Annotated in this window: 53 protein-coding genes and 9 pseudogenes (1 of these 62 only partly in view); 23 read left to right on the forward strand and 39 right to left on the reverse strand. The window is 69.3% G+C overall.

All coding sequences use genetic code 11. From position 1 onward, the window contains the following. Window positions 1–618, forward strand: the 3' portion of a protein-coding gene (locus ACWENQ_RS40970; RefSeq protein ID WP_449931415.1) for a DUF5677 domain-containing protein. 174 nt of this gene lie to the left of the window's left edge; 618 of the gene's 792 nt are visible here — the last part of the coding sequence; its start codon lies beyond the left edge, outside the window; the stop codon is at window positions 616–618. Window positions 619–633: 15 nt separating this feature from the next. Here ACWENQ_RS40970 and ACWENQ_RS40975 read toward each other — a convergent pair whose 3' ends face one another. The 5 genes from ACWENQ_RS40975 to ACWENQ_RS40995 form a co-directional block, all read right to left on the reverse strand. Further along, on the reverse strand, window positions 634–891 hold the full coding sequence (locus tag ACWENQ_RS40975; RefSeq protein ID WP_452419130.1) for a hypothetical protein: 258 nt from the start codon (window positions 889–891) through the stop codon (window positions 634–636). 574 nt (window positions 892–1,465) lie between these two features. Continuing rightward, on the reverse strand, window positions 1,466–1,894 hold the full coding sequence (locus tag ACWENQ_RS40980) for a DUF6010 family protein (RefSeq protein WP_449931419.1): 429 nt from the start codon (window positions 1,892–1,894) through the stop codon (window positions 1,466–1,468). A 33-nt stretch (window positions 1,895–1,927) separates the two neighbouring features. After that, window positions 1,928–2,212: a hypothetical protein gene (locus ACWENQ_RS40985; RefSeq protein WP_449931421.1), complete on the reverse strand. Its 285-nt coding sequence runs from the start codon at window positions 2,210–2,212 to the stop codon at window positions 1,928–1,930. A gap of 2 nt (window positions 2,213–2,214) precedes the next feature. Beyond that, window positions 2,215–2,676, reverse strand: a complete 462-nt coding sequence (locus ACWENQ_RS40990) for a hypothetical protein (protein ID WP_449931423.1) — start codon at window positions 2,674–2,676, stop codon at window positions 2,215–2,217. A gap of 135 nt (window positions 2,677–2,811) precedes the next feature. Beyond that, a complete protein-coding gene (locus tag ACWENQ_RS40995; RefSeq protein WP_452419132.1) occupies window positions 2,812–3,477 on the reverse strand; it encodes a DJ-1/PfpI family protein in 666 nt (221 codons plus the stop codon). 191 nt (window positions 3,478–3,668) lie between these two features. Between ACWENQ_RS40995 and ACWENQ_RS41000 the strand changes: the two genes are divergently transcribed. The 4 genes and pseudogenes from ACWENQ_RS41000 to ACWENQ_RS41015 form a co-directional block, all read left to right on the forward strand. Continuing rightward, entirely contained in the window at window positions 3,669–4,619 is a 951-nt protein-coding gene (locus ACWENQ_RS41000) for a GlxA family transcriptional regulator (RefSeq protein ID WP_449931427.1), read from the forward strand. A gap of 418 nt (window positions 4,620–5,037) precedes the next feature. Then, window positions 5,038–5,190: a hypothetical protein gene (locus ACWENQ_RS41005; RefSeq protein ID WP_449931429.1), complete on the forward strand. Its 153-nt coding sequence runs from the start codon at window positions 5,038–5,040 to the stop codon at window positions 5,188–5,190. Between the two features lie 63 nt (window positions 5,191–5,253). Then, complete coding sequence (locus ACWENQ_RS41010; protein ID WP_452419188.1) at window positions 5,254–5,814, forward strand: hypothetical protein; 561 nt, start codon at window positions 5,254–5,256, stop codon at window positions 5,812–5,814. Continuing rightward, a pseudogene (locus tag ACWENQ_RS41015) lies at window positions 5,811–6,008 on the forward strand (M28 family peptidase); the annotation flags it as partial. The gene ACWENQ_RS41010 and the pseudogene ACWENQ_RS41015, both read left to right, overlap by 4 nt. A 164-nt stretch (window positions 6,009–6,172) precedes the next feature. On the opposite strand, the gene ACWENQ_RS41020 reads toward ACWENQ_RS41015, so the two are convergent. The 4 genes and pseudogenes from ACWENQ_RS41020 to ACWENQ_RS41035 all read right to left on the reverse strand — a co-directional run bounded on the left by ACWENQ_RS41020 (window position 6,173) and on the right by ACWENQ_RS41035 (window position 9,349). Further along, window positions 6,173–7,936 carry a hypothetical protein gene (locus tag ACWENQ_RS41020; protein ID WP_449931431.1) on the reverse strand — a complete coding sequence of 588 codons (1,764 nt, stop codon included), beginning with the start codon at window positions 7,934–7,936 and terminating at the stop codon, window positions 6,173–6,175. 96 nt (window positions 7,937–8,032) lie between these two features. Further along, window positions 8,033–8,379: pseudogene (locus ACWENQ_RS41025) on the reverse strand (arsenate reductase/protein-tyrosine-phosphatase family protein). A 135-nt stretch (window positions 8,380–8,514) separates the two neighbouring features. Further along, window positions 8,515–8,676 (reverse strand): annotated as a pseudogene (locus ACWENQ_RS41030) (three-helix bundle dimerization domain-containing protein); the annotation flags it as partial. After that, window positions 8,651–9,349, reverse strand: a complete 699-nt coding sequence (locus tag ACWENQ_RS41035) for an arsenate reductase/protein-tyrosine-phosphatase family protein (RefSeq protein WP_449931433.1) — start codon at window positions 9,347–9,349, stop codon at window positions 8,651–8,653. The pseudogene ACWENQ_RS41030 and the gene ACWENQ_RS41035, both read right to left, overlap by 26 nt. Before the next feature lie 559 nt (window positions 9,350–9,908). Here ACWENQ_RS41035 and ACWENQ_RS41040 point away from each other — a divergent pair. The 3 genes from ACWENQ_RS41040 to ACWENQ_RS41050 all read left to right on the forward strand — a co-directional run bounded on the left by ACWENQ_RS41040 (window position 9,909) and on the right by ACWENQ_RS41050 (window position 12,094). Then, window positions 9,909–10,406 (forward strand): DUF6283 family protein, encoded by a 498-nt coding sequence (locus tag ACWENQ_RS41040; RefSeq protein WP_452419133.1) that lies wholly within the window; start codon window positions 9,909–9,911, stop codon window positions 10,404–10,406. A 155-nt stretch (window positions 10,407–10,561) separates the two neighbouring features. After that, window positions 10,562–11,323: a hypothetical protein gene (locus ACWENQ_RS41045; protein ID WP_452419135.1), complete on the forward strand. Its 762-nt coding sequence runs from the start codon at window positions 10,562–10,564 to the stop codon at window positions 11,321–11,323. A gap of 405 nt (window positions 11,324–11,728) precedes the next feature. After that, window positions 11,729–12,094 carry a recombinase family protein gene (locus tag ACWENQ_RS41050; protein WP_449931439.1) on the forward strand — a complete coding sequence of 122 codons (366 nt, stop codon included), beginning with the start codon at window positions 11,729–11,731 and terminating at the stop codon, window positions 12,092–12,094. On the opposite strand, the gene ACWENQ_RS41055 is transcribed toward ACWENQ_RS41050, so the two are convergent. Continuing rightward, a complete protein-coding gene (locus ACWENQ_RS41055; protein ID WP_452419137.1) occupies window positions 12,078–13,427 on the reverse strand; it encodes a serine/threonine-protein kinase in 1,350 nt (449 codons plus the stop codon). The genes ACWENQ_RS41050 and ACWENQ_RS41055 overlap by 17 nt on opposite strands. A gap of 458 nt (window positions 13,428–13,885) precedes the next feature. Between ACWENQ_RS41055 and ACWENQ_RS41060 the strand changes: the two genes are divergently transcribed. Continuing rightward, window positions 13,886–14,011, forward strand: coding sequence for a hypothetical protein (locus ACWENQ_RS41060; RefSeq protein WP_452419138.1), 126 nt, complete (start codon window positions 13,886–13,888; stop codon window positions 14,009–14,011). Between the two features lie 110 nt (window positions 14,012–14,121). Here ACWENQ_RS41060 and ACWENQ_RS41065 read toward each other — a convergent pair whose 3' ends face one another. Together ACWENQ_RS41065 and ACWENQ_RS41070 are read right to left on the reverse strand one after the other, a co-directional pair. Beyond that, window positions 14,122–15,519 carry a hypothetical protein gene (locus tag ACWENQ_RS41065; protein ID WP_452419140.1) on the reverse strand — a complete coding sequence of 466 codons (1,398 nt, stop codon included), beginning with the start codon at window positions 15,517–15,519 and terminating at the stop codon, window positions 14,122–14,124. A 185-nt stretch (window positions 15,520–15,704) separates the two neighbouring features. After that, on the reverse strand, window positions 15,705–15,848 hold the full coding sequence (locus ACWENQ_RS41070) for a hypothetical protein (RefSeq protein ID WP_452419142.1): 144 nt from the start codon (window positions 15,846–15,848) through the stop codon (window positions 15,705–15,707). Window positions 15,849–16,119: 271 nt separating this feature from the next. On the opposite strand from ACWENQ_RS41070, the gene ACWENQ_RS41075 reads away from it, so the two are divergent. Continuing rightward, entirely contained in the window at window positions 16,120–16,479 is a 360-nt protein-coding gene (locus ACWENQ_RS41075; RefSeq protein WP_449931447.1) for an ArsR/SmtB family transcription factor, read from the forward strand. A gap of 59 nt (window positions 16,480–16,538) precedes the next feature. On the opposite strand, the gene ACWENQ_RS41080 is transcribed toward ACWENQ_RS41075, so the two are convergent. From ACWENQ_RS41080 to ACWENQ_RS41105, 6 genes are all read right to left on the reverse strand, one after another. Then, window positions 16,539–17,216 (reverse strand): tyrosine-type recombinase/integrase, encoded by a 678-nt coding sequence (locus tag ACWENQ_RS41080; RefSeq protein ID WP_452419143.1) that lies wholly within the window; start codon window positions 17,214–17,216, stop codon window positions 16,539–16,541. After that, on the reverse strand, window positions 17,191–17,403 hold the full coding sequence (locus ACWENQ_RS41085) for a hypothetical protein (protein WP_452419145.1): 213 nt from the start codon (window positions 17,401–17,403) through the stop codon (window positions 17,191–17,193). The genes ACWENQ_RS41080 and ACWENQ_RS41085 overlap by 26 nt, the downstream gene beginning before the upstream one ends. Further along, window positions 17,372–17,782: an ATP dependent DNA ligase gene (locus tag ACWENQ_RS41090; protein WP_452419147.1), complete on the reverse strand. Its 411-nt coding sequence runs from the start codon at window positions 17,780–17,782 to the stop codon at window positions 17,372–17,374. The genes ACWENQ_RS41085 and ACWENQ_RS41090 overlap by 32 nt, the downstream gene beginning before the upstream one ends. Next, the gene (locus tag ACWENQ_RS41095) at window positions 17,779–18,045 is read right to left on the reverse strand and encodes an ATP-dependent DNA ligase (RefSeq protein WP_449931451.1); all 267 of its coding nucleotides are present in this window, start codon (window positions 18,043–18,045) and stop codon (window positions 17,779–17,781) included. The genes ACWENQ_RS41090 and ACWENQ_RS41095 overlap by 4 nt, the downstream gene beginning before the upstream one ends. After that, complete coding sequence (locus tag ACWENQ_RS41100; RefSeq protein ID WP_452419148.1) at window positions 18,042–19,514, reverse strand: MFS transporter; 1,473 nt, start codon at window positions 19,512–19,514, stop codon at window positions 18,042–18,044. The genes ACWENQ_RS41095 and ACWENQ_RS41100 overlap by 4 nt, the downstream gene beginning before the upstream one ends. A gap of 63 nt (window positions 19,515–19,577) precedes the next feature. Continuing rightward, window positions 19,578–20,438, reverse strand: coding sequence for an SDR family oxidoreductase (locus ACWENQ_RS41105; protein WP_452419149.1), 861 nt, complete (start codon window positions 20,436–20,438; stop codon window positions 19,578–19,580). An 89-nt stretch (window positions 20,439–20,527) separates the two neighbouring features. Between ACWENQ_RS41105 and ACWENQ_RS41110 the strand changes: the two genes are divergently transcribed. Together ACWENQ_RS41110 and ACWENQ_RS41115 are read left to right on the forward strand one after the other, a co-directional pair. Next, on the forward strand, window positions 20,528–21,484 hold the full coding sequence (locus ACWENQ_RS41110) for a helix-turn-helix transcriptional regulator (RefSeq protein ID WP_452419151.1): 957 nt from the start codon (window positions 20,528–20,530) through the stop codon (window positions 21,482–21,484). Window positions 21,485–21,547: 63 nt separating this feature from the next. After that, window positions 21,548–21,952: pseudogene (locus ACWENQ_RS41115) on the forward strand (IS982 family transposase); the annotation flags it as partial. 315 nt (window positions 21,953–22,267) lie between these two features. Here ACWENQ_RS41115 and ACWENQ_RS41120 read toward each other — a convergent pair. Continuing rightward, on the reverse strand, window positions 22,268–23,194 hold the full coding sequence (locus tag ACWENQ_RS41120) for a zinc-binding dehydrogenase (RefSeq protein WP_452419153.1): 927 nt from the start codon (window positions 23,192–23,194) through the stop codon (window positions 22,268–22,270). A 208-nt stretch (window positions 23,195–23,402) separates the two neighbouring features. Here ACWENQ_RS41120 and ACWENQ_RS41125 point away from each other — a divergent pair, with 208 nt between their 5' ends. Beyond that, window positions 23,403–23,855, forward strand: a complete 453-nt coding sequence (locus tag ACWENQ_RS41125; RefSeq protein WP_452419155.1) for a MarR family winged helix-turn-helix transcriptional regulator — start codon at window positions 23,403–23,405, stop codon at window positions 23,853–23,855. Between the two features lie 73 nt (window positions 23,856–23,928). On the opposite strand, the gene ACWENQ_RS41130 is transcribed toward ACWENQ_RS41125, so the two are convergent. From ACWENQ_RS41130 to ACWENQ_RS41140, 3 genes are read right to left on the reverse strand one after another with little or no spacing between them, the layout of a single operon-like run. Next, entirely contained in the window at window positions 23,929–24,588 is a 660-nt protein-coding gene (locus ACWENQ_RS41130) for a response regulator (protein WP_431902527.1), read from the reverse strand. Further along, the gene (locus ACWENQ_RS41135) at window positions 24,585–25,739 is read right to left on the reverse strand and encodes a sensor histidine kinase (protein WP_452419157.1); all 1,155 of its coding nucleotides are present in this window, start codon (window positions 25,737–25,739) and stop codon (window positions 24,585–24,587) included. The genes ACWENQ_RS41130 and ACWENQ_RS41135 overlap by 4 nt, the downstream gene beginning before the upstream one ends. Beyond that, window positions 25,736–26,557 (reverse strand): CPBP family intramembrane glutamic endopeptidase, encoded by an 822-nt coding sequence (locus tag ACWENQ_RS41140; RefSeq protein ID WP_452419159.1) that lies wholly within the window; start codon window positions 26,555–26,557, stop codon window positions 25,736–25,738. The genes ACWENQ_RS41135 and ACWENQ_RS41140 overlap by 4 nt, the downstream gene beginning before the upstream one ends. Before the next feature lie 427 nt (window positions 26,558–26,984). Between ACWENQ_RS41140 and ACWENQ_RS41145 the strand changes: the two genes are divergently transcribed. Next, a complete protein-coding gene (locus ACWENQ_RS41145; protein WP_449931779.1) occupies window positions 26,985–27,899 on the forward strand; it encodes an alpha/beta fold hydrolase in 915 nt (304 codons plus the stop codon). 18 nt (window positions 27,900–27,917) lie between these two features. Here ACWENQ_RS41145 and ACWENQ_RS41150 read toward each other — a convergent pair whose 3' ends face one another. Continuing rightward, on the reverse strand, window positions 27,918–28,124 hold the full coding sequence (locus tag ACWENQ_RS41150; RefSeq protein WP_452419161.1) for a hypothetical protein: 207 nt from the start codon (window positions 28,122–28,124) through the stop codon (window positions 27,918–27,920). A gap of 55 nt (window positions 28,125–28,179) precedes the next feature. Between ACWENQ_RS41150 and ACWENQ_RS41155 the strand changes: the two genes are divergently transcribed. Continuing rightward, window positions 28,180–29,340: a DUF4158 domain-containing protein gene (locus ACWENQ_RS41155; protein ID WP_452419162.1), complete on the forward strand. Its 1,161-nt coding sequence runs from the start codon at window positions 28,180–28,182 to the stop codon at window positions 29,338–29,340. A 17-nt stretch (window positions 29,341–29,357) separates the two neighbouring features. On the opposite strand, the pseudogene ACWENQ_RS41160 reads toward ACWENQ_RS41155, so the two are convergent. The 3 genes and pseudogenes from ACWENQ_RS41160 to ACWENQ_RS41170 form a co-directional block, all read right to left on the reverse strand. Continuing rightward, window positions 29,358–29,834, reverse strand: a pseudogene (locus ACWENQ_RS41160) (ATP-binding protein); the annotation flags it as partial. Next, window positions 29,815–30,210 (reverse strand): annotated as a pseudogene (locus ACWENQ_RS41165) (Mu transposase domain-containing protein); the annotation flags it as partial. The pseudogenes ACWENQ_RS41165 and ACWENQ_RS41160, both read right to left, overlap by 20 nt. A 163-nt stretch (window positions 30,211–30,373) precedes the next feature. Next, window positions 30,374–31,732, reverse strand: a complete 1,359-nt coding sequence (locus ACWENQ_RS41170) for a pentapeptide repeat-containing protein (RefSeq protein WP_452419164.1) — start codon at window positions 31,730–31,732, stop codon at window positions 30,374–30,376. Window positions 31,733–32,172: 440 nt separating this feature from the next. Between ACWENQ_RS41170 and ACWENQ_RS41175 the strand changes: the two genes are divergently transcribed. Continuing rightward, window positions 32,173–32,987, forward strand: a protein-coding gene (locus ACWENQ_RS41175; protein ID WP_452419165.1) for an IS5 family transposase whose coding sequence is annotated in 2 segments (ribosomal slippage) — window positions 32,173–32,509 and window positions 32,509–32,987 — 816 coding nt in all. Because the reading frame shifts where the segments join, the coding sequence is not laid out codon by codon here. 34 nt (window positions 32,988–33,021) lie between these two features. Here the strand turns inward: ACWENQ_RS41175 and ACWENQ_RS41180 are convergent. Next, the gene (locus ACWENQ_RS41180; protein WP_449931667.1) at window positions 33,022–33,636 is read right to left on the reverse strand and encodes a hypothetical protein; all 615 of its coding nucleotides are present in this window, start codon (window positions 33,634–33,636) and stop codon (window positions 33,022–33,024) included. A gap of 626 nt (window positions 33,637–34,262) precedes the next feature. On the opposite strand from ACWENQ_RS41180, the pseudogene ACWENQ_RS41185 reads away from it, so the two are divergent. Then, window positions 34,263–34,880 (forward strand): annotated as a pseudogene (locus ACWENQ_RS41185) (nitroreductase); the annotation flags it as partial. Here ACWENQ_RS41185 and ACWENQ_RS41190 read toward each other — a convergent pair. Together ACWENQ_RS41190 and ACWENQ_RS41195 are read right to left on the reverse strand one after the other, a co-directional pair. Beyond that, window positions 34,877–35,143, reverse strand: coding sequence for a hypothetical protein (locus ACWENQ_RS41190; RefSeq protein WP_452419166.1), 267 nt, complete (start codon window positions 35,141–35,143; stop codon window positions 34,877–34,879). The pseudogene ACWENQ_RS41185 and the gene ACWENQ_RS41190 sit on opposite strands and share 4 nt — an antisense overlap. A 542-nt stretch (window positions 35,144–35,685) precedes the next feature. Continuing rightward, window positions 35,686–35,808: a hypothetical protein gene (locus tag ACWENQ_RS41195; protein WP_452419167.1), complete on the reverse strand. Its 123-nt coding sequence runs from the start codon at window positions 35,806–35,808 to the stop codon at window positions 35,686–35,688. Window positions 35,809–35,927: 119 nt separating this feature from the next. Between ACWENQ_RS41195 and ACWENQ_RS41200 the strand changes: the two genes are divergently transcribed. After that, a complete protein-coding gene (locus ACWENQ_RS41200; protein ID WP_449931673.1) occupies window positions 35,928–36,722 on the forward strand; it encodes an oxidoreductase in 795 nt (264 codons plus the stop codon). 240 nt (window positions 36,723–36,962) lie between these two features. On the opposite strand, the gene ACWENQ_RS41205 is transcribed toward ACWENQ_RS41200, so the two are convergent. The 4 genes and pseudogenes from ACWENQ_RS41205 to ACWENQ_RS41220 form a co-directional block, all read right to left on the reverse strand. Then, a complete protein-coding gene (locus tag ACWENQ_RS41205; protein ID WP_452419169.1) occupies window positions 36,963–37,712 on the reverse strand; it encodes an SDR family oxidoreductase in 750 nt (249 codons plus the stop codon). Then, on the reverse strand, window positions 37,699–38,328 hold the full coding sequence (locus ACWENQ_RS41210) for a VOC family protein (RefSeq protein ID WP_452419186.1): 630 nt from the start codon (window positions 38,326–38,328) through the stop codon (window positions 37,699–37,701). Before ACWENQ_RS41210 ends, ACWENQ_RS41205 begins: the two co-directional genes overlap by 14 nt. A 544-nt stretch (window positions 38,329–38,872) precedes the next feature. Continuing rightward, window positions 38,873–39,070 (reverse strand): annotated as a pseudogene (locus tag ACWENQ_RS41215) (integrase core domain-containing protein); the annotation flags it as partial. 215 nt (window positions 39,071–39,285) lie between these two features. Continuing rightward, window positions 39,286–39,891 (reverse strand): helix-turn-helix domain-containing protein, encoded by a 606-nt coding sequence (locus ACWENQ_RS41220; protein WP_452419171.1) that lies wholly within the window; start codon window positions 39,889–39,891, stop codon window positions 39,286–39,288. A gap of 143 nt (window positions 39,892–40,034) precedes the next feature. Between ACWENQ_RS41220 and ACWENQ_RS41225 the strand changes: the two genes are divergently transcribed. The 4 genes and pseudogenes from ACWENQ_RS41225 to ACWENQ_RS41240 all read left to right on the forward strand — a co-directional run bounded on the left by ACWENQ_RS41225 (window position 40,035) and on the right by ACWENQ_RS41240 (window position 42,282). Then, window positions 40,035–41,021 (forward strand): alpha/beta fold hydrolase, encoded by a 987-nt coding sequence (locus ACWENQ_RS41225; RefSeq protein ID WP_449931682.1) that lies wholly within the window; start codon window positions 40,035–40,037, stop codon window positions 41,019–41,021. Between the two features lie 216 nt (window positions 41,022–41,237). After that, a complete protein-coding gene (locus tag ACWENQ_RS41230; RefSeq protein ID WP_452419172.1) occupies window positions 41,238–41,345 on the forward strand; it encodes a zinc finger domain-containing protein in 108 nt (35 codons plus the stop codon). 56 nt (window positions 41,346–41,401) lie between these two features. Next, window positions 41,402–41,587, forward strand: a pseudogene (locus tag ACWENQ_RS41235) (recombinase family protein); the annotation flags it as partial. A gap of 236 nt (window positions 41,588–41,823) precedes the next feature. Then, on the forward strand, window positions 41,824–42,282 hold the full coding sequence (locus ACWENQ_RS41240) for a hypothetical protein (protein WP_452419189.1): 459 nt from the start codon (window positions 41,824–41,826) through the stop codon (window positions 42,280–42,282). Between the two features lie 236 nt (window positions 42,283–42,518). Here the strand turns inward: ACWENQ_RS41240 and ACWENQ_RS41245 are convergent, their stop codons facing one another. Further along, window positions 42,519–43,208 carry a hypothetical protein gene (locus ACWENQ_RS41245; RefSeq protein ID WP_452419173.1) on the reverse strand — a complete coding sequence of 230 codons (690 nt, stop codon included), beginning with the start codon at window positions 43,206–43,208 and terminating at the stop codon, window positions 42,519–42,521. Continuing rightward, a complete protein-coding gene (locus ACWENQ_RS41250; RefSeq protein WP_452419175.1) occupies window positions 43,208–43,636 on the reverse strand; it encodes a hypothetical protein in 429 nt (142 codons plus the stop codon). The genes ACWENQ_RS41245 and ACWENQ_RS41250 overlap by 1 nt, the downstream gene beginning before the upstream one ends. A 386-nt stretch (window positions 43,637–44,022) precedes the next feature. Between ACWENQ_RS41250 and ACWENQ_RS41255 the strand changes: the two genes are divergently transcribed. Continuing rightward, on the forward strand, window positions 44,023–45,219 hold the full coding sequence (locus ACWENQ_RS41255) for an IS701 family transposase (protein WP_452419176.1): 1,197 nt from the start codon (window positions 44,023–44,025) through the stop codon (window positions 45,217–45,219). Between the two features lie 162 nt (window positions 45,220–45,381). On the opposite strand, the gene ACWENQ_RS41260 is transcribed toward ACWENQ_RS41255, so the two are convergent. The 4 genes from ACWENQ_RS41260 to ACWENQ_RS41275 form a co-directional block, all read right to left on the reverse strand. Further along, window positions 45,382–46,557, reverse strand: a complete 1,176-nt coding sequence (locus ACWENQ_RS41260) for an alpha/beta hydrolase (RefSeq protein WP_449931690.1) — start codon at window positions 46,555–46,557, stop codon at window positions 45,382–45,384. 132 nt (window positions 46,558–46,689) lie between these two features. Continuing rightward, a complete protein-coding gene (locus tag ACWENQ_RS41265) occupies window positions 46,690–47,661 on the reverse strand; it encodes a hypothetical protein (RefSeq protein WP_452419178.1) in 972 nt (323 codons plus the stop codon). A 48-nt stretch (window positions 47,662–47,709) separates the two neighbouring features. Continuing rightward, the gene (locus ACWENQ_RS41270; RefSeq protein ID WP_452419180.1) at window positions 47,710–48,303 is read right to left on the reverse strand and encodes a response regulator transcription factor; all 594 of its coding nucleotides are present in this window, start codon (window positions 48,301–48,303) and stop codon (window positions 47,710–47,712) included. Next, the gene (locus tag ACWENQ_RS41275) at window positions 48,300–50,195 is read right to left on the reverse strand and encodes a Tn3 family transposase (protein ID WP_452419181.1); all 1,896 of its coding nucleotides are present in this window, start codon (window positions 50,193–50,195) and stop codon (window positions 48,300–48,302) included. The genes ACWENQ_RS41270 and ACWENQ_RS41275 overlap by 4 nt, the downstream gene beginning before the upstream one ends. Window positions 50,196–50,307: the final 112 nt, after the last annotated feature.

Here is a 50,307-nt window from a genome sequence, read left to right on the forward strand (position 1 = left end):
GTCGCCAACTTCTGGGACGGGATCAGCCGCGGCTACACCGTCGAACTCGCCCCGACCGTTCGAAACATTTTCGATCACACTCTGGCCATGGTGTGGCTGGCCGACGCTGGCGAGGAGGGACTGAGGGCCCTGGAGTTGGCCGCGCACCGGTCCCACCTCAATCTGGTCAAGCACGCCCAGACCGCCAACTGGGCGGTCCCTCCTGGTACCGATCAGAAGCCCTCTCCAGTGCCGGAAACCGACCCTGACGCGCAGAAGATCGGGCGTATGGCCCACGAGTTCGACAACTTCCTCGAGCGGACCAAGGCGTTTGATCAGCCCGACATGTACGTCGTGTTCAAGTACCTGTCGGGGTACTCGCACGCCAACCTCAACTCGGCTGATTCCTACACCAGGTTCAACGAGGAGAGCGGGAAGTTCCTCCTCACGCGGAATGCCAACGGAAAGGGATCGGCAGACGAGATCTGGACGGCCGTGATGCTGATCCAGGCAGGCCACGCGATCAGCCGCATGATCGAGGGCGATCCGTTGCGGAAGCTGCTGAACAAAGCGGCCAACGACCTGGGCATCGGCAAGCCCGAGGCGGTATACCCTGTCCGTCCGCCGGCCGCACGGTAGCGGCAGGCAAGGCGATCAGTTCTCGAACCGCGAGAATCCAGATCCGGCGCGCTGGGTCGAGCTGGATAACGAGCGAGGACACCACTTCCTTGGTTCGAGCCCGCCGGCCACCAGCTCGGCCAGTTTCGCGCCGTACCGCATCAACCGTGCCGCCTCGGGTTCCAGCGGCGGCTCCGTCTGGCCGCTGGGCTTGGCGCTCTTGGTGCGCCGCCGGTTCTTCGCCTTTCCCGCCGGCGGCCTGGCCGCATGGGTGGGCTTCGGCCAGGCTCGCATCGACTTCCTGCACTCCGATCGCCGGCGGCGGCTCAGGCGCCCACGGCCACACCGTCCCCTCGACGGGGCTCAGCTCTCGCACAGCCTGGCCCGTGTCGGTGCCGGCCACCACGGCGTCGACCGCCGCCGCGGCGGCGGCCACGTAGCGGACCGACACACGCCCGCCGGTACAGCTCGGTCAGCTCGGCCGCCTGATCCTCGAGCACCGACCGTTAACGTGACGCGGCCCGCGCTACCGCGGCGTCGTAGGCGGCCGCGGCCTTGTTCCTGTGGGCGACCAGTGGGCTACCCCAGACGTCCGGCCTCGGCGAAGGTTTCGCGCAATGGGCCAGCAGCGGCCGGGTCGCCTCGCGTAGCTCCTTCAGCGCCTGGTCGACCTCATCCGGCCACACCTCGCTGCCGTCCGGGCGGGGCGTGTCCACCCCGGGGTAGAGCCACGCGTACGCCGACGACGAAATCCGGCATCAGCCTCTCGCCGCCCCTTTCATCATCACGTGTGGCAACTGTAATCGGCCTTGGCGTGTGACGGACGGGGCGGATAGTCGCCTGCCATGACCGTGCGGAACTACGTGGGTCACTCACTGGCAGGGCTGATCGGCGTCGCGGACCTGCGGACCAGGCGGGCACGTACCCAGTCGAAGATCGGCGGCCCGCCCGCGAAGCACCACAGCGCGATCACCGGGTCGCAGACGGCGCACCCGAAGGAGGAGTGCTCGGCGAAGGGCAGGATCGGGCTCCCCTTGAGGTGGTGCACGACGTCCCAAGCGGTGTGGAGCAGCCAGCCGATGCCGATCCAGGTCCAGCTGCCGAGCCCCCGGTAGGCGACATAGGTCATCACCACCGGCAGGAGGAACTCCCCGTAGCCGAGGCCGCCGCCGCTGAGGTAGGCGGCGCCCGCACCGGCGACCAGCACGGCGTTGACCTGGCGTCGATGCGGCTCGGGGATCAGAGAGATGAGGGTGACGCAGATCAGCCCGATGATGATCGGCATGACGATGGACATGGGTGTGGTGGTCCGTTCTGAGCAAGGGGTGCTTCAGTCGAGGCGGGCCTGCTCGGCCCGCTCCGCCGTCCTGTCGAGGAGCCGCAGGGCCAGCAGCCCGCCGATCCCGGGCAGCCAGGCCAGAGCGACGGCCGTGAGGGTGCGCTGCCGGTCGCGAGCGGCAGCGACGACGCTGAACAGGTACGCGCAGCCGTGGACGGGGCCTGCCAGCGACGAGATGGCGGGCAGGTGCACGGTGGCGAGGTTGCCCAGCAGGACGATGAGCGAGACGAGTTCGACCGCGGCGGCGATGCGCAAGGGCTTCCTGGTACGGCTCACGCTCACACTCCCGTGGTGGAGCCGGGCCGGACGATCATGAGAATCGTCACGACGGCCCACAGCAGGTTGAAGACGCCGGTCAGCATGCCCAGGCGCGCCGTGGACCCCCCTCCGGTCGAGGCTCCCTCGAGCGCGGCGAGCAGGCGCTCCTGCCCCGGCAGGACGAGCAGCGCCAGGACGCCGGCCGCGGCAGCGGTGAGTGCGATCGAGACAATCAGCCACGCGTCGCCGAGGACGCGGAGACTGCTGGCAGTGGCGAAGCCGAAGACCGGTACGACCAAGCCGACGAGGGAGTAGACGCGGCAGATGCGATGCAGAAGCCGGACGGTGGCGAGTGAGGGAGCGTCAGGTCCGACTGCGTGGGCGCGGCGCACCGCGGCGGGGAACATGCTGGCTGCCACGGTCACCGGGCCTACGGCGATGATGGCGGCCAGGACGTGGACGGAGAGGAGGAACTTGGTCACCGGCTTGCCTTCCGCTCCATCGGGGCGCCGACCGTGCCCCTGGAGTTGTCGGTGATCGAGCGGTTCCGGCCGCGTTCGGTGGCGGACATGGTGAGCGGTGTACTTCCTTCGGTTGGCTGTGGTGGATGGCGGCGGTCAGAGTGCGGGGGCGTGGCCCCGGCTGGACCACACGACGCCGCGGCGCTCGTGGGCGAAGAGAGTCTCGACCGCATGCGCGATCTGCGGGCCGACCTCGCGTTCCAGGAGGTAGAGGGCAAGGTCGAGGCCGGACGTGACACCGCCGCCGGTGACGAGGTCGCCGTCGTCGACGATCCGGGCCGCCACCGGCAGGACGCCGCCGGCGCCGAGGACATCCAGTCCCTGATGGTGGGAGGTGGCATGGCGGCCCTCGATCAGCCCGGCCATGGCAAGGATCAAGGAGCCGCCGCAGACGGTGGCGACCAGCGTGTCCTCCCGTTCGAGGGCCTCCTTGGCCAGAGCGGGCAGCCCCGTCCCCAGCGCGCGGCCGAGGATCGCGGGGATGGAGCGCTGCCGTTCCTCCTCGCTGACCTCCCTCTCGGTGGGCAGCCCACCGGCCGCGCCGGGCAGGATGACCACGTCGGCGGCGGCCGGATCGAGCACACCGCTGGCAAGCAGCGCCACGGGCGGCGTACCGCTGACAACCTCGCGAGCGCCCTCGGCCGTCACCAGTTCGACGGTCACTGCTCCGCCGGCGTACATCCCCGCAGCTTGCAACACCTCGTAGGGGGCGATGACGTCCAAGGGGTCGAAACCGTCGAACAGGACGACCTGCGCGTGCATCAGCGTTGCTCCTTCTTCACTCGTTCGGGATCTCGCAGCGCAAGGCTAGACAGGCCGTCCGGGGGCGCCCCATGGGCTGAATCGACAATTTCCAACGGATTCTCGCCATCGCAGTCCATCTGCGCAGACGACCGGGTCAGCGGCCTCACCTGTGGATTTGTGGCTGGCGGGTTCTCGTCTACCGTGTCCTGGTGCACACGGTGGCGATCCTGGCTCTGGACCATGTGGTGGCGGCGGACATGGCGACGCCGATCGAGGTGTTCGGGCGTGCCCGGCTGGCCGACGGGCGCCGGCCGTACCGGGTGCTGGTCTGCGCCGCGACGCCGCAGGTGACCAGCGACGCCTTCACGCTCATCGCCCCGCACGGTCTGGAGGCGCTGCGGGAGGCGGACACGATCGTCGTGCCGGGATGCTCCGAGCAGGCCACCGCGCCCACCCCGGAGGTGCTCGACGCCCTGGGCGCGGCCGCGACCGCCGGCACCCGGATCGCCTCCATCTGCGTGGGAGCGTTCACCCTTGCCGTGGCCGGGCTGCTGAACGGGCTGAGCGCGACCACGCATTGGATGGCGGCTCCCCGGCTGGCCCAGCTGTTCCCACGAGTGGACGTACGGCCTGACGTCCTGTACGTGGACAACGGCCAGATCCTGACCTCGGCCGGGGCCGCCGCCGGCCTGGATCTGTGCCTGCACATCGTCCGGCGCGACTTCGGCTCGGCGGTCGCCGCGGACTCGGCCCGGCTGTCGGTGATGCCCCTCGAACGGGAGGGCGGGCAGGCACAGTTCATCCTCCACCCCCAGCCGCCGGTCCCCCAGGGCTCGCTGCTGGAGCCGGTGCTGTCGTGGATCGAGGACAACCTCGCCCAGGAGGTGACGTTGGCGGAGATGGCCGTGCGCAGCGGAATGAGCGCGAGGACCTTCAGCCGGCGCTTCCGCGAGCAGACCGGCACCACCCCGCTGCAGTGGCTGCTGCGGGCACGCGTACGGCGGGCGCAGTTCCTGCTGGAGACCACCGACCACGGCGTCGAACGCATCGCCACGCAGGCCGGTTTCGGCTCGGCCACCGCCTTCCGGGAGCGGTTCAAACGCGTCGTCGGCGTCACGCCGCAGTCCTACCGTTCCTCCTTCCGGGCGAACGCCTCCTGAGAGTCGCGGCAACCAGCCCGGCCCGTGTGCGTCGTTTTACCTGGAACGCCGGCGCGGGGACCGGGGACCATCGGCTGTGCTTCTCAGCAACCGACCGATCTTCGCCAGCACCGACCTCGACGAGGTCCGCGACGAGGTGGCCAAGGCACTTTGGCTTCGCCGAGTGGGTGGCGGCTGAGTGGCGGAGTTGGTGAGGTCCAGGCCGGTGTAGTGCTCCAGGAGGACGCGGACGCGGTCGTAGCCGAGGCGAGCCGGCCGGTGTGGGGGCAGATGTGCTCGGGGCTCGGCACCGATGCCGCCGCAACCACGCCACCGACTGCTCGAACAACGCCACCGGCCCTTCGGCGTGCGTCCACGCCCGGCCGTGCAGAAAGGTCTGGAACTGGCGCGTCAGCTGCTGGCCTGAGTGGTGGCGTCGATGAGTGGGACCAGCTCCGAGCGGGGCCCCGCGTGCTGGCGCGGCGCCGCTCGCGGCCAAGGCCGCATGCACGCCACGGTGCGCGAGCTGGCGGGTGACCGGTATGCCGGGCGGCGCGTGGGCTCGCCCGGCGGCCGCGCCGCCGCCTTCTAGCTCGCCGAGCGACTCGGCGAGCTGGGCGCCCAGGTGCAGCTGTCGGAGTTCGAGGTGGCAGGGGTGCGCGAGTTGTACGCGACGCCCATGCTCAAATGGAGCGGCGCCGGGCAGACGCGGTGCCTGGAACACCGCCGCGACTTCGTCGAGCACCTGGCCTCTACCGAACTGCCACACCCGCGCACCGCCCTCCTGACCAAGGTCCCCGAGACAGACTCCGAGACCGGCCTGCGCGGCCGATGGGTGCTGGCCGACGCCACCACCTGGGGGCGAGCGTGCGAGCTGGCCGAGGCACAGAGCGCAGCCGGAGTGCTGACCGTACGCGGCACCGACACCGACGGCTGGATGCCCAAGATGATCGCCGGGCCGCCCGCCCGCGCGGTGCCCATCATCGCCGTGCACCCCGAGGTCCACTGGCATCTGGCCGAAGCGCTGGACGGTGGCCCGGTTCAGGTGACCGGCTCGATGCCGTTGCGACAGATCACCACCCGAGCCCCCAACGTCTACGCCCGCTTCCCGCGCCTCCTAGTACCGAGGTCAGCACCGAGGCCAACGCTGAGGCCGGCAGCCACCGAAGCGGCACCGGTCACGGCGGCGCGCAGGCCGGGCTGCGGGTACTGCTGACCGCGCACTACGACGGCGTCGGCGACGATCCCGACCGGCGCCTACCTGCGGCCGCCGACAACGCCTCCGGCGCGGCCGCGGCCCTGGAGGCCGCCCGCGTGCTGGCGGCCGCTGCGCCACCCGGGGCGCTGGAGCTGACAGTGGCCTTCCTGGACGCGGAGGAGGCGGGCGCCTGGGGCTCGGCCCACCACGCCGCCACCCTGCCACCGGACACGCTCGTGATCAACCTCGACGGTGCCGCCCAGCTGCACGAGGCCGCCGCTGGGCCATCAAGCTGGCCGACGCCAGTTCGATGGCAGGCCGGAGAGCTGGCCAGTGCACCGGATAATGACGGACGACGGCCAGCGTGCCGCAGGCGCTATCCGGTCGGCGGCGCGCCGTCGCGCGCGGCGAAAGCGGCGAGGGCCTCGGCGGCCGATACAGCGGTGATCAATGCTCGGTCGGTGGAGCCAGGAAGCAGACGGATGCTGTCGCCAGCCTGGGCCGCTGCCGCCTCTGCCGGACCAGCGATCCGCGCCGCCAGGTAGGTGACGCACTGGTATATGCCCAGAGGGATCTGGCGGCCGCCCACCTGCGCGTTCAACTCGTGCAAGATGGCGACGGAGAACTCGCCCTCAGGTGGCGGGCCGGCGTCGGCGGGAATCGGGAAGTCCACATACGGCCACGTCGCTTCGACCTGAGCGCCCTGCAGCAGGTGGGCCAGCTGGATGATCTCGGCAAGTTCTTCGTTGGAGGTGCGGCTGGCCGCGGGAATCACGATGCGCTGGTAACTGTGGGACTGGATCACCTGCAACGCCTCCAGGACGCGGAGCTGCCGGCGGGCATGAAGCGCCAGGGAGGACGCCTCCGGCTGCCATCGGGGCGAGTACGCGGGGCCGCCGCGCACGGCCAGCAGGAGGGCGGTGTCCGGCGCCAGGGCCGCGAGCAGGCGCATCGCCGGCAACACCTCGGCCGGGGTCTTGCCGACCAGATCGTCCAGATCCACCTGCAGGCGGAAGGTGTCGCGGTCACCGGCGTTAACCAGGAATTGCAGGTGCAGCAGGCCGCCGGAGTCCTGGCCGGCCAGCCAGATGCCGGGGCCGTCCAAGCCGCGTGAGGTGCGCACCTGCACCAGATCCAGCGCATGCAGCACGGTGCCGTCTGCGGCGATCAGTCGGAGCTCCAGATCAGGCCGATCACCGGCCGCACCGGCGGCGACCATGAAGCTCAGCCGACCGGGGCCCGACTCATCCGGCAGGCCGGGCGGTCCCGAGCTGTGGGTGATCGTGCCGTCGATGTCGGCGAAGGGTGCGCCGTAGTGGAGGAACTCCTCCACCGCCTGCCGCTCGGCCGAGTCGACCGGCACCTGCAGCTCCAACGAGCCGGTGATCGGACGCAGGCTGAACGACTCCACCGCTCGCGCCACCAGGCGCATCACCAGGTAGTGCCGCTCGTTGAGCTGCAGGTAGCGCACGAAGGCGGTCAGGTCGTCGCGGAGCACGTCCCCGTCCCAGGGCTGCTCGCTCACCGGCCCCTCGCGTACGTCGAACTCGTAGCGGTAGAACGGATCGAGGTCGGTCATGGCCGCGGCCAGGCCCTCATAGCGTTCGATCGCGGCTGTCAGCAGGTTCTCGGCCGGAACATGGCTGGGGTCGGGCATGTCTCGCCCGCCCTGTAGCGCCTGCGCCATCAGGTGCTGGATCCGCTCGCCGCCGTCGCCGAAGTAGTACGCGATCAGCGCCGGGTGGTCGGCCGCCATGCCGTCGAGATGGTCGCGGTCCATCCAGCTGATGCGCAGCCCGCTGCCCGCGGTCAGCCGCTCCAGCCACGCCAGCCGCTCATGGGTGGGATTCCACGGCGTGACCAGCGTCCATGAGCGGACCGGCAGCGCCGGCAGCGTCTCATCGACGAAGCGCTGCCAGGAGTTCTCCACGTCGGTGACTTGCCGGGAGGTCAGCGGTCGGCAGAAGCGTTTGACCTGGTAAATGTCGTAGCCATCCGGGTTGGCGACCCGAATGTCGACGCCGCGGTCCCCGCGCGAGGGAGTGATCCGGTTACCGTGTGGATATCGGAGCAGCAGCATCGCCGCGACGAACTCCTCCACCGTCTCGCCCGGTAAACGTTCCCAATTCACCAGCGTCATACAGCACAGCAAACCACCCAGCACCGACAGTCATCTCGGGCCCGGAGGTGACGCAGGCTTCGCCCTCTGATCACGGTGGGGGCCTGCGGCGGAGGATCAGGCCGACACGAGTTCCGCCAGCAGCTTCTCGATACGGCGGCGGATGTCGTCGCGGATCGGCCGGACGGCTTCGATGTCCTGCCCGGCCGGGTCGTCGAGCTTCCAGTCCTCGTAGCGCTTGCCGGGGAAGATCGGGCAGGCGTCGCCGCAGCCCATGGTGATGACGACGTCGGCGGCGCGGACGATCTCCTCGGTCCAGGGTTTGGGGAACTCGCGGTGATGTCGATGCCGCGCTCGGCCATCGATGCCACGGCCGCGGGGTTGATCTCGCTGGCGAACTCCGAGCCGCCGGACCAGGCCAGCGCTCGGTCGGCGGCCAGGTGCTGGAAGAAGCCCAGTGCCATCTGGGAGCGTCCGGCGTTGTGGACGCAGAGGAACAGCACGACAGGCCGTCCGTCGCTGTGGCCTTCCACGCGGACCAGGGCGTGCAGGCGCTGGCGGGCGAAGCGTTCGGCCAGCAGTGGCAGGTAGTTGGGGATCTTGCCGTGGATGGCGAACTGGTCGTAGCTGGTGTGCAGGAACCGTTCGATGGTCTCGGTGCCGAAGGTGCCGGTGAATTCTTCCGCCAGGCGGCGCGCGGCGGTGAGCAGGGCGTGCTGCTGGTCGATGGACAGGTCAGGGTGGCGGTAGGTCTGGGACATGGCTCACTCCTGCGGGGGGTGTACGGCGCGCCAGCCGTTGGACGCGGTCGGCGATGTCGGTGTAAGCCCGCTCGAAGTCGTCGTCGTTTCCGGCGCGGACTGGGTCAGGGATGGACCAATGCAGCCGATCGATGCGGGTCGGCTGGGTGAGCTGGGTGAGCTGTTCGTGGGCGGCATCGCAGACGGCCACGACCAGGTCGTCGGGCCGCAGGGTCTGCTCGACGTGGCGGGTTGCGGCTTGTCGCAGGTCGAGGCCGTGAAGGTCGGCCAGGGCGACCGCCCGCGGGTGGACATGGGCGGCCGGGTGCGTCCCCGCCGAGGTGGTGGGTACGGCGCTGGTCCTGCGCCACAGGGCGGCGGCCAGCTGAGAGCGGGCGGAGTTGTGCGTGCAGACGAACACCACGCGCGGGGCAGGCAAGGCTCGGACTGGCAGCAGCCCGGACAGCGACTGCGGAACCAGGCGCAGATAGGTGCGGCGCCGATCGCCTTCGGATCGCTGGCGTTCGACCACGCCTGCTTCCTGCAGCAGTTTCACGTGATGAGCCAGCAGATTGGTGGGCAGGCCGAGTTGCTGGCCCAGATCGCCCGGGGAGGCGTCGCCTAGCAGGAGCCGGTCGACGATGGCAAGCCGGCCCGGGTCGCCGAGAGCGGCGTGTACCCGTGCTCGCGCCACCGGCCATGCTCGCTGGAAAGATCCGCAGGCTGTAGCGGAGCAACTGGCCCACCACAAGTTGGCCGGCGGCAGCCTCTTCAACGCCTACAGCCAGCTGCCACGCCGTCCGCGTGCATGAGGCCGTGACGCTGGCCAAGGCCCAGGCCCGGCTCCGCGAGGCCGAGACGAAGCTGGCGGCCGGCCGCTGCGGCCGAGGCCCACGCCGACGCTCGGGGTACGCGCCAGGAACTCGCCGCCGAACGCCGCCACGGCGAAGACGAGCTCGAGCGGCTGCGCGACCAGTCACGCAAGCCTGCCAGCAGGCCGCCGCGGTGGTCTCCATGGAAGGTCATGCCGTGCCGGCTCAGGCCCGTTTGAGTCACCATGGAGAACGGAGTGGTGAAGGTGTCCCGCCGCGGCTAGCCGATTCCGCTTGGCGACGCCCGCCACTACCCGGCCCAGGTGACCGGCTCGGCGCGGCCCTGCTCGCGGTCGCGGCCGGCGGTTGAACCGGTATTGGCGAGGGCGAGCAGTCACAATGAGATCAGAACCAGCACGCTCGCCTCAGGAGAGACTCTCCATGACTGACGCTGCGGCGTCCAGGAAGCACCACCACGGCGACATCGCGGAGCCGCCGGGGGACCGGCCACCGAGCGGGGACGAGTACCGCGCGCGGCCGTGTGCTGGCGAACGGGTGTGTCCATGGCGGGCCGATGCGGACCTGACCGCGTTCTCCGAGGAGGACATGCTGCGGCTGCAGCGCGCTCAGCAAGGCGTGATGCGCCGCACCGACACCAGCGAGGACGACGTCGCCCGGCTGACCCGCGCCCCGCGGATGGCCTGCCACAAGGATCAGCCCGACACCGCCCATCCGATGCGGCTGTGCGCGGGCTGGCTGGCCGCAGTCGGCCCCGACCACATCGGCGTGCGACTCAGCATCATCGACGGCAGCCTGCCCGCCGAGGCCGTCGATCCCGACACCCGCGACTGGCCCACCCTGCACGCGTCGCTGGCCGAGCTGCTGGCCCGCCGCCAGGAGCAACTGGCCGCCCGCGACGCCGGCCGGGCCGGGCGATGACCGCCGCCGCGGTGCCGGCGCCGCCGCCCAGCGAGGTGTGGCGGCGCCAGGACGCAGTCGAACGGGCCACCGGCGTCAACGTCTGCCCCGCCGGGTGGCCGCGGCCGCGGCTGGACGACTTACCGCTGCCGTGGATCACCCCCATACTGGACGGCGTGGCGTACTGGACCCAGATCCACGGTGGCCGGTTGCTGCGCTGCCAGCAGCAATGGCTGTGTCAGGTATGCGGGCTCGCTCTGCCGCCGCAGGTACTGGTGCTGGCCGACGCCGACGGCGAGCTCGTCACCGACGCCGGCATGCACCCGCGCTGCGCTCTGCTGTCGCTGACGGTCTGCGAAGGGCTGTCACCGCGCCTGCTGCTGGCCGCGGTGACCCGCGCCGACCTGCGCTACAAGGGCCATCCGCTGGCCGAACAGCCTTCAACGGGTCGGCAGCGGTGGCAGCTCGCGTCGCGGGGTGCGCGCGGCCGCCGCGCGCGTGGGGACGCCGGCCGCCGCCCATCTGCTGGAGTCGCATCGTTACCCGCCGGCCGCGGCACCGGCATTGTCGTCCGGTTACGTGCCAGAGGGGAACCGTCCATGACCCGCCGATCCGACCCGCGCGCCACCGCCCACGCCAGCTACGCCCGTCAGGTGGTGCAGATCCTTGCGGCGTACTTCGACGACCTGACCGACCCGACGACCGCCGACATCGTGGCCACGTCCATCGCCGCCTATCTGGCCGAACCCGTACCCGGCTGGGAGGTCATCCTGGACACCCCCGCCATCGCCAACTGGCGGCTCAAGCCCGACACGGGCAACCGTATCCGGGTGGCCTGCACCCGCCTGCCGCCACGCACCCCCGATGCCGCCCAGCAGCAGCGCGACCGGGAACGGGAGCAAGCCCTCACCGCGCTCGTCCAGGGCTCTGCCCTGTGAGCAGCCACGGCCCTCGTGGCCGCCGACGAGCTGAGCCAGGCCGCGACCGGGTTCATGTTCGTGCTCAAACCTGTACGGGTCCCCATCAAATAGGGCGGCAACCGGCAGCGGGCCACGTCGAGAGATGGTGCCAAGTGGAGGAAGCCGAGTTCCTGCCCCGGGCTAACAGCGACGACCTGGCCGTGGTCGTCCTTGGGATATCTGCGGGTCGGCAGCGCGATATGGACGCGACGGCGTTGGGCTCGGGACCCGGCGCGCCGCTCCTGCGCTGCCCCGCCGCAGGCCGGGCCGGTCCCCGGTCTGTACAGCGGCCCTGCCGTACCGGTCCCCTGGTACGGCAGGGCACCGTAGCGCAGAGGACTGCTGACAATCCGGTGCTTCTCAGTCCTCTGCATGGAGTCGCGAATGCCGAGGCCGTCCGTGCACGCGACTTCAGAAAGTGACACCCGGGTATCCACCCGCGGCCAAGACCACCAGCCCCAGCTCGACGCCCTCGCCGGAGCGCACTGCCGCGAGGTGGTGGTGGAGACGGCGAGCACCCGCGGCGAGCAGTCGAGGCTGCGCGCCGCCCTGGACCGGCTGCAGCCCGGCGACACGTTGGTGATCTACCAACCGGATCGGGTGGCCCGATCGATGAAGGAGCTGCTGGTCTTCGTCGAGGCTCAGGTGCGCGGGCCGGTCGAGGAGATGCCGGGGTCTCTCGCCCCGACCAGCCCGGCATCCGACGCTGATCGGATCGTGCGGGCGGTCGTGATCATGTTCGACCTTTGATCGTTTCGCGTCGAACGAGGAGTCGCGAGCTCAAGGCCGACCCGACAGCGACGAGGACGACGATGCTGATCAAGGCCAGCGACACCGTAGCGGACTCCCGCCCGGGGAGCTCCATCGCGTTCCGGAGGATCTCGCCGGCGCCGTGGAAGGCGAAAGCGGTCGCGCCACAGCCGAAGACGAGCCCGGCGACACCGACGACAGCGGTGACGGTCTTGCCGACGTTCGCCGGCAGGAACCGCGCGAAACTGGCGCACACCAAGCCGACGAGAACGACATCGGCAACGGCGGCGATCATTACGGCGACGCCGAGCACGTCATTGTCCCCGTACTTCTCGAAGTGCTCCCACGTTCCGCCGGCATCGGGGAGTCCGGCGACGCCGAGCGCCGTCAGGACCGCAATCGCCAACATGGCCACCATCGGCGCGGCAACACCAACGGGCGGCCACTTCTTCGACCGGATCGGCAGGATCTTGGTGTCGCGCCGCACATGGACTGTGTTTGCGGGCTGCTCACCGGCAATACCCCCTGCCATGGCCAGTGCTTCGTCGACCGTCGGCCTGCGGCCCGGGTCCTTGTCCAGTAGCCGGGTGATGAGCTGCGTGAGAGGCCCGGTTCGTCGCGGCGCCGGGGCCTCCTCCAGCAGCACTGCAGCCAACGTCGCTTCCTGGGTGTCGCGGCGGAACGGTGAGACGCCCTCGACGGCCTGGTAAAGGGTCACGCCGAGGGAGAACAGATCCCCGGCGGGAAGGCCGTCGGTGCCGCGCAGCCGCTCGGGCGCCGTGTACTCGGCCGAGCCGATGAGCATCCCGGTGGCGGTCAGCGCGGTGTCGGTGGAGTGGATCGCGGTCCCGAAGTCGGTGAGCAGGACCTTCCCGTTCTCGGCGAGCATGACGTTGGCCGGTTTGATGTCGCGGTGCACGACACCTTCCCGGTGTGCTGCGCCGATCGCCGTCAGCAGTGCCACGGCGACTGCGGTGGCCCTGCCCGCCGGAAGAGGTCCGTGCTGCTTGACGTGCTCGTCCAGCGAGCAGCCATCGACCAGTTCCATGACGATCCAGGGAAGGCCGTCGTCGACGACGACGTCGTGGATCGCGACGATGCCGTCGTGCTTGCGTAACCGGGCGGCATTGCGGGCCTCGCGCGTGGCCCGTGCCAGCCGCTCGGCTCGTTCGGTTTCCGGCAGTCCTGTCGGCAGCTGCAGTTCCTTGATCGCAACGTCCACGTCGAGGGTCTGGTCGCGGGCCCGCCAGACCCGCCCGAAACCACCGGACCCCAGCTCGGCGGCCAGCCGGTAGCGACCGCCGACCACGTCACCGGCCAGCCTCGAACTCATGCCCCGTCTCCCGCCATCGCGCTTGGCACGAACAGTTGATCAGGGTACAAGCCACCATCATCGTGCATGCCCTTTCGCCTCACCTGGCGCGCAATACGAACGCGGCGGTCATCGCGCGCTATCTACAGGTGGTGACCCCGGCTGATCCGCTTCACCCGACCGAGCATGCCCGCGACATGACGCACGTCACGACCTTGTCACCTCTTGAACGTGCCTGACGTGCCAGACAAGATCATCGAACGTTGGCCTGCGGAAAGAGGACAACAACCCAAGATAACCACGGCGGCCCGAGCCGGGTTCCGGGTGTTCATGGCCTGGGCCCGTCAGGCAGGCACCGGCTGATGTTCTCGCGGCGGACTGGCGTGGTGGTGAACCGGCCCTCGGTATGGCCTGACCGATGATTTTTCCGCGCCGTGCTGGTCTGTACGCCGAGTACCGACTCACAGGAGGCTGACGCCATGCGGAAACTGATCTTCGGCATGAACCTGAGCCTGGACGACTACGTCGCCGCGCCCGGCGACGACCTCGGCTGGAGCGTACCGAGCGACGAGCTGTTCCAGTGGTGGTCCGACCGGGTGGGGTGACCGGCCTGGCGCTGTACGGGCGCAATTGGGGGAGACGATGAGCTCCTACTGGCCGACCGCCGAACGACAGTGGTGGACAGCCACGGCCCCGGTGGGATGGGGTGAGGTGGTCAGGGGCGTGCGGAACCGGCCGGGTCCCTGCCGGTGGCGGGCAGCGGGATGACGGCGCGTACCTTGCCGCCCGCGCTGTGCTGGATCGGTTCGCGGCCGCGTTCGAGGCGCACATGGCCGAGGCCGTGGCGGGACAGCAGGTCGCGCATCCGGGTCTCGACCCGATGCCAGAGGGTTGCGGGGTCGCTACCTGGAGCGGGGTGCAGCCGGATGCGGAGCGTGGCCGGCGCGGTCTGGACGATCTGGAACAGCTCCAGGCCGGGCACCGCTTCCAGCAGCGTGGCCAGCGGCAGCGGGGCAAGGGTGACCGGCGCCTGTTCCCCCGCCGGGCCGGGGAAGGTGAGCAGGTCGGCGGCGCGGCCCTGGACGCGGACGGCCGGGCCCGGGCTGCCGCACGGGCACGGATCGGGTCGCAGCAGAACGCTGTCGCCGAGGTCGTAGCGCAGGATCGGCTGCACCTGGTTGGCCAGGTTGGTCAGCAACACGGTGTGCGAGGGCTCGTCCGGTGCCACCGGCCGGTACTGCTCGTCGACGGGTTCGAGGACGGCCCAGTCGGCGTTGAGGTGCATCCAGCTCTCCGAACAGCCGTAGGACAGGAACGGGCACTCGTTGCAGGCGTAGCTGGTGCGCACCTTCGCCCCCAGCGCGGCCGCGATGCGCGCGTACTCGCCGACGGGCAGGCCTTCGGCGGTGAGCATCACCAGGGCGGGGTTGATGTGCAGCCGTCCGGCTTCGGCCTCGCCGGCCAGCAGCGCGCCGATGCTGGCGTAGGGGGCCAGCACCGCCGGGCGGAAGGCGTTGAGCTCGGCCACCAGGTCCTGCAGCGGCTGGTGCACGCTGAAGGCGGCGACGCGGGATCGGCCGCGCAGCCTTGCGGCGGCCACGGTGGAAGCGAAATGCCCGCCCTCGGGTATCACCAGCGCCATCCGGGCGCCGCCGCGCGCGATGCGAGCCACGTCCCGCACGCTCAGCCAGCCGGCCAGCATCCGCGCCATCATCGCGGAGGTCACCGCCGTCGCGCGGGCGTCTTGTAGGAAGATGCCGTGCGTGCCGGTGGTGCCGGAGGTGGTGGACAGCGTGTAGCGGCCGGCGAACGGCTGCCCGATGCGCGCCGGGTCGTCGGCGAACGCCCTGGCCTCGGCGAAGGTGACGGCGGGATCAGTGACCCAGTCGTCGAAGGCGGCCATCAGCTCGCGCTTGCTGGTGGGCGGCAGCAGGGCCAGGTCGGCCACTCCGGCCGGCAGGTCCCGGTACAGGTGCTGGTAGTAGGGGGAGCGGGTGCGCGCCCAGGCCACGAGCTCGGTCAGGCGGGCTCGTTGCCGGGCGGCCATCGCCTGCTCGCCGCCCGCCTTGGCGGAGCGGGCGTCGGCCAGCAGTCGCAACGTCGAGGTGTTCATGGTGCTGTGGTGTCCCTTCATGGTCGGCGGCGCCGCGGCGCCGCTGGGCGGTGGTGATCATGGGGCCGGGCGTGGCGCGACAGACAAGGCCCAGCAGGCATGGCCTGGCGCAGGCAAGGCCCGGCAGGAGTCACGGTGTCGGTGCCCCGGGCGTCTACCGGGCGCGGGTTGAGCCGGCGCTGCGCTCAGTGGCCGGGCGGAACGGCGCGGCGAGGGTGGGCACCTGGCGCCGGTGGCGGCAGATGGACGCCCGCCATGCGGGCACTGAGCGCGGGCAGGGTGAGCAGCGCGCAGGTCAGCAGCGGGCGTAGCAGCTTGGTGGCAACCACGTGGAGAAGTCCTTCCCGGGCGGTGGACAACCCGGCCGGGCACCCACGGGGAGGACTCGGCCAGGCATGACTGCGTGGCCGAAGGTCTCGTCCACCGGCCGGTGACCGGTCCCGCCGCCGGAGAACGCGAGGTTCTCAGCGTGTCGACGTGCGGGCGTTGCGGACTACTCCCCTTCGGAGTGCCCTCCATCTTCCACATGTTTCGGAAATCGCGCAACTATCGAAACATAGGGTGATTGGCAGGCCATCGGCGCGAGACGATGGAGGGACGATGTCGACCTCCCCAGCTCCGGGTTCACCCGGCGCCGAGCACCCACCGCCGACCCCCGTGCAGCTGAGGGCGGCGGCCGAGACCTTTGCCCTGCTGGCCAGCCCGGTACGGCTGCACCTGATGTGGCTGATCACCCACGCCTCCTACGACGTCAGCACGCTGGCCACACACGCGGGCATCAGCATCGCCACGGTCTCCCAGCACCTGGCCAAGCTCCGCCTGGCCGGCCTGATCAGCGCACGCCGCAACGGCCGCCGGACCCTGTACGCGGTGGAGGACCCGCATGTGATCACGCTGATTCGGCAGATCTTCGATCACATCGCCCCCGACGGGAGCCTGGCACCCGATCCTCCCCGGTAGCCTGCACCGGCCTCGGTTGGCTCGCCCCAGGGCGTGGTCCGCTGGGAATCAGCGCCGGGTCACAGGTCCTCGATGTAGCCGGCCGCGATGTCGTCGGGCGGGTTGGTGTACAGGCGCAGGTAGCGGTCGTTGGCGTGGCCCAGGCGGCGTTCGAGCTCGGCCCGGTTGTGCCCGGAGGCCTGCGAGAGCTGGAAGGCGAAGGTATGCCGGGCGTCGTGCGGCCGCAGCACACCGAGCCTGCGCTCGGGGTCAGACATGTGGGCGTCGTGCAGGCGGGCGACCTCGCCGACGATGTCGTTGATCGAGCGCGGCGACAGGCGGCCGTCGGGGCGGCGGGCGGCGATGGAGGCGGCCGACAGGAACAGGGCGGCTGGGGGTGGTACTGGCGGCAGCGTCGCCGGGCCGCTCCTGGTTGAGGTAGTCGGCCAGGGCCTGGCGAGCGTCGCGGGCCAAGGAAGACGGTGCGGCTGTTCAGGCCGACCACTTCGGCGCGGCGCAGCCCGGTGCCGAACAGCAGGTAGACGATGGCCCGGTCGCGCAGCGGGCGGGCATGGGCGTGCGATCGGGCCGCCGTGCTGCGGTGGCGGTGACACCCTCACCGCGCTCCTGAACAACCACGCCGCCCGCTGAGCGGGCTGCTGACCGGCCCGAGGGCAGCCAGCAGCGGCGGACAGGATGGTCTGCTCCTCCCTTGAGTAAGGAGCGGGACCATCACGTCCTGGCCCGTCCTGCGGCATCCGTGGGAAACTCGAAGATCTCGGCGAGGCCCGCGAGATCCACCAGCTGGGCCACTTCGGCACTGTCTCGGCAGTCGGCTACCAGCCGGCGCTTGCTGCCGCGCCAGCGGTCGATGCGGAACCGCGGATGCCCGTCCAGGACGATCGGGACGACTTCAATCCCGTCCGGCCCGCGAAAGTACGACATGTCGAAAATCGTACAAATCGGACAGCGTGTGGAGGTGGGCCGTGCTGCGCCGCATCTCAGCTGACGCGCGCCGCCCGATGGGCGGAACGTCGGCCGGTGACATGTCCGTGCGCAGACCCCTCCAGGAAGCCTGCCGTAGCAGGCCGTCGCCGGTCCGTTCGGCGAAACGCACCTCGCCCACCAGGGCCGGCCGCACCCAGCGGGCGATCCGTGCGTGCTCGACCGGGACCGGTCCCCACGAACGGGCTGGCCTCCAGCGCCAGCGCGACCAGCCGAGCGGCCAGGTCGGCGCGCACCCGGTCGGTGAACCCCTGCCTTCCAGCGCCCGCGCCTGTCGGGCACGCCGAGCAGCAGCGAGCCCGCCAGGCCGGCCTGTCATCCGCCGATCACCACCTCCGCGGTCTGGTGGTGCTTGACCTTCACCCAGTCGCCCGAGCGGCGGCCCGGCCGGTACGGCGAGTCGACCCGCTTGCAGACGATGCCCTCTAGACCCAGCTGCAGGCTCGATTCCAGCGCCGCCTGCGCGTGGCCGGTGAAGTAGACGGGCACCTGCCAGCGGGCGCCCGGCCGCACGATCTGCTCCAGCAGACCCCGCCGCTCCGCGTACGGCAGGCGCACCATCGCGCCCCAGGCTCGAGTCACAGGGCGGGTTCTGCCTCGCGGGCCTTTCTGGGCAGCAGGAAGGCGGCCAGGAAGGTCAGCACGATCATCCCGGCCACCGTCCAGAAGGCGTGGGCGGCCGCGGCAGGCCCTTGGTTCAGCCCGCTGAAGAACACCGTCCCGAGCACGGCTGTCCCCAGAGCGCCGCCGACCTGCTGCAGCGTGGTGAGCGTGCCGGAAGCCGAGCCGGTCTCGTGCGGCTCGACACCGGCCAGCACGATGTCGAAGTAGGGCCCCATGATCAGCCCGGATCCCATCCCGGTGATGAGCAGAGCAGGAGCGAGCCGCCAGAATCCGGCCTCCGAGCCGAGCATCGGCACCAGGGCCAGGACACCGGCCGTCATCGTCACGGCCCCGACGTACAGGACCTTGCGGCCATGACGCATGACCACCTGGACCACGCCCATGCCGACCACCATGCCGATGGACAAGGGAATGCCCGCCACCGCGGCCCGCAGCGGGCTGTAGCCGAGGCCCAGCTGAAGGTGCAGGTTGAAGATCAGGCCGAACCCCGAGAAGGCGGCGAAGTAGATCGTCCCGGTGGCCATACCGCCGAGGAACGCCCGCTTGCGGAACAAACTGGGCAGGATCAGCGGATCGCCGCCGCTACGACTCTTGCGGATCTCATGCCATCCGAAGGCGGCGAACATCGCGACGGAGGCCGCCATCATCGCGAAGGTCCAGGCCGGCCAGCCATGCTCACGGCCTTGCACCAGCGGGAAGAGCAACAGCAGTGCTCCGCAAGAGGCGAGGACCGCGCCGGGCAGGTCGAGCCGAACTTCTGAAACCGGCTGGCCCGTGGGCAGGAACGTGATCGCGGCGACCAGGACAGCCAGCCCGATGGGCAGATTGATCAAGAAGATCATGCGCCAGCTGATGCCGAGGAAGTCGGCGTCGACCAGCCACCCCGCCAGAGTGGGGCCGCCCACCGCCGACAATCCCATGACCGGGCCCATCGCGCCGAAGGCCGCCTGCAGTTCCCGCGGCGGGAACATCTCCTTCAGCATGCCGAGCCCTTGGGGGATCATGCAGGCGCCGAACAGGCCCTGTATCGCACGAGCGGTGATCATCATCTCCGGCCCGGTCGCGATCGCGCACAGCAGGGAGCCTGCCACGAAACCGCCGGCGCCGATGAGGAACATGCGCTTGCGGCCGGCGATGTCGCCGAGCCTGCCGCCGACCAGCAGGCCGGCGGTCATGGCCAGGGTGTAGGCCACCCCGAGCCATTGAATCAGGGAGGTGCCGCCGCCGAGGTCGGCGCGGATGGCCGGGCCGGCGATGCTGGTGACGGTGGAGTCCAGCATTTCCATCACCGAACCGGTGAGGATCACCGCCAGAGCCGGCCACCGCAACCGGTAGGACGTAGATGCGGCCGGGGGTGGTGGCGCTGATGGTGTCGCCGCGGGTGTTGTCGGCGGTATCAGGGCGTCGGTCATTGGTGGGTTCCTCATTCTGCGCGGAGGTGGGGCGTCCCGTTCGAGGTGGGAGAGGACGCCCAGGCAGGCCGGTGCCGGTCAGCGGAAGTCCGCGACATGGTCGCGGGCCCATTCGGCATAGCCGCGCGGGGGGCGTCCGGCGACCTGTTCCACGTCCGGCCAGACCCGCATCAGCGCCGACCAGTCCTGGTCGGCGTAGCCGCCGCCGTCGGGGTCGTCGCCGCCGTACTCGACGAAGCCCAGCATGAGGTCGGCCGACTCGGCGGCGAACCCGCCTTGTGCCTTCATCAGCTCGCGGGCGCGCTCACGGGTGACCTCCTCGTAGCGGACGGGTTCGCCGAGCGCGTCGCCGATCGCCGCGACCTGCTCGCGAACGGTGACCAAGCCGGGCCCGGTCAAGGTGTAAGCCTTACCGTGATGGCCGTCCTGCAGCAGCGCGGCGACGGCGACGGCGGCGATGTCGGCCTCGTGGATCAGGTTCATCGGCTCGTCCGCGAAGGGGTAGCGCACCACCCGCTCGGCCCTGATGGACGGCGCCCAGATCTGCAGCATGTTCGTCATGAAGGCGCACGGCCGTACATGCGTCCATTCCAGCCCGGACTCCTCCACCGCCTGCTCCACCCCGCTGGTGTGCAGGCCGGCGGTCACCGATGCCGCCGACAACACCACGACGCGCCGTACGCCCGCCTGCATGGCCAGCGCGACGACCTCGCGGGCGCGCTCCTCCACGGGGAACAGGTACATGCGCTCCACGCCGTCCAGCGCGGCGGCCACGCTCGCGGGCTCGGTGAGGTCGCCCTGGGCGACCTCCACCTGAGGCGGCAGCTTGGCCGCAGCGGGGTTGCGGGTCAGCGCCCGCACCTCCGCGCCCGCCCTCACGAGCTGGTCCACCACGTGGCGGCCGACGATCCCCGTCGCCCCGGTCACCAGGATTTTCATCTGCGTTCCTCCCGCTGTGTCGTTCACGAAGGCAACGCTAGAGCGGCTTCCGGTCACTTCCTGACCGGAAGGTGAGAGAACCTGGAAACATGGCGAACACGAGCGCGCGCATGCTGCGACTGCTGTCCCTGCTGCAGACCCACCGCCACTGGCCCGGCCTGGAACTGGCCGACCGGCTCGCCGTCAGCGAGCGCACCCTGCGCCGCGACATCGACCGGCTGCGCGAGCTCGGCTACCCCGTCCACTCCGGCCGCGGCACCGCCGGCGGCTACCAGCTCAGGTCCGGCGCCGCGATGCCGCCCCTGCTGCTCGACGACGAGGAGGCCGTCGCCATCGCCGTCGGCCTGCGCACGGCCGCCGGCGGCACCGTCGAAGGCATCGAGGAGACCTCGCTGCGCGCCCTGACCAAGGTCGTCCAGGTCATGCCTCCCCGATTGCGCCGCCGCGTGGACGCGCTGCGCACCTATACGGTCACCGCCCCGGCGGGCGGTCCTCACATCGACGCCACCACGCTCACCGCGATCGCCCAGGCGTGCCGGGATGACGAACGGCTCACCTTCACCTATGCCACCCCATCCGGGGAGCCGGCCACCCGGCTGGTCGAGCCGCACCGGCTCGTCTCGCTCAAGCGCCGCTGGTACCTGGTCGCCTGGGACCTCGACCGCGCCGACTGGCGCATCTTCCGCCTCGACCGCCTCACCGGCCCGGCCGCCACCGGAGCCCGCTTCCGCCCGCGCGACCTGCCCGCCGAGGACGCCGCCGCGTTCGTCGCCGAACGGCTCGGCTCCCGTCCCACCCGGTACGAGGTCACCGTCCTCCTCCACGCGCCGGCCGGCGCGGTGGAGCCGGTCGTCGCCGTCACCGGTGGGTGGGTCGAGGCCGTTGACGACGACTCCTGCCGCCTGCGCCTGCAGGTGGACGCCTTCGACTGGCCGGTGCTCGTTCTGGCCGCCGTAGGCGCGGAATTCGACGTCATCGATCCGCCCGAATTCCGCCACTACCTGCGCCACGTCGGCCGGCTCTTCCTGCGCGGCGGCACCGCCTAGTAGACGAGTAAGCCCTAAGTCGTTTCGGCTGCGGGAACAGCGAAGGGTGTCGACGATCTGTTTGTGACGACAGACATCAACACCCCTCTCACCGCACTGTACGTGAAGATCGACGACTGGCTCGGCAAACCGCCCCGCACCGGCCGGCCACCCAGGCTGACCGACGCCGAACTGCTGACCCTGGCCGTGGCCCAGGTCTTACTCGGAATCAGCTCCGAAGCCGGCCGGCTGCGCTTCGTCCCCCGGCACCTGCCCGGCGCCTTCCCCTACCTGCCCGGCCAATCCGGCTAAAACAAACGACTACGCAACGCCCTGCCCCTGCTCCAACGCGCCATCCGGGCGCTGGCCCGAGACGCCGACCTGTGGGCCGACCCGGTCTGGGTGGTCGACTCCACCCCCGTCGAATGCGGCCGCTCCCGACTGGTCACCGGCCCCCGTCCGACCACCCACCAGCTCGCCCTCGAAGGCCTCTAACCGCGCTCGCTCGTGCGGGCATCAGCAGCCGCATCGGGGCGCTGGTCCGTCCGCCGCGGCCCCTACCCGTACGGCCCGCAGCGGCCGCACCAGCCCCGGACCCGCCCTCGGGCCGACCGGCGCCGAACAGCACGATGAAGTAACCACCCGATCGACGGCCCGGCGCTCTCTCCACGATCACCGGATCCCAGCCCGATGCCCCGAAGGGCGATCGCCGTGGCGATGCCGCTGACGCCGAGTCCCACGACCAGGGCCCGTTTCCTGCTGCTGCTCAGCGCAGTCATGGCTTCCTCCTCGGATGTGACACGGCTAGGGGACGAGGACGATACGGTCGTCGGTCTCGGCGGTCCACGCCTGCGCGACCTGGACGAGGGGTACGGCGCGCGCCCGTACGTCGATCGCGCCCGCGGTCACCGCTGAGGCCAGTTCCGGCAGTTCGGCGAGGAAGTCGCGGGCGGGGACCGAGCCGATGCCACTGCCGACGATCTGGACGCGGGCGGAGCGCAGGGCCGCGGAGGGGATAGGCGCAGTTGGGCCGGCGATGGATCCGATCTGGATCCAGGTCAGCGGGGCGGTGCGGTCGGCGCGGGCGGTGAGCATAGGAATCATGGCGCCGGCGGCGGGTTCACCCCACACGTAGTCGATGACCACGTCGACGTCGGCCGCGTGGCCGATCTGGTCGAAGGTGATCGTCTCGTCGGCGCCGAGCGCGGTCAGCGCCTTGAGACGGGTGGTGTCGCGGCCGGCGGCGATGACCTGGTCGGCGCCGAGCAGCTTGGCGATCTGGACCGCCATCCGTCCGGCGTTGCCGGTGGCGCCGAGGACGAGGACGCGCCGGCCAGTGTGGAAGTCGACGCGTCGGCGCAGCGCGACCCAGGACGACATGGCCGGGTTCATCGCAGCGGCGATCCGCACGGGGTCGATGCCGTCGGGCAGGATCACGCTGCGGCGAGGGTCGATGAGGGTGCGCTCGGCGAACGTGCCCAGAGTTGTGTCGTCCAGGGCCACGTAGCGGACGTTGCCCTCCTGGTCGCGTACCACACCGTCGACGCCGGGGACCAGCGGGTACATGCCGTTGCTGGAGTAGTGCGAGCCGTTCGCCTTGGCCTTGGTCAGATGGTGCAGGCCGGCCGCGAGGACCTCAACGAGCAGCTCGTCGCGGTGGCGTTCTGCGGGGTCGGGGTGGTCGCGATAGACCGGCAGGGCATCGGCTGCTGGGATGACGGCAGCGTGCATGGTGACCTCCAGAAAATGATTTGTATTACCAACCATCTTGATGGTGGTTGGTAATACAAACCATGTCAATAGGGGTCGGCGTGATCGATGCCGCATCCGTCGATCGCCTGGCGCGGGATCGGGACGCGAGGCATCCCGGGCGGCGGTGTCTGCCTTCCTCGCTCCGGCATGGTTGGTATTGCCAACCATGCCGGACTAGCATGACGGCATGAGCTCCGCCGACGATGTCGTGGATGCCCTCGTCCGGGCCACTTTCGAGGTGGCAGGCGTGCTGACCCGCATCGGTGGTGAGCACGATTTGTCGCTCACCCAGCTACGGGTGCTCGGCATCCTCCGCGACCGCCGCGCCCGCATCACCGAACTGGCCGCCTACCTCGGCCTGGACAAGTCCACGATGTCCGGCCTCATCGACCGCGCCCAGCGCCGGGGGCTGCTGACACGCGGCAAGAACCCCGAAGACGGCCGGGTCGTCGAGGTGTACATGACCCCGGCCGGGCTCGAACTCGCCAAACGCGTGGAGGACGACATCCGGCGTGCCCTGGCGCCCGCGACCGGCCGCCTGGACCCGGAACAGCTCGATCGGCTCGTCAACCTGCTCGACATCGTCTCGGCCCGCTCGCCGCGTACACGCGCCGCACCAGGGCCGACGGCCGCGTGCTGATGGTCGAACAGGGCCACGGACGGTTCCTGACGTCTGCGGCGTTCGCCCCATCGAGGTTTCCGGGCGGCGTGCCTCAGGTCACCAGGCCCCTGCGGTAGGCGTAGACCACCGCCTGCACGCGGTCACGCAGGTCGAGCTTGGTCAGGATGCGCGACACGTACGTCTTGACGGTCTCCTGGCTGATCACCAGCGTGGCGGCGATCTCGCTGTTGGACCGGCCGTCGGCGATCAGGCGCAGTACCTCCAGCTCGCGCGGGGTCAGCGCGGTCTCGTCGGGCGTGTCCCGGGCCGGGCGGATCCGGGACGCGTACCTGCCGACGAGCTGCCGCGTCACCTCAGGCGCCAGCAGCGCGGCGCCCGCCGCGACGGTGCGGATGCCCTGCAAGAGCTGCGCCGGCGGGGCGTCCTTGAGCAGGAACCCGCTCGCCCCGGCGCGCAGCGCCTCGTAGACGTACTCGTCCAGGTTGAACGTGGTCACCACGAGCACCTTGACCGGATTCTCGACCCCGGCGCCGGCCAGCAGGCGGGTCGCCTCGATGCCGTCAAGCACCGGCATCCGCACGTCCATGACGACGATGTCGGGACTCAGCCGGCGGGCGAGCTCGACCGCGGCGCGGCCGTCACCGCACTCGCCCACCACCTCCAGGTCGGGCTGCGCGTCGATGATCGTGGCGAAGCCGGTGCGGATCAGCGCCTGGTCGTCGCAGACCAGGACACGGACCGGCGCGGTCATGACCGGCTCCCCGCAGGTATGCGGGCCCGTACCACAAAGCCGCCGCCCGCCTGCCGGTCCGTGCTGAACTCGCCGCCCAGAGCGTCCACGCGCTCGCGCAGCCCGGCCAGGCCCCGCCCGCTCCCGCCGGGGGAGGCGACCCTGGAGCCGGGGCCGTTGGTGCTGACCGCCACACTGATCTCCTTCTCGCCGTAGCGCACCCAGACCGCGGTGGGGCTGCCGTGGGCGTGTTTGAGGGCGTTCGTCAGGGCCTCCTGGACGACCCGATAGGTCACGAACTCGGCGCTGCCCACCGATTCCCCGGGGTCGCCCTCCTCGGTGAACTCCACCGGCTGCCCGGCCTGGCGGGTCTGCTCCACGAGCGTGCCCAGGTCTCCGGCGGACGGCATGCTGACGTCGGTATCGTGATCGGCTTTGAGCAGGTCGAGCATGTGCCGCAGGTCGGTGATGGCCCGCCGGCCGGTGTCGCTGACGGCGCTCAGTGTCGCGTCGAGGCGGTCGGGCGCGGCGGTGAGGTAGCGTGCCGCCTCGGCCTGCACGACCATCGCCGTCACGTGGTGCGTCACGACGTCGTGGAGTTCGCGGGCGATCCGGGTGCGTTCGGCGGCGCGGGTGGCCTCGGCGACGTGGCGGCGGCGTTCCGCCTCGGCGGCGCGGGAGGAGCGCAGCCAGGCCCCGATGCCCCATGCGAGGGCCAGAGCCAGGTAGAACACCACGTACCCTTCCACCCTCTCGCTCGCGCCGAGTCGGTCGAGCGCGAGCGCGAGCGGCACGTACGCCATGGAGAGAAGGACCACGGTGACGCGCCGATGGCGCTCCAGGTGGGCGCCCGCGCTGATGAGCGCGATGGGCATCGCGTTGCTCGCGAACACGTGGTAGGCGCGGAACTGGTCGAGAACGAAGCCGAGCGACACCAGAGCCAGGCACACGGCCGGCCACCGCCGGCGGACGGCGAGCGGAAGGCACTCCAGGGCGATCACCACGAACGCCAGCGCGTCGAAGGGCCGGGCCGGCAGGTCGCCGACCTGAGTCCCCTTGCCGTGGAGCGCCGGCAGGAGCGATGCGACGGCCATCAGCAGCCCGAACGGTAAGTCCCGGACCACGACGTCGCACCGCCGCCACAGGTCAGTGACCCGCCCTAGATCGATCATTGGGCGAGCGTAGCGGTCGCGCCGCGCCGGAGCGGGACCACGTTGCCGCGCCGGCGGGCCAGCCACATGAACACGACCGTCAGCAGCAGGCCGAACGCCACCGCGTATGGGCTCGCCTCCGGCCCGAACTCGCCGCCCGTGAGCAGGGCTGGGCCCGACGTCACGCCGTGCAGCAGCCCCTGCGTCGCGCCGTTGCCCGAGACCTCGGTGCCGAAGATGCCGGCTGCGGCGAAGTTCCAGCCGAAGTGCACGCCGATCGGGACCCACAGGGTGCGGGCGGCGGCGTAGGCGGCGGCGAGCATGCCGCCCGCCTCGACCGCGACGGCGATCGCGCCCCACAGATCGGCGTGCGGGTTGAGCAGGTGCGACAGGCCGAACAATAGGCCGGTCAGCACCAGCGCCGGCCACGTCCCGGTGCGTTCCTCGACGATCCTGAACAGGATGCCGCGAAACAGCAGCTCCTCCGTCACCGCGGCGGCGGCCATGAAGCCGAGCAGCCCGACCGCGCCCGCCGGCGAGCCCGGGCCGTCGATCCGGTAACCGCCCACGAGAGCGATGTTCACGATGACGGCCGCGAACAACGCGACCCCGATCAGCGCCCCTCGCGCGATGGCGCGGGCGGCGCCTCGCGCCGCCACCTCCACAGGTGCCCGGCGCTCGGACCACCGCACCACGCGGGCGTACACGAGCACGGCGAGCAAGGCCGTCGCGACACCGAGGAACAGGGTAAGGAGCGGGCTTTCCTTCACCGCGCCCACGATCGCGCCGCCGGCGAAGGCGACCACCGCGACGGGTACGAGCTGTCTCAATAACCGCATGACGACTCCCTTACGTGGGGGACTGCGGTGGGGCGCCACCGCTACGCCGAGAAACGCTAGGGACCCGGCGGTCCGGGATCGTCCCCGTGCGGTGGACATTCGCGCGTAGCTCGCACGGGGGACTGGCGCACATGCGATTCGTCGCAGGACGCCGCCGCGTTCGACGTCGCGGATGGCGTACATATCCGGCGGGCGTCCGCACCGCACGACAGAGCGCGACGATCTCGGTCCTTCCCTGCAGGATCTCGGTCCTTCCCTGCAGGCCGCGCTTGTCCCCCACACGAGCTACCGGCAAATGTCCACCGCACGGGGACGATCCCGGACCGCCCGATCCATAGCGTTACGACACAGCCACGGCGCTCCGTCCGCTTTCCCGCTACACCGCCGTGCGCATCACCCGGCGCCGACTCCCTCACTGGAGGACCTCATGCTCCGCAAGATCAAGACACCCGTTGTGGCCGCGCTGTGCTGCACCATGCTCGGCGCGGGGGTCGCCGGCTGCGACGGCGACGCGGTGGAGAACTGGGACCCCTTCGCCCCCGCCACGCGGACAGCCGATGCCACCCCGATCTCCGGGACCGCGAAGATCGACGTCGCGGGGCGGTCGGTGAACGTGTCCTGTTCGGGCGCCCCGGAGAAAGGCAGGCCGGTCATCATCCTGATGCACGGAGCAGGCGATGGGCTGGACAAGCTGGCCGCCGTCCAGAAGACGCTGAGCAGGCAGAACCGGGTCTGTTCCTACGACCGGCTCGGCGCGGGCGCCAGCGACCAGCCGGACGGCCCGCAGAGCTTCTCCAGCACGGGCAAGATCCTGACCGGAGTGCTCGACCGGATTGCCGGTGACGGCCCGGTCGTCCTGGCCGGGCACTCGCTGGGCGGGCTGATCGCCGCCAGGTACGCCCCCGACCACCAGGACAGGGTCAAGGGGCTGGTCCTGATGGATGCCACCCCACCCACCATGGCCGGCGACATCACGAAGGCGATCCCCGAGTCCGCCAAGGGGCCGGCGGCCGAGGTACGCGCACAGAACCTCGCGATATTCCAGGGCGAGAACCCGGAGAAGCTCGTCATCACCGATGGCAAGGTCCGTTCCGCCGGTAACATCCCGGTGGAGGTGATCCAGCATGGGAAGCCGTACCTCGCGGCCGTCCCCGAGTACGGGCCGCGCCTGGAGCAGGCGTGGTCCGCGGGTCAGCGCAAGTGGCTCGCGCTGTCCCGCGGCAGCAAGCTGAGCACGGCCACGAACAGCGGCCACTACATCTACGTCGACCAGCCCGATGTCGCCGTCCAGGCCATTGAACGCGTCACCGCACGGGCCGCACGTCAAGCGCAGGGTGAGTAACCAGCCGGTTGTGATGCTTCAGACCGCCGAGCGCTCGGCCGCGCGGGCGGTGAGGCGTTCCCAGTTGCGGTGGGCGATGTCGGCCTTCTGCTCGTCGGTGAAGGGCGCGTCCTCCAGGAACGCGCGGGCGGCGCCGTTGCTGGTGTCGACATAGGGGAAACCGCCAGGACGGAAGCCGTAGGTGAAGGGGTAGTCGGTGGAGTACAGCATCCGGTCGGTGCCCATGACCTCGACGGATGAGCAGGTTGCTCGCTACGGCCGCTTCCCTGAGGAGCCGGCAGTGGCCGAGCTCGAGCAGTTCTTCCGCCTGGATCGCGCGGCGCTGGACGCGCTGGCCAGCAAGCGCCGCCCGACGACCCGCCTGGGATGGGCGGTGCAGTGGGACACGGTGCGCATGCTCGGGGTGTTCCTGACCGAGGCTCCCACCCAGGTCCCGGCCGGGGCGGTGGGGTTTGTTGCGGAGCAGCTGCAGCTCGATCCCGCGGATTTGGCCGACTACGGCCAGCGGCAGCAGACGGTGTACGAGCACGCCTGGGAGATCCGTGAGCTGCTGGGCTTTCACGACTTCGGCGCATGTGAGGCGGAGGTGCGGGCGTTCGTGGCGGCGCGGTTGTGGGCCTCCAACGAGGGGCCGCGGGCGCTGTTCGATCGGGCGCGGGTGCACATGCTGAAGGAGCGAATCCTGCTATCCGGCATCACCGTGCTCACCCGGTTGGTAGGCGAGGTGCGCAAGGCGGAGAGCGACCGGCTGCAGGCGCTGTTGTCGGGCCGGCTGTCGGCCGGGATGCGCACCGCGCTGGAAGAGTTGTTACGAGTGGGCGAGGGCCGCCGGTTCTCTGAGCTGGAGCGGCTGCGCACGGCGCCGACGAAGGCCTCGGGCCGGGTGCTGTCGGTCCAGTTACAACGGGTGGCCGAGATCGCCGGGCTGGGCGCTGGCGGCGTGGTGGTCGAGCCGGTGCCGGAGGTGAAGCTGGCCGCGCTGGCCCGCTACGGCAAAGCCGCCAAGGCGCCTGCGCTGGCGGAACTGGCCGAGCACCGCAAGGCCGCGATGTTGCTGGCCACGGTGCGACACCTGGAGACCGCGTCGGTCGATGACGCGCTGGATGTGCTGGACCTGCTGATTTCGGCGAATCTGCTGGCGCGGGCCGAGCGGGCGGGCAAGACCGAGCAGCTGCGCACCTTCCCGAAGCTGCCTTCGGCGGCGCGCACGATGGCCTCGGCGATGGAGGTGCTGATGGACGCGCCGGAGGCCACCACCGATCGCCTGGTGTCGCTGGTGGAGGTATGGAAGGCGATCGAGGAAGTCGTGCCGCGGGAGAAGTTGGCGGTCGCAGTGGAGGCAGTCGCGGCGTTCGTGACGGTCACCGACGACGCGGCGGCAGAGTGGCGATCCGAGCTGATCAACAGCGGGATGCGGCCAAGCCGGATGAGTTCCTCCTGAAGACGGCCGGTGTGATGGGCGTCGGCCAGCCGGCCCACCCATTCGGCCGCGGTGGCGAACAGGACACGATGGCCGGCCTGGCAAGCACGGATTCCCAGCCCGATGGACAGATGGGTCTTGCCGGTGCCGGGCGGGCCGAGGAAGACGACGTTCTCCCTGGCCGTGACGAAGTCGAGAGTGCCGAGGTGGGTGATGGTGTCGCGTTTCAAGGATCGTTGGTGGTCGTAGTCGAACTCCTCCAGAGACTTGCGGGCGGGGAAACGGGCCAGCCGGATGCGGCCCTCGCCGCCGTGCGCTTCGCCGGCGGCGACCTCGCGTTGCAAGCAGGCGGCGAGGAACTCCTCGTGCGACCAGTCCTCGGCGCGGGCCCGCTCGGCAAGCCGCTCGATGGAGCTGCCAGCGAGGGTGCTTTGAGCGCCCGGGTCAGGTAGGCGAGTTCCGAGGCGACGTTCCTGGCAGAGTTCTTGGCTGCCATCAGATCGCCGCCTCCTCATTCGCCTGCTCACCAGCGAGGCCGAACATGTGGTCGTAGTCGGTGAGACGACGCTGTTCGACCTCGGTCATCACCGCGGGAACCGGGGCCAGGCGTTGACGCCGGAAGTTGCGGGCGGCCTGCTGGTGAGCCGGGTCGGTGAGGGTCTGGTGGGCTGCCCGGCATCGTTCGTGCTGGGCGACGTTCTTGCCGCCACAGGTCGCGGTGACGTGATCGAGATCGGCGCGGACTTCGACCAGACGGCCGATCGCGGCCGGGTGGACGGAGTAGTCGTTGGCATCGAGGCGGACGTAGTGGTCGCGGGGCAGCCGGGCCGAGGTGTTCCAGCCGATCTGCGGGGCGGTCGCGGGCAGGGGGAGCATCGCGGCCAGGTCCGCGAATCTGCTGCATGCCGCGACGTGAGGTTCGCTGCCGCATGTCCGGTGAATGTCCGATTTTCGGATCAGGAGCTGGTAGCGGCCCTATCCCAGGTGCCGTATCCGTAGCTGTGCATGCCACCTGATCTACGGATAGCGCGTCAACGTCTGTCAGCTCGGTTGATCACGGCCAGTTGGTGTCGGCATTCCACATCGTGACCTTCTTCAGTTGCTCCGCTGGAGGAAGTCCAACGGCACCGGCGAGGTTGGCACCATTCAGGTTTGCGCGGTCGAGTCGAGCGCCGTTCAGATTGGCGCCGGACAAGTTGGCGCCAGCCAGGTTGGCGCCGGTTAGGTTAACGCCGACCATGTCCATGCCCGCTAGGTTTTGATCCACCAGAAAAACGCCCGTTAGGTTGGCTCCATGTAACCCTGCGCGATTCAGAGTTGTCCCTAACAAGTTCACTCTGCTCAGATTTGCACGCGAAAAGCTTGCATGGGTCAGGTTTGCTCCGCTCAGGTTGGCATCAGTCAGGTCGGCGCCCTCCAAGTTGGCTCTGGTCAGGTTCGCCCCGTAGATCTGGGCGCGAGCCAGATTGCTCCCAGCCAGCTCCGCGTCGGTCATGTTGGCCTTGACCAAGGTGGCATCACTCATGTTGGCGCGATAGATCAGAGCGCTGGACAGGTCGGCCGCATAGAGGTTGGCTCTCCGCAGATCGGCATCGGAGAGAAGCGTGTTGCTGAGACCGGCTTGATAAAGCTCAGCGCTGCCCAGGGCGGCCTTGGCGAGGTTGGAGCCGCTCAGCGTGGCATCACGCATGTAGCTACGGCTCAGGTTCACTCCCGAGAGGTTGCCGCGCATCAGTCGGACTCCCGTTAAGTCGACCGCATAAGAGCCGGTGGAGCCGGTCGTGGCGGGATTACGGCCAAGCACGGTGACAGCCGCTTGTAGATCAGTCGCCAGGAGGGCCGGCTTGCTGGACTTAACGTCTGTATCCGGGTCGTGCTCTCTGAGGTAAGCAGCAAGTACGTCCAACACGGCTTGGTGGTAGTCAGGAGAATCCCGGATCGTTTTCCCAAGGGCATAAATCCCGCCTAGCTTTACATCCTTCTGGTCACTCCCGAGCTGCTCAACCGCTTTCGTAAACCGATCATTTGCCTGACCCTTCCGGCTCAGCTCGAGACTATCTTGTGCGATCTTTTGGGATTTTCGGCTCTCTTCAATAGATTGTGCCGTCTGGGATAGGCCCAACCCGGTGAGGATGAGGCCTGCGATCACACCCATCGTGGTGAGAAGTTGCGCCACCGTCAGCGCGACCTGGTGCCGCTCTTGGCGTGCCGCCTGGTGTAGTTCGGCGCGCCGGTCGGGCGGCAGTGCCGCGAACTCACCTGGGGTAAGCCCCCAGGAAGCAGACTTTCGGGGATGCCCATGCTGCGGCTGTACGACTTGCTCGCGAGCCGCTCTGGCTCGCTGCGCTGTGACAGCAGTCGTGCGAGCAGATGGCTTGGGTGTGGTGCTGCGTTTGCTGGTAGGTCGCGCCATGGGCGACATTGTGCGATCAAGCAAATCTGAAAGCTAGCCTCAATCTTTCTCGATCTTGATCTGGTTGGCTAAGGGGTTCGGCTGGAGGTTGATTTTCCCGCTGTGGTCAGCGTGTGTGGCCCGGCTGTCGCGCCAGGTGGGCGGGGTTCCACGGGTCCGCGGCGTCTCCTTTCTCTATACCGGGCACCGCAAGGCATGACACGAGGGCGTACGCCGCGTACCGAAGTGCAGAGCTGGGGGAGTAGCTGGACTGTTAGAGCTGCCTTTCGCCAGCAGAGCGATGCCAGCCCTGGATGACAAACGAGTCGCGATGGAGGCCGTTACCTATGAGCTGCAGCGCCGGAGGCAGAGATGAACGCCGTTGAACTGTTAAAGGGCCTAACAGAATGATCTCTGTTGTGCTTTGATCTCTCGCTGTAGTGATGGCGAGAGGAGCGGGGATGGCCCGGCTGAAGCCGTGGGAGGTCGGTGACGAGTTATGGCAGGTCATCGAACCGTTGCTGCCCAAACGTGAGCGCCGGCTCCGACATCCGGGACGCAAGCGGCTGGATGATCGGCTGGCGTTGCAGGGCATCTTGTTCGTGCTGCACACCGGGATCACGTGGGAACATCTGCCGCAAGAGCTGGGATACGGCTCCGGCATGACCTGCTGGCGGCGCCTGGCCGAGTGGAACGCCGCCGGCGTCTGGCAGCGCCTGCACGAGGTGCTGCTGGACCGACTACGGGCCGCCGATGCCCTCGACCTCTCCCACCCTGTGGTGGACTCTTCCCACATCAGAGCCCTAAAAGGGGGGCACAGACCGGCCCGTCCCCGGTCGATCGAGGACGTCCCGGCAGCAAGCACCACCTGATCACCGACGCCACCGGCATCCCCCTCGCAGTGATCCTGACCGGCGGCAACCGCAACGACGTCACCCAGCTCCTGCCACTGCTGCACGCCATCCCCAAGGTGCGCGGCAAACGTGGCCGCCACCGCCAGCGCCCCGACGCCGTCCTCGCCGACCGCGGCTACGACCACGACAAGTACCGGCGACTGGTCCGCAAACTGCAGATCCGGCCACTGATCGCCCGACGCGGCACCGAACACGGCTCCGGCCTTGGCAAACAACGCTGGGTGGTGGAGCAGACCTTCGCTCTGCTGCACGCCTTCCGCCGCCTGCGCATCCGGTGGGAGATCCGTGCAGACATTCACGAAGCTTTCCTCAGCCTGGCCTGCGCGCTCATCTGCTGGCGCCGCCTTACCTCATCGCGTTAGGCGTTCTAAGACACTGGCGGCGGCCCTGATCGTCCTACTCGTGCTGCCACGTGTAGGAGACGACGTCGCTCCACGGAGTACAACGATGAACAACGATGGGGACCTGGCAACCTCGGACCGAGAAGTTCATCGTGCTCTCCCGCCCGGCGTGGCCGTTGGTGGTCACGGCGAAGTCCGCGCCCTGCCCCAGCCGTAGAGTCACTGAACCACTAGACGGAGTTGCTGCTGGAGCCTTGAATACGTGGGTTTTGTTGCCCAGGCCCGGGTTGGTGTTGTAGGCGACCTCGAAGTAATCCCATGGAAGGGCGCTCACGTTCTTCCAGCGGAAGACGATTTTGCCGTTGTTCTTGTCGACCACGGTCATCACACCGCGAGGTCCCAGATTCGGCGACCGAACGATGGTGCCCCACCAGAACTCCTGCATGGCACCCTGTCCATGCTGGCGTTCCTTTGCAACCGGGCATGCTAGTTCCCCGTTTCCGGCGCCCGTGGACTGCCAGACTTCGCCGATCAAGCCGGAAGGCTGGAAGGCGGGGTTACACGGCATGCGCGCGGTAGAGGCATGCGCCGCAGCCGGTGCGGCGAAAGCTGCCGAGACTGTCGCGATGGCAGCGGCGAGACCGAGAAGTGAACGGGAAATGCGCCCCATGAGATGTTCCTTTCAGGTGAAAGTCGCTTGTGCGTCTCATGTATACGGACACCCCCTTGCACCTGGGCAAACGTCACTTTATGGCAGCTTTCTTGATACCTGCCGCTCGTCCTCGATGAGCGTGCCGACGCCAGGCGTCGCGCTCTGGAGGCCCTACAGCGAGTGGATGACCAACCCGCCATCCGGGTAGTGACAAGCTCGCCCCTCAGGGCGGCGACGGGGTGCTCCGGGCCGGTCACGGTGGTCAGGCGGGTGAGGGTCTCGGCGTAGCCAGCGCGGGTGGTGGCCGCGGTGATGGAATGGAGGAAGCGCTCGACCGCGGCTGCGGTCGTCGCGCTGGTGGCGGGTTGGGCTGGCCGGGAAAGGCCACGACGGACATGGGCACCATCCAGCAATGTGACACATATTGCCGAGTCGCCCTCGCGGCGGCGGAGGCCGACCTGGGCGGACACGATCCACGGGGGCCAGAGTGACAGACAATCTAAGTTCTGTTTCACATCGCGCTCACGAGGCGGCTTCTGCCTCGCGGGCCTTTCTGGGCAGCAGGAAGCCGGCCAGGAAGGTCAGCGCGATCATCGCGGCGACGATCCACAACGTGTCGGCGACCGCGGCAGGCCCGCGGGTTCACCGACAGGCCTGTCCCGAGGGAGGTGCTGGAGCGCGTGCTGTCCGCCGCGGCTTGGGCGCCCTCCGGATCGAACCTCCGGTCGTGGCGCGCCTACGTGCTGACCGGCGGGCCGCTGGCCGAGCTCAAGAAGCGCGCTGGCGAGCGCGTGGCCGCAGGCGACCCCTGGGACGAGCGGGAGTACGAGATGTACCCGCCCGTACTGAAGTCCCCGTACCGCGAGCGCCGATCCGCCTTCGGCCATGAGGGCTACAGCGCACTCGGCATTGCGAGCGAGGACTGGGAGGCGCGCCAGAGGGCCGCTTCCGCGAACTGGCAGTCTTTCGGCGCGCCCGCCGCGCTGGTCTGCTACATCGACCGCGACCTGGGCCTGCCCCAATGGTCTGACCTCGGCATGTATCTGCAGACCGTCATGCTGCTGCTGCGCGCCGAAGGGCTGCACAGTTGCCCGCAAATGGCGTGGTCGGTGTATCGCAAGACCGTCGCGGAGATCCTGTCACCCCCGGGCGAGCTCATCCTCTTCTGCGGCATGTCGATCGGGTTCGAGGACGTCATGGTGGATTACGTCCGTACAGGCCGGGCACCGCTCGACGAGACGATCACGTTCATCGAGGGTTAGCATTTCCATCGCATGTGGCGTGACGGGGTGGGTCGATGCTCGCTGATGTGACTGTGTGGCATCACCCGGTGGCGGGCATGCTGCGCCGTCCAGGCACCGGCCGGGAAATCGCAGGCCAGCAGGGCGTCGGACTGCGAGCGCAGTAAGTCGGCCCAGGTGGTGGATGCCCGCTCGGGTGCCGGGTCGAGGCCTTCCTGTTTGAGGATCTCCCAGACCGTGGACGGTGCGATCGCGATGCCGAGTGTGGTGAGCTCGCCGTGCACCCGCTGATAGCCCCACGATGGATTTTCGCGAACCAGGCGCAGGATGAGGGCACGGATGGAGCGGACCGTGGGCGGGCGGCCTCGCCTGTTCGGCCGGCAGGTACGAGCGTGACGCCGTTTCAATCGCCATCTCCACCCTCACTCCGGCACTCGGCAAGTCGTCTTCTGTCCGTATGCCGGCGCGTCGGCAAGGGCACTGGCCCCCGACCCGGGCATCCGGCAAGACTGACCGGCGCTCGCGAACGTTGCTTGAGCCAGAAAGAGCACGGCACCAAGCGATCCGCGGCTGTCTCCCTCCCCCTCCACCCTCCAGACTTACCCGCCTCCAGCGGTCGGACCTGGCATCACCGCGCATCCCAGCACCATGACCACCACCTCGGCGAACCAATGTGGTCACAGCACTAGAAAGACCGCCCAGGCGCGTAGTCGATCTTCCCGGCGGGGCGCGACAGGTCTGCTGATATGTCGGGCCCCTTGGCGTCGGCCACGCTACGGGCGTGCGCGGCCCCGTTCGGCGAAGCTTCTCAGCAGTCGGGGAGAGGTCAGCGGAATCGGTCCAGGAACGCTTCCAGTTCGCGCTCGCCATGACGGGTCTGGGCGCCCGCGGCGACGGCCGCGCGCATGCGATCGACCATCGCATCCGGGGCCGGGTACACCTTGCCCAAGGCCTTGCTCTCATCGGGGCGGCCGCGCGGCTGGCGACTTCGCTGGTCAGAGGGTGACACTGAAACCCTGTACGTGATTTGCGCGGACTTTCGCGCAATCACGAGATCGGGGGATTCCGATGGAGCTGAACCTCGCGGGCAAGGTCGCCGTCATCACCGCCGCCAGCAAGGGCATCGGCTTGGCCGTCGCCGAGGCGTTCGGCCAGGAGGGCGCTCGCGTCGTCGCGGGCAGCCGGACCGAGACCACGGAGCTCGCCACCCTGCGCGAGAAATATGACGTCATCTTCGTCCCTGTCGATCTCGGCGGCGCCGACGGCCCGAGCCGGCTGATCCAGGCCGCCGCGGACCGGCACGGCACGATCGATGTACTGGTCAACAACCTCGGCACCGCCAGCCCTCGCTCCAGCTTCCTGGACATCGACGACGCCGAGTGGCAGCGCGTCTTCGACCTGACCTTCTTCAGCGCAGTCCGAGCCACCCGTGCCGGCTTGCCGTACCTGCTCGCCGACAGCGGCGGGGCGATCGTCAACATCAGCTCCATCAACGCCCGGCTGCCCTTCCCCTCAGTCATCGACTACTCCGCGGCCAAGGCCGCGCTGACCAACCTCACCAAGGCGCTGTCGGAGGAGTTCGCCCCGCGCGGCGTACGCGCCAACGCCATCGCCCCCGGGCCGGTCCGCACGCCGTTCTGGACCGCTCCGGGCGCCTTCGCCGACAACGTCGCAGCCGGCGCCGGGGTCACCGCGGAGGAAGTACTGAACGACGTGGTCCCGCGCGAGATGGCCATCTCCACCGGGCGGATCACCGAACCCCAGGAGGTGGCCGACCTGGCCGTCTTCCTTGCCTCGCCCCGCGCCGCCAACATCACCGGCGCGGAATTCATCATCGACGGTGGCCAGGTCAAAACCACCTGACCACCGCATCTGTGACGATCGACGTACGCCGCCCGAACTTCTTGACCAGCCTGCGCGGCCAACCGCTGGCGGACTTTCGTCGCAGGGAGGCCGATACCGGCGCTGTTCCGGTCGGCGCCCGCTCCGCTTCGCGCGCGGTCATCCGCTGCAGCGCGGATTGTCGAAGGTGACCCGCCAGTAGGCGTCGGAACACTCGGTGACGGCCGGCGGATATCAGCTCCCCATGGTCTTCACCCTCTGTCAGTAGACGAACTGCTGGCCGCCGTCGATGTCATAGGTCGCACCGGTGAGCGCCGTGTTGGCCATGATGTGTACGGCGAGCGCGGCGACGTCGGCGGGCCCCACGACCCGGCCGATCGGGAGCGTGGCGCGCAGCTCGTTCCGTCGTTCCTCGAGCCGATCTCCCAGCAGCGAGGCCGACAACGGGGTGTCGACGAAACCTGCGGCGATGAGGTTGACGCGAACCGGCGCGAGCTCCATCGCGAGGGTCGCCGTGAACGGAGGCAGCGCCGCGGTGGCCGCCGAGACGATCCCGAGGCCGTGACCGATCCGTCGGCCCCCTGTGCCGCCCATGAGCACGATCGTGCCCCCGGGCCGCATCTTGCCTGCGGCGTTGCGCGCGATCTCGAGCGCCCGCATGATGTGCCCGCTCATCGCCTGCCGTACGTCGTCTGAGTCCATCTCCAGGACAGGACCGTAGCGTGGGCCGCCAGCCGTGACCATCACATGGTCAATCGCCGGCAGGTCATGGAAGAAGCGCTGTACGGCGGCCGCGTCGTCGGCGTCGAAAGCTGCGGTGCGTTGCGCGCCGACCTCCAGCCCCGCTCGTTCGAGCCGGTCGGGATCGCGGCCGGTGAGTATGACCTCGGCACCCTCGGCACGGGCACGCCGAGCTGTCTCCAGCCCGATCCCCGCGCTGCCACCGATCACGGCGATGGTCTGCCCGGCCAGTTCCGGCTCGCGCCGCGACGACGTGTCAGACGACGACATGCTTGACTTCGGCCATGCAGCGTCGAGCGGCCGCGGAAGCCACCGCGGGGGTGCTGCCGTGCTCACGGGCATCCAGGTACGCCGCGTACCAGTCCCACCAGTCATGCTTCGGGGCCACCGCCTCGAAAGCGCCATGGTGTTCGGCCGTCTCGTACAGAAGCTCGGCCGGCCCTGCGACATCCGTCGACCACACCCTGCCCGGGAGCCGCTCCATCACCTCCTGCAACAGCCGGCTGTTCCCATCAGGATCCGAGAACGACATCCAGCTGCCGTAGGGCCGGCGCTCCGGACCCGGGCCGGGCACGCGCCGCCCCACGCTGTTCACGCCGGAACCGTGCCACACCTCGCTGACCTCCGCGCCGTGGCCCATCAATTCCTCCCGGGCGGCCTCGATGTCCTCGACGATCAGCATCAGGTCCTTCACCGAACGGGGCGCCAACTCCGTGATCCCCGTGCCGAACTGGATCGAGGCGGGCGAGTTGGGCGGGGTGAACTGAACCACCCGGTACCCCTCGTCCACCGTGATGTCGGCGTCCAAGCGCCATCCCAGACCCTCGTAGAAGGCCTTCGCCCGATCGGCATCGGAAACGGGCAGCACCGTAACCTCGAACTTCATGTCCACGCTGTCGTCCTCTCTTGTCCGTGTCATCCGGCATCGAGCCTGCGAACCTGGGGAGACGTCACACGCGGTGTGACCAACGGGGACATGGGGCCACCCCCGAGCCACCGCGACTGTGATTCCCAGCACCTGCCACCAGGTAACCAGCCCATACGTCAAGAACGCGGCCATGGCCCCCTGATTGAAGTCGGTGAATACCTGTCCGGAGTGATGCTTTGACACCTCCGACGATGAAGCGCCGCGGGCTCCGGGTCTTGCCGTCATCCGACTGAGTGATGCGCGGTCGACCGGCCAGGGGCTCGCGCCCCGCACCCTCCCACCGCGGCCCACAGGGGAGGCTCAGGCCATGCTGTTCATCGAGGTCCTGGCGCCCAAGGCGCGCACGCGACGAGGAAGAGCAGGCACCCGCGCCAGGCGAACAGATCCCGAATCTCCCCGGACGCCCGGACCGACCGCGCCTGCCGAAAAGTCCATCCAGGCAGTCAAGCGGCATGTGAGTACTCGTGGAGGGGCGTTGGCCCCGAAGTGTGGACACCGGCTGTCATGCGGCGAGCAGCACTCTATCGATGGTCTGCTGCTCGTAGTCGATCGGGCTGAGGTAATCGAGGGTGGAGTGGCGCCTTCGGGTGTTGTAGCGGGTGATCCACTTGAAGGCCGCCAGGCGAGCCTCGCGCGCTGAGGGCCAGCGCTTGGCGCCCTGGAGGGTCTCGCGTTTGAGGGTGGCGTTGAACGCCTCGGCCTCGACGTAGGCAATCAGCAGCGCTTTCTCGAATCGCTCGAACGTCATGATCAGGACCTGCCCGCCTTGGAGTCACCGCTGTCCAAGGTGCCGGCCAAGCAGGCGAACGACCTCGTTCGCCGTTGCTTGGGATCCACCCGTAAGCGAATCGAGACCTTAGCCACAGGGGCCGGAGTCACCGCAGGTCAGAGGCTACTTCGTTGGAAATTTCTTCATTACCGGGCACTGGGGCCGGGGGCGGGCGGGGTGCGCGGTCGCAGGCGCTCTCCCTGCGGCCCGAACATGATCAGGTACTCGACCGGGCCGCCGGTGCCGGCGTTCGCGACCCCGTGGGGATTGCGGGTGTCGAACTCGGCGACGTCCCCGGCACTCAGGACGAGGTCCTGGTCGCCGAGTGCGAGCCACAGCCGCCCGTACAGGACGCACAGCCATTCCCAGCCGTCGTGGGAGACCTGCCGGGGCCGCGCGGGCGGCTCCTGGACGGCGGGCAGGACGTGTTTGTGGGCGTGCAGGCCCCCGACGTACCGGGTCAGCGGCAGCACCGCCTTGTCGTCGCCGAAACGCTGGAGCGCGGAGGTGCGGGGCCCGGCGGCGGGGGCGGTGCCGGCCAGCTCGTCCAGGGAGACGCCGTACTCCTTCGCCAACTGCAACACCGCTTCCAGGGTGGGCTTGCGTCGGCTGGTCTCAATCCGCGACAGCGTGCTCGGGGAGATGCCGGTCGCGCGGCTGACGCCGGTGAGCGTGGAGCCGCGGTGTTCGCGCGCGGCCCGCAGCCGGGGGCCCATCGCCGCCAGCGTGTCGGCCACGTCGTCGCCTGTCACCCGCTCTGCCCCCCTCCGGACGTGCCGCTCCACCATCTGTCCTGCAAGTTTGCCAGAGTGGCAAGAGTAATCGCGTCGGACGGTCGCCGCGCCGCATGATCGATGCGTACCTGCATCCACCCGCGAACCGAGGAGAAGCCCCCATGCAGCCCGAGCCGTCCGCCGCACTCCGCCACCGCACCGTCGAGGCCCCGGCCGGGCGCCTGCACCTGGTCGAGCAGGGCACCGGCCCGCTGGTCCTGCTCGTGCACGGCTTCCCCGAGTCCTGGTACTCCTGGCGCCGCCAGCTCCCGGCCCTCGCCGCGGCCGGCTACCGGGCGGTGGCGATCGACGTGCGCGGCTACGGCCGCTCCTCCAAGCCTGCGGCGACCGACGCCTACCGGATGCTGGACCTGGTGGAGGACAACGTCGCCCTCGTGCACGCCCTCGGCGAGGAGAACGCGGTGGTCGTCGGCCACGACTGGGGCTCTAACATCGCCGCCACCTCCGCACTGCTCCACCCCGAGGTCTTCCGGGCCGTCGCCCTGCTGAGCGTCCCGTACGCGCCACCCGGCGGCCCCCGCCCCACCGACATCTTCGGCCAGATCGGCGGCCCCGAGCAGGAGTTCTACGTCTCCTACTTCCAGGAGCCCGGCCGCGCCGAGACGGAGATCGAGTCTGACGTGCGGGGCTGGCTCGCGGGCTTCTACGCCGCCCTGTCCGCCGACACCATGCCCGCCCAGGGCGAGCCCGACCCGCACTTCGTCGCCCACGGCGGCCAGCTGCGTGACCGTTTTCCCGCCGGCATCCTCCCGGTCTGGCTGACCGAGGACGACCTCGACGTTTACGCCGGAGAGTTCGAGCGCACGGGTCTGACCGGCGCCCTCAACCGCTACCGCAACGTGGACCGCGACTGGGAAGACCTCGCCCCCCACCGCGGCGCCCCGATCAAGCAGCCGTCCCTGTTCATCGGCGGCGCCCTGGACGCCTCCACCACCTGGATGTCCGACGCTATCGAGGCCTTCCCCACCACCCTTCCCGGCCTGACCGCCTCCCACCTCGTAGAGGGCTGCGGCCACTGGATCCAGCAGGAACGCCCCGAGGAGATCAACCGTCTGCTGACCGGCTGGCTCAACGCCCTCACGGGCTGAACCGCCAGGCGCGGCCGGGGCTTCTGTATACGGAACAGTTCGGCCCGCGTACCCAAGCGCAGCGGCCACGGCCGGGTGCTGCGTGATTCTCACAAATGACCAGCTGCGAGAGTTCTGCGAACACCCCGGAGCCGCTCACGAATCCGCAGGTCGCCGTTCGCAGAACTCCTCGCAAAACCAGCATGTTGTGCGAGACGGTTCTGACAGACTGCGCGGGTGGACCTGACGCCCGATCAAGCAGCAAACGCGGTAGAACGAAACGACTGTCCGAAGTGTGAAGCCCCGGCGGGCAGCGCCTGCCGCACTCGGAGCGGAAGTGCGTAACAAAGTACCACACCGCCCGCGTCATCCTCGTCCCCGCGCTCCGCGAGGAACTGGAGGTGACCGTCCCCGAGGACCGCGGCCCGGGGCGGCCGTGGAAGGCGGGCCCGCCCGTCGAAGCCCCACCGGCCGCCGCGACGGCCAAGCCGATCCGGATCGGGTACGCCCGCTGTTCGACCGTCCAGCAGGAACTCGCCTCCCAACTCGCCGCACTCGAACCGGTCTGCAAGCGGATCTTCTCCGAGAAGATCTCCACCCGGATCAAGACGCGGCCGGAGCTGGAGAAGGCGCTGCAGCTCGCGTACGACATCAAGGAGGCCGCCCCCGACCATGGAGGTCATCCTCACCGTCCACGAACTCAAGCGCCTCGCCCGCAACGCCGCCGAGCCGATGACCCTCTCCGGCCGGCTTCAGGACGCTGGCGTCCAGCTCGAACTCCTCACCGGCCCGCTCACCGGCATCTACGACCGACCCCAACGGCATGGGAGCGATGTTCTTCGCCGTGCTCGCCGTCGCCGCCCAGCTCGACCGCAACTACATCCGAGAACAGACCCTGGAGGGCCGGCAGACCGCCGCTGCCAAGGGTAACCACGGCGGACGCCCCAAGGTCATCGACGACGACATGCTCACCTTCGCCGTCGCGCTGAAGAACAAGGGCGTCGCTGTCCCCGACATCGCGAAGAAGCTGACGACCAAGGCGGGCAAGAACGCGGGCCACCCGTCGGTCGCCTCTCTGTACCGGGCGCTCGCCGAAGCCGAGGAAGCCGCCACGTCCGACGACGCCCAGGTCATCGGCCCCCGCCGCCCGGTCCGCGCCCGCATCACCGGCCGCGGAAGCGGCACCGACCCGGAGCTGATGGAACGGGCTCACCGCACAAGTCCTCGACGGCGACACCGTGCTGGACGACCTGGCCCGCCATGCTCAGCACGGCACCGATGACGTCGTGGCCCAGTTGCTCTCACAGGCCCGGAACGGAAACGCACAGTGATCCCCATGCCGCTCGAAGGACCCTGGCCTCCTCGGCGCCACCGGCCCCGGGGAACACGGCCCCTTCGGCCCCTGGTCCGAACCCGAAGAGGATGAGACCGCTGCCGTATGCAGCACACCCGAGCCTCATCAGGAGTGGGGAACCGCAGCAAGATCAATCTCACCGGGATTTCCTGTACCTCAACTACTCACACCCGTGAACCCTCCGCCTGCCGGGTCGTAGCGCTTGGTGGCCTGCTTGAAGAGGGATACTCGGCCCGCTCGTACGGCAGCCGGGCGCGTCCGGTGTCAGGGCACAGATCCGCCGCGGCGGGAGTGCGCGCGGACCCAGGCCGCCGATCGGCGAGAAACACCGGGCCAGAGATGGATCCGGTCATCGCGCTCTCGTTGAAGGCGCCGGTGCTCAAGGCGGTGTACGCGCCGATTCGGCCGCTCACGTCGGGATGGTGTGTGATGACCCGCTGGACGAGCAGGCCGTTGAACATCTGCTCTAGTCCCGCGGAGGCCGCCAGCTTGTCGGGACTGTACTTGAGGTAGTCGACGCTCGGATGCCGTCCCCACTGGTAGAAGAGTTCGACCACCTTGGACAGGCTGTCGCAGCCGAGGAAGCCAGGCTGGAACGGCGTCGTCTGCTGGATGTGGGCCAGCTCGGCGAGCATGCCGACGAAGCCGCGGTTGCCCGTCAGCGGGCCGCCCAGTCTGCCCAGCACCAGCATCCGCCTCAACCACCGGCTGAAGTTCGCCGTTCCGGGCACGGAATGGTGGAGAGGAACCGACAACCTGGTGTCCCGCAGCAGTGTCGCCACCTTGAATTGGCGGGCGTCGATGATGTCGAGCGCAGTGAGAACGGTGCCGCCTTCGGGCTTCGGCGGGCCCATCAGGTCGGCGCTTCTTCGTCGGCGGACAGCAGGGCGCGCAGGTCGTTGCAGAAGCTGTGGGTGAGCAGCGACACCTCGACCGCGGGCAGCCGGGGGCCGATCTTGCCGAGGGCCATGGCCTGGACGATCTCGATCACCAGGGTCTCGGGCAGGTCGGCGCGCAGGAGTGAGCCGAATTCGGCGAGCCGATGGACGTCCGCGCCGACATCGAGGATGTTCGAGGTCAGCCGTCGGCTGGCGATTGCCATGTGGTCGGTGATCTCGGCGATCTGGAGGGTGAGCGCGGCCAGGTCGGCCAGTGCGGCGGCCCCGCGCATCCCGGCCGCGAACGAGGTGAGCGCGACGCCGTTCAGCCCTGGGGCGAGCAGCAGCGCCAGGCTGAGCACCGTGCTGATGATCGACAGCGCCCGCAGAGCCTTGGCGCGCATTCTCTTGGCAGCGTCTGCGGCGTGGCGGCGTTCCACCAGGGTGATCCGGTAGTGCTGGGCGACGACGCGGGCGAGCCCCGTCGGTGGGCAGCAGCCCGTTGTTGATGGCGCGATGCCACAGCTCCTCGTGCAGCAGGTAGGCCCAGCCGGGATCGTCCCCGACATAGGCCTCGGCGGCGGCGATGACGGCCCGTTCGGGGCCGGTTTGCGTGACTTCGATCCGGTGGCCCAGCGGCCAGGGGTCCTTCGGCGGCGGCAGCAGGCTTTCCGGCACCACCAGCTTGACCCGCCCGGACGGCCTGCGGCCCAGCACGGCGTTCAGCAGTGCCGTGTGCTTTGTGATCTCCGCAACTACAGCCAGGCTTTGTGATCTATAGTCCGGCGGCATGTCGGACGAGTTAACCGCTGACGACCTCCGCGCGTGGTCGTCCGGGCCGGACGCGCTGTTCGGGCGGATAGCAGGCCGGTTCGGGCGCGTGGAGCCCCGAAAGCAGGCGCGGGCGTATGTGACGGGGCTGCTGGCTCCGGTCGAGCGTAAGAACGACTGGCAGCTCGCGGAGGCGGCCGGGGATGCGGCGCCGGATCGGATGCAGCGGCTGTTGAACAACGCCCGCTGGGACGCCCGCCAGGTGCGCGCCGATCTGCGCACGTATGTGGTGGAGCACCTCGGCCACCGCGATGGTGTGCTGATCGTGGACGACACCGGGTTCCTCACGAAGGGCGACAAGTCGGCCGGGGTGCAACGCCAGTACTCCGGCACCGCCGGCCGTATCGAAAACTGCCAGGTCGGGGTGTTTGTGGCCTACGCCTCCCCGCTGGGCCGGGCATTGATCGATGCCGAGCTGTATCTGCCGAAGTCCTGGACCGAGGACCGGGTCCGATGCGCTCAGGCGGGCATCGGTGAGGATGTGTCGTTCGCCACCAAGCCGGTGCTGGCCCGGCAGATGCTGGCGCGCGCGGTGGAGGCGGGAATGCCCGTCTCCTGGGTCACCGCTGATGAGGCCTACGGCATGGACGACAAGTTCCGGCGCTTTTGTGAAGAGCGCCGGCTGCATTATGTGGTGGCCGTGCCCAAGAACCAGACCGTCGGTTTCGGAGCGGGCGGGGATGTCCGCGCTGACACCCTGGCCGCCCAAGCCCCGCCCGAGGCATGGCAACGCCGCTCGTGCGGCGATGGCGCCAAAGGTCCACGCGTGTACGACTGGGCGCCGGCCACCGTCCCTTTCGAGACCGAACCCGGCTACCAGCGCTGGCTCCTGGTCCGGCGCGGCCTGACGCCCAATCCCAAGGGTGAGGTCGAACTGGCCTACTACCTGTGCCATGGCCCGGCCGGCACCACGATCGAGGACCTGATCGGCATCGCCGGAGCGCGCTGGGCCATCGAAGAGTGCTTCCAGAGCGCCAAGAACGAGACCGGCCTCGATCAGTACCAGGTCCGCCGGTTCGACGGCTGGCACCGTCACATCACGCTGGCCATGCTCGCCCACGCCTACCTCGCTGTCACCGCCGCCAACGCCCCAAAAGCCCGAGCGGCCTGGTCCCCCTCAGCCCAGCCGAGATCCGCCGTCTCCTGGCACATCTGACCAGCGCCGTCACCGATCCAATCAGCCAGATTCTTCAACGCGCCCTGGCGTGGTCACACCACCGCCGCGCCCACCAAGCCGGCGCTCGCAGCAGCCACTACTGGAAACGCTGGCTCCGGCACAACAAGATCCAGCTATAGATCACAAAACATGACTGTAGTACTAGTCGGCTATGGCTCTTCTTTCCCGTGATCTCACCCAGGCAGTGAAGCCTTCGAGCGCGTCGACGACCGCCTCGAAGCGGACCGAGTGGTACAGGTCGAAGGCGTGGTTGCCGCCGCGAAGTTCGGCGTAGACGACGGGGGAGGTCGAGGTCTGGCGTAGCTGGTCGGCGAAGTGGCGGGCTTCTGCCACGGGCACCACCGGATCCATGTCACCGTGGGCCACGAGGAACGGCGGTGCGTCCGGTGCGACGTGGGCCAGCGGCCCGGCTTCCGCGTCCTGGTCGAAGTAGCCGCCGTACCAGCCGTTCAGATAGATGGCGCCGCTCACGCAGGTGTCGGCGTGCTCGAAGCCCGGCTGGAAGGCGGGGTCGTTGGGGGTGAGCGCTGCCAGCGCCGCAATGTGTCCGCCCGCCGAACTGCCCGCGACGAACAGGGTCGAGGGGTCGGCGCCGTATCCGTGGGCGTGCTCGCGCACCCAGGCGATGATCTTCTTGAGGTCGATCAGGTGGTCCGGGTGCTGAAACTCGGGCCGGAGCCGGTAATTGGCGCTGATGCACACCCAACCTCGGCTGGCGAGGTGGTAGAGCAGGGGGAGTGACTGGCTGTTCTTGTGGCCGCCGGTGTAGAAGCCGCCGTGCAGGTGGATCATCACGGGCGCGCCTTGCGGGCGCGAGCGGTGCTGGTAGAGATCCAGCAGGTTACGGCGGCCCGCGTCGCCGTAGGAGAGGTTGGCCACCCGCCGCACGTCCAGGCGGCGCTTGACGATGGGCAGGAACAGGATCCGGGCCCACGGGGCACGGCGCCGCAGTCTCGTGGACAGGTCGGCGTCGATGGCGGTGCGCCACCCCGCGCCCAGCCCCGCGTCCATCGCGCGCTCGATCCTGGCCCGCTCGCCCAACGCGCGGGAGGCGATAACCGCGAGCCCGATCGCGGTCACGGCAGCCAAAGCGACGACCGCCCAGCCGCCCGCCGAGGCGATGTCATCATCGGCGATCGCCAGCGCCGTCGGGACCAGCAGTATCCAGAAGAAGGCCGCAAACGGCAGCTCGTTGGCGGCCAGCCCGAAGAAGTAGCTCACGCGGCCGAGGGGATGTGAAAAGAACGGCAGCGGCCGTAACGCGAACAGCGTGCCGATCGCGGTGACCGCCACAGTGAACAGATACCCGATGGGCACGGAACCTCCAACGACGGCAGCTCTGCACAGACTGTGAGCATTCCCTCATGGTGGAACATTTGGGATCTTCAGGATTAGTGTGGGATCTTAACGACAAATCTGGAGTGATCTCGAGAGCGCCAAGGCTGAAGATCAGACTGGCGCTGCGGTGCGGCGGAGCCGTGCCACCACAAAGGCGAGCAGCCCGATGGCGGCCAGCGCGAAGACAGCGTTGCCGATGAGGTCCACATGCGCGGGCGCCGGGAAGCTCGGCGGCTGGGGGAAGCCGTGCCATGCGTAGGTGAGCAGGCCGGCGGCGCCCAGGGCGAACTTGTGCCAGGGGCCCCAGCCGATGCGCCGGGACCAGCGCAGGATGAGCAGCGTCATCGTGGCGTAGAGCGCGAGGTAGAAGCCGACCGTGATCCACGCGGGCACGCTGGACTGCAGATTGGCCGTCATGGCGGGGAGCATGAACGCCAGCCCGGCCACGATTGTGATCGCGAAGACGGTCCACGGGCCGGCCGATGCGGCCGGCAGGAGGGGACGGCGGAACCGGACGGTAAGGAACGCGGCGATGATCAGGGCGACGGCCGTGATGAGCGTCCAGGTGACCTGCGCGGCTGACACCGGGTAGATGACCGGGCTGGCCAGGGCGATTACTGCGCCCCCCAACAGGAACAGGATGGCGGTCACGGTGAGGCCGATCTTGCCGAGCCAGGGTGTGTCCGGGCGGCGTGAGCCCGCTTCGACGAGCGAGATCGGCACCGCGATGCTCCACACCCCATGGATGGCCAGGACGAACACGGTCCAGTAGGCGCCGATGCCCAGCGCCGGGATGAACCCGTAGTCGAGCAGCCGCAACCCGACGTAGTCGGGGTTGAACAGCGATTGGGTGAGCAGGCCCTCCTCGATCACGGCGTAGGCGAGCCCGAGCAGGATGATCCCCGGCCACCCGAGCCGCCACCGGCGGGCGACCTCACGGATCAGCAACGCGCCGCCGCCGTAGAGCGGGATCAGCCCGATGATCATCGGTAGGGCGTTGATGGAGATGTTGCCGAGCAGATATTCGCCGACCAGCGGCGCGAGAACGAGCAGGCCAAGTGCTGGAAGAATGCGTTTGAACACGTCTGCTAGCGTGCCGACGGCGCGGCGATGCCAGTAGTGACAAACGTCCTATAGCCAGCCCTTGTCCTCGGCAGCGCGTACGGCTTCGGCCCGATTGCGCGCCCCTACCTTCTGGCCGGCGCTGGACAGATAGTTGCGTACGGTGCCGGCCGACAGGAACATCCGCTGTGCGATGTCGGCGATCGTCGCGCCATCGGCCGCGGCCCGCAGCACCTCCCGCTCCCGGTCGGTGAGTGGATTGGCACCCGCGGACCGGCTCGCGGCGGCCAGCTTGTGGTCGATCACCCTGCCTCCCCCGGCCACTTTCCTGATCGCGTTGGCGAGTTCGTCGGCTCGCGCGTCCTTGAGGACGTAGCCTGCCACGCCCGCATTGACGGCCCTGCTCAGATAGCCGGGACGACCGAACGTGGTCAGGATGATCACGCGGACGCCGGACAGCTCGGCCGCGACGGTGAGGCCGTCTTTGCCGGGCATCTCGATGTCGAGCAGGACCACGTCTGGTTGGAGTCGAGTGACCGCGCCTGCCACCTCCTCGCCGGTACCGACTTCGCCGACCACCGTGATGTCGTCTTCGAAGCTGAGCAGGGCGGCCATCGCCTGCCGTACCAGATGCTGGTCGTCCGCCAGCAGAACATTGATCACGCGGGCAGCCTAGCCCGCAGGATGAAGCCCTCATCGGTGGCCGAATGCTCCAGGGTGCCGCCGACCGCATCGAGCCGCTCAGACAGGCCGCGCAGCCCGTTGCCATCGCCGGGCGCCTTGCCGCTGCCGAGGCCGTCGTCGGACACCTCGGCCACGACGTGATCGCCATCGGTGAAGACCTTGATCTCGCAGTGGCTGGCGCGGCTGTGCCGTACAACATTGGTGGTGCCCTCACGCACCACCCACGCCAGCAGCGACGCCGCATCCGCCGGCACGTCGTCGGCCGCCACCGCGGCGTGGATCCCGGCAGCGGTCAGCGCCTCGCGCGCCCGCGTGAGCTCCTCGCGCAGTGACAGCGACCGATAGCCGCTGACCGCCTCGCGCACATCCTCCAGCGCCTGCCTGGACAGCCCCTCCAGCTGCCTGATCTCCTCACGAGCCCGTGCGGGATCTCGTTCGATCAGCCGATCGGCGAGCTGGGTCTTCAACGTCATCACCGACAGGCTGTGTCCGATGATGTCGTGCATATCCCGGGAAAACCGGAGCCGCTCGTTCTCGACGGCCAGCTGTTCAGCCCTGGTTCTCTCCTCGCGAAACCGAAGGAACATGTCGATCAGGCCGGCGAACAGCACGGGCTGCAGCGGCATCCACCACGTGCCGGACAGAGGCAGGTCAAGGTAGAGCAGCCCGCCGACGTAGGCCGCCACGATGACCGCCATCCCCGCGAACATCGCCCGGCGTGGAACTGACGCGACCAGCGCGGCCACGGTGAAGTACGTCGAGATGAGCAGCCACTGATCGCCAAGCGGGGGCACCAGCGCGATCCACAGCACGTACAGCAGCCCAAGCGCCCACGGCGTCGCATTCCTCCTGGGACTCGCCAGAGCCGTCCACGCCACCCGTAGATAGCAGGCGACGAAGCCAAGCAGACCACCGACCGCCAAGACCACCCGGCTGACAGGTGGCTCAGTATCGAGGAACGGCAGCACCGGAAACCAGATGAACAGCAGATAGACGCTGCTCCAGAACCGCCCTCCCATTCCTGGAGAGCGTAATGCCTCGTGACGGAGATGGCGCCATGCGCCCGGGGTTCCGTTCGGCCACGAGCCGGCTCGTCGGATTTCGTCGTCGTCAGCGTCGGGCGCGTCGGGATCACGCAGGTCGCGGATCGCTCCCGGAGCCAGGTCGGGAAGCACGAAGATGTAGGCGCCATGGGCGCCCAGGTGGGTGTTGACGAAGGGCGAGAGCCGGGCCATGTCCTCGTCTCCGACCGGATAATCCTGCGCCTTCAGCTGTCGTAGTGCCGCGTCCAGATAGACCGTTGTCCATAAAACGACGCAGTTGAGAACAATGCCGAGGACGCCGAGTTGATTTTCCAGTCCGCGTTCGTACCGGTGGTAGAGCTCGCCCTTCTTGCCGTGGCAGATCTTCCGCGCCAGGGCATGCCGGCCCTCCTGCAGGTTGCGGATGTGCTTGATGTCGCGCCGGTAGGTCTCGTCGGTGCGGTGGGGTTGGCCCTCGCGCTGCAGCATCGTCACCACGTCGTAGGCGCGGACGGTACCGGTGTAGATCGAGGCGCCCACGCGCAGGATGTCCGGCCACGTCCGCCGCACTTTGTGCAGGTCGATCCTCCCGCGGGCAAGGGTGCCGAGCGGCCCGTAGTCGGCCTTGACCAGGGCCGCCCGCAGCTCCGCCCGCGACACCACCGCCTCGATTGCTTCCCACACCACCGACACCCGCGGCTCCTCATCCTCTCCACCCCAGGAGTCGGAGTCGAACAGCGCCTCCACCGCCACCGCCAGGCGAGCCGAAGCCTTGGCCAGTTTCGGGTGCTTGCGGACCTTCTCCTTGTCGGCTGCGCTCTGCGCCTTGTTCAGCAGCTCAGTGGTCATCAGCAGGTCCAGTAGTTCCGCCCTCGCCGGCGGGCTGGCCTTCCGGCTGGCGGTGTTCGCCGGGGCCGTCGCCCTGGCGGCGAGCCTGCGCCGCGGCCACAACTGGGCCAGG

Source organism: Nonomuraea sp. NPDC004354 (assembly GCF_053602555.1).

Coding starts and splice junctions, on each gene's coding strand:
- ACWENQ_RS40975 (WP_452419130.1), bottom strand. CDS start 891: ATGCGAGCCTGGCCGAAGCCCACCCATGCGGCCAGGCCGCCGGCGGGA.
- ACWENQ_RS40980 (WP_449931419.1), bottom strand. CDS start 1,894: ATGTCCATCGTCATGCCGATCATCATCGGGCTGATCTGCGTCACCCTC.
- ACWENQ_RS40995 (WP_452419132.1), bottom strand. CDS start 3,477: ATGCACGCGCAGGTCGTCCTGTTCGACGGTTTCGACCCCTTGGACGTC.
- ACWENQ_RS41005 (WP_449931429.1), top strand. CDS start 5,038: ATGAGTGGGACCAGCTCCGAGCGGGGCCCCGCGTGCTGGCGCGGCGCC.
- ACWENQ_RS41020 (WP_449931431.1), bottom strand. CDS start 7,936: ATGACGCTGGTGAATTGGGAACGTTTACCGGGCGAGACGGTGGAGGAG.
- ACWENQ_RS41040 (WP_452419133.1), top strand. CDS start 9,909: ATGACTGACGCTGCGGCGTCCAGGAAGCACCACCACGGCGACATCGCG.
- ACWENQ_RS41050 (WP_449931439.1), top strand. CDS start 11,729: ATGCCGAGGCCGTCCGTGCACGCGACTTCAGAAAGTGACACCCGGGTA.
- ACWENQ_RS41055 (WP_452419137.1), bottom strand. CDS start 13,427: ATGAGTTCGAGGCTGGCCGGTGACGTGGTCGGCGGTCGCTACCGGCTG.
- ACWENQ_RS41060 (WP_452419138.1), top strand. CDS start 13,886: ATGCGGAAACTGATCTTCGGCATGAACCTGAGCCTGGACGACTACGTC.
- ACWENQ_RS41065 (WP_452419140.1), bottom strand. CDS start 15,519: ATGAACACCTCGACGTTGCGACTGCTGGCCGACGCCCGCTCCGCCAAG.
- ACWENQ_RS41075 (WP_449931447.1), top strand. CDS start 16,120: ATGTCGACCTCCCCAGCTCCGGGTTCACCCGGCGCCGAGCACCCACCG.
- ACWENQ_RS41080 (WP_452419143.1), bottom strand. CDS start 17,216: ATGCCGCAGGACGGGCCAGGACGTGATGGTCCCGCTCCTTACTCAAGG.
- ACWENQ_RS41085 (WP_452419145.1), bottom strand. CDS start 17,403: ATGTCGTACTTTCGCGGGCCGGACGGGATTGAAGTCGTCCCGATCGTC.
- ACWENQ_RS41090 (WP_452419147.1), bottom strand. CDS start 17,782: ATGACAGGCCGGCCTGGCGGGCTCGCTGCTGCTCGGCGTGCCCGACAG.
- ACWENQ_RS41100 (WP_452419148.1), bottom strand. CDS start 19,514: ATGAGGAACCCACCAATGACCGACGCCCTGATACCGCCGACAACACCC.
- ACWENQ_RS41105 (WP_452419149.1), bottom strand. CDS start 20,438: ATGAAAATCCTGGTGACCGGGGCGACGGGGATCGTCGGCCGCCACGTG.
- ACWENQ_RS41110 (WP_452419151.1), top strand. CDS start 20,528: ATGGCGAACACGAGCGCGCGCATGCTGCGACTGCTGTCCCTGCTGCAG.
- ACWENQ_RS41120 (WP_452419153.1), bottom strand. CDS start 23,194: ATGCACGCTGCCGTCATCCCAGCAGCCGATGCCCTGCCGGTCTATCGC.
- ACWENQ_RS41125 (WP_452419155.1), top strand. CDS start 23,403: ATGAGCTCCGCCGACGATGTCGTGGATGCCCTCGTCCGGGCCACTTTC.
- ACWENQ_RS41130 (WP_431902527.1), bottom strand. CDS start 24,588: ATGACCGCGCCGGTCCGTGTCCTGGTCTGCGACGACCAGGCGCTGATC.
- ACWENQ_RS41135 (WP_452419157.1), bottom strand. CDS start 25,739: ATGATCGATCTAGGGCGGGTCACTGACCTGTGGCGGCGGTGCGACGTC.
- ACWENQ_RS41140 (WP_452419159.1), bottom strand. CDS start 26,557: ATGCGGTTATTGAGACAGCTCGTACCCGTCGCGGTGGTCGCCTTCGCC.
- ACWENQ_RS41145 (WP_449931779.1), top strand. CDS start 26,985: ATGCTCCGCAAGATCAAGACACCCGTTGTGGCCGCGCTGTGCTGCACC.
- ACWENQ_RS41150 (WP_452419161.1), bottom strand. CDS start 28,124: ATGGGCACCGACCGGATGCTGTACTCCACCGACTACCCCTTCACCTAC.
- ACWENQ_RS41170 (WP_452419164.1), bottom strand. CDS start 31,732: ATGGCGCGACCTACCAGCAAACGCAGCACCACACCCAAGCCATCTGCT.
- ACWENQ_RS41180 (WP_449931667.1), bottom strand. CDS start 33,636: ATGGGGCGCATTTCCCGTTCACTTCTCGGTCTCGCCGCTGCCATCGCG.
- ACWENQ_RS41200 (WP_449931673.1), top strand. CDS start 35,928: ATGGAGCTGAACCTCGCGGGCAAGGTCGCCGTCATCACCGCCGCCAGC.
- ACWENQ_RS41205 (WP_452419169.1), bottom strand. CDS start 37,712: ATGTCGTCGTCTGACACGTCGTCGCGGCGCGAGCCGGAACTGGCCGGG.
- ACWENQ_RS41210 (WP_452419186.1), bottom strand. CDS start 38,328: ATGAAGTTCGAGGTTACGGTGCTGCCCGTTTCCGATGCCGATCGGGCG.
- ACWENQ_RS41225 (WP_449931682.1), top strand. CDS start 40,035: ATGCAGCCCGAGCCGTCCGCCGCACTCCGCCACCGCACCGTCGAGGCC.
- ACWENQ_RS41240 (WP_452419189.1), top strand. CDS start 41,824: ATGGGAGCGATGTTCTTCGCCGTGCTCGCCGTCGCCGCCCAGCTCGAC.
- ACWENQ_RS41245 (WP_452419173.1), bottom strand. CDS start 43,208: ATGGGCCCGCCGAAGCCCGAAGGCGGCACCGTTCTCACTGCGCTCGAC.
- ACWENQ_RS41250 (WP_452419175.1), bottom strand. CDS start 43,636: ATGCGCGCCAAGGCTCTGCGGGCGCTGTCGATCATCAGCACGGTGCTC.
- ACWENQ_RS41255 (WP_452419176.1), top strand. CDS start 44,023: ATGTCGGACGAGTTAACCGCTGACGACCTCCGCGCGTGGTCGTCCGGG.
- ACWENQ_RS41275 (WP_452419181.1), bottom strand. CDS start 50,195: ATGACCACTGAGCTGCTGAACAAGGCGCAGAGCGCAGCCGACAAGGAG.